This window comes from Tsuneonella suprasediminis, from assembly GCF_003605755.1.
Classification (GTDB): domain Bacteria; phylum Pseudomonadota; class Alphaproteobacteria; order Sphingomonadales; family Sphingomonadaceae; genus Tsuneonella; species Tsuneonella suprasediminis.
Genome location: NZ_RAHJ01000014.1, coordinates 167978 through 224975, shown reverse-complemented (window position 1 = coordinate 224975; position 56998 = coordinate 167978). Strand labels below are relative to the sequence as shown.

The window sequence follows — 56998 nt, the reverse complement described above, 5'->3', positions numbered from 1 at the left end:
CTGAACTGTTCACGCCGGTCATCTATACCGAAGGGCAGTATGTCAGTTCGATGGAGGCCCTGATCGAAGGGGCGCTGCTGGCTATCGTGGTGGTGTTCCTGTTCCTGCGTGACTGGCGCGCGACGCTGATCAGCGCCATCGCTATTCCGCTGTCGGCCATCCCGACGTTCTGGTTCATGGACTTGATGGGCTTTACGCTCAATTCGCTCTCGCTGCTGGCGCTCAGTCTGGTGGCGGGTGTGCTGGTCGATGACGCTATCGTGGAGATCGAGAACATCGTCCGCCACTTGCGGATGGGCAAGAGCGCGTATCAGGCGTCCATCGACGCTGCCGACGAAATCGGCCTGGCAGTGGTGGCTACGACATTCTCGATTGTCGCGGTGTTCCTGCCGGTGGGCATGATGCCGGGCATTTCGGGCCAGTTTTTCAAAGCATTCGGCCTGACCGTGGTGGTCGCGGTGCTGATGAGCCTTGCCGTGGCGCGTATGATAACGCCGATGGTGGCGGCCTATTTCCTCAAGGCGCACGGGGTCGCGGCGCACGGCGAAGGCCGCATGATGGACGCCTATATGAAAGTCCTGCGCTGGACTTTGAACAGCGACAAGGCCGAGGCGATGCGCGCCGGGCTGGAACGCCATCCGGCGCGCTGGTGGTATTACATCGTAGTCACGCTGGTGGCTGTGGCGATTATCGCGGCGACCGTGATCGTCGGCCAGCTCACCTTCCAGCTGCTGATGGGCGCTGGGCTCCCGTTGATCCCCACGGCGATCGTCGCGCCTTTCGTGATGCTGGCCGCAGGTATTCTCGTGGCCAAAGTGCTGACACTGCTGATCGGCACGATGGGTACGCTGGGCGAATATATGCGTAATCTGGGCGCGCGGACGCGGGCGCGGATGAGCGACCATCGCCTCTATGCCTTCGGGCTGGGCGTTTATGCTCTGATCATCACGATCGCACTGCTGGCCGGTTTGCCACAGCAGTTCCAGCCATCGATCAATCAGGACACCAGCCAGGTTTCCATCGAAATGGTGCCGGGCACCACGCTGGCGGAAACCGAACGGGTTACCGACCGGGTGACCAAACTGGTGGAAAGCCAGCCTGAAGTCGAACGCGTTACCGAAGTGGCGCGGCAGGGTTCCGGCAGCCTCTATATCGCGCTGAAACCGGCGGCAGACCGCAAGGCGACCAGTGTCGAATTCGAACGGCGGCTGGCGCCCGATTTGCAGGAAATTCCCGACGCGCGGGTCAGTTTCCAGTCGCAGAACAGTGGCGGTGGCGGCAGCGGGCGCGATATCACGGTGATGCTGTCGGGCAGCAATCCCGAAGTGCTGGACAAGACCGCGCAGAAACTGGTCGAACAGATGCGCGGCGTTAAAGGTGTGGTCGCACCGCGAATCGCGGCCGATTTACAGCGCCCCGAACTGTTGATCGTGCCTCGCCTCGATCTGGCGGCGCAACTGGGGGTGACGACCGCGGCGCTGAGCCAGACGATCCGCATCGCAACCATTGGTGAAATCGATCAGAACGCAGCGAAGTTCTCGCTCAGTGATCGCCAGGTTCCGATTCGTGTGCTGTTGCCCGAAAATTCGCGGCAGGATATGTCCACCATCCGCAATCTGCCTGTGCCGACAGCCAGTGGCGGTTCTGTGCCGTTGTCCCGCGTGGCGGAAATCCGTTTCGGCGCTGGCCCCACACAGATTCAGCGGTACAACCAGTCTCGCCGCGTGGTCGTGGGTGCCGATCTGGGGCCGGGTGCCGTCAAAGGCCCGGTGATGGATCAGATCAACGCTCTGCCTGCGATGAAGGATCTGCCGTCGGGCGTGTCGAACAAGCCGGTCGGGCAGGACAAGTGGCAGGCGGAGATGATCAATAACTTCCTTGTCGCGGTGGTCAGCGGTGTCTTGCTGGTCTTCGCTGTGCTGGTCCTGCTCTATCACCGTTTTGTGTCGCCGCTGGTGAACATGACTTCGCTGTTGCTTGCGCCGTTGGGCGGGTTGCTGGCGCTGGGCATTTCGGGTCAGCCGATTTCGATGCCGGTTTATATCGGCCTGCTGATGCTGCTAGGCATCGTCGCGAAGAACTCGATCCTGCTGATCGATTTCGCGATCGAGGAAATGGCCGCAGGCGTCCCGAAAAAGGAAGCGATCATCGATGCCGGGCACAAGCGTGCTCAGCCCATCGTGATGACCACTGTCGCGATGACAGCGGGCATGGTGCCCACGGCGCTGTCGCTGTCGGGCGACGGTGCGTGGCGTGCGCCGATGGGCGTGGTGGTGATCGGCGGGTTGTTGCTGTCGACGATGTTGACGCTGGTTCTGATCCCGGCCGGGTTCAGTCTGGCCGATGGCTTCGAAAAACGTCTCGGTCCGTGGTTGCGGACCCGTTTCCTCACTTACAAGCCGGGTGACGAGAACGTGGTCATGCCGCACCACGGCCATCCGGGCCATCCGGCGGAGTGAGCGGGGAAACCCCGTCTCCCCTCGTGCGTTTCAGGCGCATGGGGGGCACGGCACCTGTGATCGACCGGGCGCGGACTATGCGCCGCACGGCCACCGGCATGTTGCTGGTGATGGCGGCGATTTTCGTCGCCAGCAGCCACTATCTGCATGTGCACCCGGCGGTGGGCTTCGTGCGCGCCTTTGCCGAAGCGGCGATGGTTGGCGGGCTGGCAGACTGGTTTGCTGTCACCGCGCTGTTCCGCCACCCGTTGGGCCTGCCCATCCCGCACACCGCGATCATCCCTGAAAACAAGGATCGTATCGCGGATACGATGGCGCAGTTTCTGCGCGACAATTTCCTGACGCCGACGGTGGTGGCCCGCCGGATGCAGGAAATGAATCTGGCGCGCGCGGTGGGCGATTATCTGGCTACACCATCCGACAGCGCCAGCGGTGGTTCGCGTATTCGTGCCGGGGCGGCGGAGCTGCTGGCCGAATTCCTCGAATCGCTCGATCCCGAACGTCTCGGGACACAAGTGCGCGGCGGGCTGAAGGCTTTGGCCGAACGGGTCGAAGTCGCTCCGCTGCTGGGCCAGATGCTCGACGCGGCAATTGCCGATCGCCGGCATCTGCCGCTGATCGATGCCGCGATCCGCTGGACCGGCATCACGCTGGAAGCGAACGAGGATATGGTCCGCCAGATCATCCACGAACGCGCCAACGCCATCGTCCGCTGGACCGGGCTGGACGAACGGCTGGCCAATTCGGTGATCGACGGGCTGTATAAATTGCTGGCCGAAGTTCTGGTCGATCCGGCCCATCCGCTGCGGACCAAGCTCGACGAAGGGCTGGTATCGCTCGCCAGCGATCTGCGGCAGGATGAAAAGTTGCGCGCCAAAGTCGAGCAGGCGAAACGGGATCTGCTGGATAACCCCGCTGTGGCAGACTGGTGGCTGGGTGTGTGGGAACGGCTGCGCGCATCGCTGATTGCCGCTGCGCGCGACGGTAATGGCGCAATGTCGGGGCAGCTGGGGCAAAGCATTGCCGAACTGGGCGCGACATTGCAGCAGGACACCCGTCTGCAAGCGCAGATCAACCGTTTTGCCCGGCGCACGGCAGTGGGCATCGCCACCCGGTATGGCGGGCAAATCGTGCAGCTCGTGTCGGAAACCGTGCGCCGCTGGGATGCCCGCACAGTGACCGATCGGATCGAAGGTGCGGTGGGGCGTGACTTGCAGTTCATCCGCATGAACGGGACTCTCGTTGGCGGGCTGGTCGGGGTGACCATCCATGCCCTGGATATGTTGCTGTGACCGATACCGAACCGTTTCTCGTTACAGAGCGTCTGGAACTCTGGCGGCCGCGCGCGGAAGACGAGCCGCAGATGTTCGCCATCATCTCCGATCCGCGTACGCACCGCTACCTCGGTCCGATGTCGAGCCGGGCCGATCATTTCCTGCGTTTCCAGCGTGGTGCGGGAAGCTGGTTCCTCCACGGGTATGGCAGTTTCATGGTCCGTTTGCGGGGGGAAGCCGAGGTGATCGGCAATTGCGGAATATTCCATTCGTGGCGCGGGTTGGGCGAGGATTTCGACGATATGCCCGAATGCGGGTGGATTTTATCCGCCGAATATGTCGGCCAGGGGATCGCGGGCGAAGCGATGCGTGCTGCGCTGACATGGTTCGACGAAGTGTACGGGCCACGCGATGTGGTCTGCATGATCGAACCGGGCAACGATCCGTCGATGATGCTGGCGGGCAAACTGGGGTTTGCCAAAACGCGGCTGGCCGAACTGCCAGATGGGGTGCAAGTTCAGTTGTTCCGGCGGGCTACAGGGGGATAGCCACCAGCAGCGGGGACGAACAGCAAGAACAACAACAACGGTGAGTACGGGGGAGAGCGATGCAGCATCAGATGGAAGCCGGGGATCTGCTTGATGCCCACGGGCGCTTGATTGAACGCGGCTGGGCCCGATCCGAAGTGCGCCGCTACGACCGTTCCGCCATCGCGGCGAGCGGGTGGCGGATCAAGGAATGGGATTACTACTGCATTGCAGACGACGATCACGCTCTGGCGCTGACTGTCGCGGATAATGGCTATCTCGGTTTTCTCGGGCTGTCGTGGATGGATTTGCGCGCAGGAACAGCGGAAAGCCACGGTGCAGTACGGGCGTTTCCATTCGGGCGGATGCGTTTGCCGCCCAGCGCCGATGCGGGAGATATCGTTCAGCAGCAAGGCGATATCAGCATCGCTTTCCACCACGAACCGGGCGGTCGCCGGTTGACGTTTTCCGCGCCCGGATTTGCCGATGGCAAAGGGCTGTCGGGAGAGGTCTGGCTGGATCAGCCTGCGGATGATCGCATGGTGATTGCCACCCCTTTTGCCGATGCGCCCAAGGCATTTTATTACAATCAGAAAATCAACTGCATGCCCGCGACGGGCCAGGTGGTGCTGGGCGGAGAGCAGATTGCATTTTCGCCCGACAGCGCCTTTGCCGTGCTCGACTGGGGGCGGGGCGTGTGGACCTGGGATAATACCTGGTATTGGGGCTCAGCCTCCGGCCTGCACGAAGGGCGGCGGTTCGGGTTCAACATCGGGCATGGTTTCGGTGATACCTCCGCCGCGAGCGAGAATATGCTGTTCCTCGATGGCCGGGCGCATAAATTGGGCGAAGTGACCTTCCATCTGCCCGATGGCCCGCTGGATGCGGCCAACTGGCGCTTCACCAGTGCCGACGGGCGGTTCGAAATGGAATTCGCCCCTGTCGTCGATCGCAGCAGCCGGGCCGCGCTGGGCCCGATCCTGTCCGATCAGCATCAGGTGTTCGGACGATACGCGGGCCGCGCGGTGCTCGACGATGGCACCGCGCTCGATATCAGCGGGCTGACTGGTTTTGCAGAACGGGTGCACAACCGCTGGTGAGGCAGTTAGGGTTGTATTCCTAACGTCCCGCTACGAATTTAACTGTACTGCGCCAGTACGAGGCGATGGCTTTACCGTCCCGTGTGTGGGCTGGTTCGAATTGCGCGCGTTTCATCAGCGCCTTGCATACAGCCCTGTCGAACCCTGCGGGTCGGCTTGATTGCTGAATATGGCACTGGGTCGGCTTGCCATCGGCATCGACGCTGAGCCGGAACTGGATGATTCCTTGCGCGCCACGGGCCTGCAGGTCTGAAGGATAATCTGCCGAAGTTAGCCACTTGCCGGGCGATTTAGTCGGGATGGGAAGATTGGCAAGCTGGCGATGAGCGGCCACATCAATACCCCAGTGAGTCATCAATTCATCGGTGCATTTACGCATAGCGGCCATCGGCTGTCCCATTGAACCGAGTTCGATATGCACCGTTGCGCGTGCTTTCTGGCGGACTTCCAGCCACTGAATAGCGGCCTCTTCATCCGCTGCTGGCGGGGCCTGTAAGTCTCGCAGAGTATATGCCGCATGTTCCTCGTGATTGTAGTTGTCGTCTTCCGTCTCGTCGTTGTCGTCCCGTTTCAGCAGATGTGCGGCACTGCCGAACAGAGCGGGTTTAAAAGTACCGAGCGAACCAGCCATGAAACCGCGATTCAGCGATCCTCCGTCAGGCCCGAAAGCCATTGTTATATGGTCGGCCGAGAAGTGGGTTAGCGGTTTGCCCGCAACGGCAAGGTGAAATGAATTGCCCGATTCGAACCGCGATATTATCACAGCTACCCTATCATCGCCGGTCCCGAAAAAACGAGCGAGTTTGCAGCTATCGTCGGCATAATTAAGGTTCCACTTCGATGAAGGGGACAGGACCAGCGGTTCCTTTTCCTTCGCCAGTGACGCGTGAAATTGTGCCAGACACAATGCACACGCGATTACACCTTTGCCCAAAGACGCGAACACGATTTTCATAAGGCCCCCAACTGTTGCGCGTTGTGCCCCTTTCAAATGGAGCATCGTCCGGTGACATGGGAACGAAATTCACATTATCGTTCGTCACCCCGGATATGATCTGGATCCCTGCTGTTCATTCAACGAGGCATTTTGAATCGCACGGCGGAGCGGAAATACGATGCGATCGGCTGACCATTCGCATCAAGCGCGGGTTCGAAATGGGCATTTTTCATCATTGCACGACACACAGTGTCTGCGAATTCGTCAGGCTTGGTCGCTTTTTGAATATGGCAGGCAGTCGCCCGCCCTTGCGCGTCGACATTGAGCCGGAATTGTACCAATCCCTGCTTGCCGGCGAAGCGGGCCATTGCGGGATAGTCGGCGCTATCGATCCATTTGCCGGGTGAGGATGTCGGTGACACGCGGCGGGTCAGGTGATCGTGCTTTTCGACATCGATGCCCCAATGCGTCACCAATTCGCGCGTGCATTTCCGCAGTGACGCCATCGGAGCGGACATGTCGCCCAGTTTGAGCACCAGATCGCGCTTGCCGAGCATGTTCAATGTTAACGTATCGACATCGCTGAACTGCTTTTCGTCGATCGTGTCGTAATCGGTGAATGTACGAACCGCAGACTCTCCGTTGACATTCTGATCCGGGTGTACGGATGACATGATCGCCGGTTCCAGCTTCCCCAGATTGCCGAGCGTATAGGTAATTTCCTTCGTGGGTCCGGCGGGCGAAAATGCGATGTCCATTTTCTCAGAGCGCGACGCCCATTTCAGCGGTTGGCCCGCAACGACCATGAACAGCGATGTCGATGGCTCATACCGTTCGACAAAGAATGCCGTCTCGGTCTTGCCCTCTCCAAACATGCGGGCAAGGCGGCAGCTATCCTCATCGTATCGGATATTCCACGGCGATGACGGCTCCAGCACCACCGGTGCCGGGGCAGCGTGGGCCGGTGCGGTGGCCGTACAGGCAAACGCTGCAACTATGCCGATAATATAACGCATAAGAAAAACCCCCTGCCGGACAGTATCCGACAGAGGGTTTCACATATAGAGCAGCGATTGACTAGAGTTTTTCGGTCAGTTCCGGCACTGCCTTGAACAAGTCAGCCACCAGACCGATGTCGGCGACCTGGAAGATCGGCGCGTCTTCGTCTTTGTTGATCGCGATGATGGTCTTGGAATCCTTCATCCCGGCAAGGTGCTGGATCGCGCCGCTGATGCCGATGGCGATATAGACTTCCGGCGCCACGATTTTGCCGGTCTGGCCGACCTGGAAATCGTTGGGGACGTAGCCCGCATCGACCGCCGCGCGTGATGCGCCGACACCCGCGCCCAGCTTGTCTGCCAGCGGGAAGATATATTCCTTGAACGTATCGGCATCTTTCAATGCACGACCGCCCGAAACGATCACTTTCGCGCTGGTCAGTTCGGGGCGTTCGCTCTTGGCGATTTCGCTGCCGACGAAGCTGCTGGTGCCGGCATCGCCGGGGCCGCTGACTGCTTCGACCGTGCCGCTGCCGCCTTCGGCTGCGGCCTTGTCGAACGCGGTGCCGCGCACAGTGATAACCAGCTTGGCATCGCTCGATTCGACGGTGGCGATGGCGTTACCGGCGTAAATCGGGCGGGTGAAGGTCTTGTCGCCTTCGATCCCGATAATGTCGGAAATCTGCATCACGTCGAGCTGTGCGGCGACGCGCGGAGCGATATTCTTGCCAGTGGTGGTGGCAGGCGCGAGGAATGCGTCGTGCGACTCCATAAGCGAGGCGACCAGCGGCGCGACGTTTTCGGCCAGCTGATGTTCGTAAGCCGCGTCGTCGGCCAGGTGGACTTTACCCACGCCAGCAATTTTCGCGGCTTCATCGGCCACAGCGGCGCAGCCCGAACCTGCGACGAGCAGGTGAACTTCGCCCAGCTTGGCAGCGGCAGTAACGGTGGAGAGCGTGGCGTCCTTCACCGAAGCGTTGTCGTGTTCGACCAGAACCAGAGTTTTCATGGGGTTCTTCCTTGAATGGGGTTGCTTGCGGTGGCGGGATCAGGCGATCCCGAGCGCCTTGATCTTTGCGACCAGCTCGTCGACATCTGCGACCTTCACACCAGCCTGACGGACCGGCGGTTCGGCCACTTTCAGCGTCTTGAGCCGCGGCGCGGTATCGACGCCGTAATCGGCCGGGGTCTTGGTATCGAGCGGTTTGCTCTTCGCCTTCATGATGTTCGGCAGCGAGGCATAGCGCGGTTCGTTCAGGCGCAGGTCGGTGGTGACGATTGCGGGCATCGTCAGCTTCACGGTTTCCAGACCGCCATCGATTTCGCGCTTCACGATCACGCTGTCGCCATCGACCTCTACCGTGTTGGCGAAAGTGCCCTGCGGACGGCCGAGCAGCGCGGCCAGCATCTGACCGGTCTGGTTCGAATCGTCGTCGATCGCCTGCTTGCCCAGAATCACCAGACCGGGCGTTTCCGTCTCGACAATGGCTTTCAGGATCTTGGCAACGGCCAGTGGTTCGACTTCGTCGTCGGTCTGCACCAGAATTGCGCGGTCGGCACCCATCGCCAGCGCGGTACGCAGCGTTTCCTGCGCCTTGGCCGGGCCAACCGAAACAGCAACGACTTCGTCCGCCTTGCCCGCTTCCTTGATTCGCAGCGCTTCTTCCACGGCGATTTCATCGAACGGGTTCATGCTCATCTTCACGTTGGCCAGATCGACCCCCGTGCCATCCGCCTTCACCCGCGGCTTCACGTTGTAATCGATCACCCGTTTGACGGGGACGAGGATTTTCATCGCATCTCTTCCTTCTTCGGAGGGCTGGGGATTTGATCCCCGCTCTATCTCACCTTTACGTAAGCGTCAATTGTGGTTGGCGCGAGCGAAATTCTCCAGCAACTGCCCAAAATCAGGCAGATCGGGTTGCGTGGCATAGCTGTTGGGGGAGCCGGTGTTGGCCCAGGGCAGCTTTTCCTGAGTCCAGCATTCGATGAACGGCGGGGCGTCGGGCACCCGGTCCAGCGTTCCCGTGCGGACATTGACCAGATCGCCCAGCGATTGCAGCGGGGTATAGAGCCAGGTTTTGCAGAAATCGCAGAACCGGTGTTCGATATCGGCCCGCAGGCCGCCGATCACCGTATCCCCTTCCACCAGTCGAAACTGCGACAGCGGAGTCAGGGTCGAGAGCGAGAATGCCGAACTGGTCATCAGCTGGCACCCCCGGCAATGGCAGGCGGCAGTGAGCAGGACCGGGCCGTCGAAGGCGTATTTCACCTTCCCGCAACGGCATTGTCCGGTCGTGCTCATCTGCGTTCCTTTGCCGTGTCAGGCGGCCTTCTTCACTTCCGCCACGATCTTCTTGGCAGCATCGCCCAGATCGTCTGCCGAAACGATCGGCAGGCCAGAGTTGTTCAGGATATCCTTGCCCTGTTCGACATTGGTGCCTTCCAGACGGACGACCAGCGGAACCGACAGGTTCACGTCTTTCGCTGCCTGAACGATCCCGTTGGCGATCACGTCGCACTTCATGATCCCGCCGAAGATGTTGACGAGGATGCCTTCCACCGCCGGATCTTTCAGGATGATCTTGAATGCCGCGGTCACCTTCTCCGTGGTGGCGCCGCCGCCCACGTCGAGGAAGTTGGCCGGGAATGCGCCGTTCAGCTTGATGATGTCCATCGTCGCCATGGCCAGGCCTGCGCCGTTGACCATGCAGCCGATGTTACCGTCCAGCTTGATGTAAGCGAGATCGTATTCGCTCGCTTCGACTTCGGACGGGTCTTCCTCGGTTTCGTCGCGCATCGCTTCCACGTCTTTGTGGCGATAGAGCGCGTTCGAATCGAAGCTCATCTTGGTGTCGAGCACCAGCAGATTGCCATCTTCGGTTTCGACCAGCGGATTGATTTCCAGCATCGCGCAGTCGAGTTCCATGAACGCGGTGTAAAGCTGTTTGGCCAGCTTCTGCGCCTGCTTGTTGAGGTCGCCCGACAGTTTCAGCGCGAAGGCCACCGCGCGCCCGTGGTGCGGCATGAAGCCCTGCGCCGGGTCGATAGTGATCGTGGTGATCTTTTCAGGCGTATCGTGCGCCACGGCTTCGATATCCATGCCGCCTTCGGTCGATACGACCATTGCGACGCGGCCCGATGCACGATCGACCAGCAGCGAGAGATAGTATTCCTTGGCGATATCGACGCCGTCGGTCACATACAGGCGGTTGACCTGCTTGCCCGCGTCACCCGTCTGCACGGTGACGAGCGTGTTGCCGAGCATTTCGGTCGCGTCGGCCTTCACATCGTCGAGCGATTTGGCGAGGCGGACGCCGCCCTTGGCATCGGCGCCCAGTTCCTTGAACTTGCCCTTGCCGCGGCCACCGGCGTGGATCTGCGCCTTCACGACATAGAGCGGCCCGGGAAGCTTCTTCGCCCCCTCGACAGCTTCCTCTACGGTCAGTGCGGGATAGCCGGCGGGGATGCCGATTCCGTACTTCGCGAGCAGTTCCTTGGCCTGGTATTCGTGGATGTTCATGAGCGTTCTGTCCGTTCGTTTCGGGCGGGAGAGGATGTGCTCGCGCGCCTAAGCATGGATTCGTATGCTTGAAAAGGGCGCAGGGCCGTTCCACAGCAGTTGTGTGATCGATCGCGAACGCCTGTCCGAAATTGCCGCCGAAGCCGGGCGCATCGCATATGCGATGTGGCCGGGGGCGGGACACGCGGTGGATACGTGGGAAAAAAGCCCCGGCAATCCGGTCTGCGCGGCGGATATGGCGGTGGACCGGTTCCTGAAACGCGAACTTGGCGCACTGCTTCCCGCGGCTGGCTGGCTGAGCGAAGAGACCGCTGACGAGCCGAAACGCCTCGGTAAAGGGTTGATTTGGCTGGTTGATCCTATTGACGGGACACGCGATTTCATTCGTGGCCGTACCGGTTGGGCGGTGTCCATCGCGCTGATTAGCGAACATCGCCCGCTGATTGGCCTGCTCGATGCCCCGGCGCGCGGCGAGCGCTGGCTGGGCGTGGCCGGGCAGGGAAGCTGGCGCAATGGTGAAAAACTGGCGGTATCGCCACGTAAACAATTCGTCGGATCCCGCGTCCCGGCGGATTCGCTGGCGAAGGAAGACCGGATGCTGGCGATGGTGGACAAGCCTAACTCCATCGCATTGCGAGTCGCTATGGTCGCGGCAGGCGAGGCCGACATCGTGGCCACTCTGCGCTGGGGCTGGGAATGGGACATCGCCGCCGCTGCCCTGATCGCGCGCGAAGCGGGCGCGGCGGTGACTGACGCGTTCGGCAATCCGCTCGATTACAACAAGCACGATCCGCGCGCATTTGGGTTGCTGGCCACTGCACCGGGTATCCATGTCGAGGCCGTGGCCCATCTGGCCGATCGCGCGGCCGTGGTGTCGCGCGATAAGTGAGTAGGGGAGTGCGGTCCTGAATCGGATGTCTCCGGTTCCCTATCGCCACGCTCACTCACTCGTCATTGCGAGGAGCTAAAACGACGCGGCAATCCATCGGCGGGTCGTGCTGCCCCTAACAACGGGCGCGATTGTCTCCACTGTTGGTCTATGGATTGGTTCGCTAGGTTCGCAATGACGAAGGAGGGGATGGCTCAACGTTACTCTGGTGCGTCAGTTACGGCGACGGCCATTTTGCCCGCCCATTCCCGAACCCCGTCATGCCGGACTTGATCCGGCATCCCGCTCCTTTTTCCGGCGATGGTCTGGCGGAGGCGCTCTCCGGTCGATATCAGGCATTTTCCTACATCGATCGCGCAGGGCATGATCGGGCTATGCGTGAGCCTTCATCCTTACAGCGCGACCGCGATACAGATGGTGTGTCGTGTTCGCATTTTTGCAAGTCCACACAGGCCCGTCCTGCAAGCGCTATCAACTATATGATACTGCTGAATATTTCTCGAAAAGTCACAGATTTCAAAACTCAAAGGAGCGGTCCATGTCTGGTGCTCGCAGACATGACAAAGGGCCAGAGCAAGCTCGCCCTCGCCTCCCCCGGAAGCAGACACGAAAAAGGGCCGGTCCCGCTAAGGACCGGCCCTTCTGTGCTGATTGCGCCAGTGGCGCGGGAATCAATAGCCCTGTTGCGCGGCGTTGATGTCCTGCTGGCTTACGGGGATCACCTTGATCTCCACGCGGCGGTTCAGCGGTTCGTTCACGCCGTCGCCGGTCTGCACCTTCAGGTTGGTTTCGCCGAAGCCCATCCAGCGGATACGAGCCGAGTTCACGCCACGGCTGATGAGGTAGTTCGACACTGCCTGCGCGCGCTGTTCCGACAGGCGCTGATTGGTGGCGGACGAACCGACGGTGTCGGTATAACCATACACGTCGATCAGGCTGTTGGGGTACTGCACGAAGTTCGCCGCAACCCGATCAAGTACCGACTGGAACCCGGGGCTGATGGTATAGCTGCCGGTGGCGAAAGTGACGCCATCGGGCAGATTCACGAGGATGGCGTTGCCACCATCGGTTTCAGTGACATCGACGCCCGAACCGGCGGTCTGGTCCTTCAGTTCCTTGATCTGCTGATCCATCTTGTAGCCGACCACGCCGCCAATCGCGCCGCCGCCGACCGCGCCGATGATGCGCCCGGTCTTGCCTCCGATCAGGCCGCCAAGCAGCGCACCGGCTGCCGCGCCGCCGACACCGCCGATGGCAGTGCGGGAAATCTTCTGTTCGCCGGTGTTGGGGTCGGTCACGCAGGCCGAAACACCAACCAGCGAAAGCGCCGCGAGGGCGGCGGTAAACTTGCGGGAAGTCTTCATTATTGTCCCCTTTTGACTAGGATTTCTTCTTTACAATCAATCGTTGACCGGCAGTTTCATCCACCGGGCGGTGCGCGCCCAACCCGCGCACGATACGTATCATGTGACCCTAAACGTTGTGTGCGCCCACCTGTTCCCGCTGGCAAGGCCGTACAAATATGCTAGCGCTGAGGTCGTGACACCTTTTCCTTGGCCAGACCTGTTCATTATCGCCGGGCTCATAGTGCTCAACGGCTTGTTCGCTATGTCCGAACTGGCCATCGTTTCGGCCAAGACCACGCGCCTGCGCGCTTATGCGGATAAGGGCAGCTCTGCCGCCCGTGTCGCGATTTCGCTGGCGGCGGATCCGGGCAAGTTCCTCTCTACCGTGCAGATCGGCATTACCCTCGTTGGCATCATTGCCGGTGCTTATTCAGGCGCAAGCCTGGGTGGGCCGGTGGGCGAACGGCTGGCGGCGCTGGGTGTGCCCGAACGATATTCAGCGGAAGCCGGGTTCGCGCTGGTGATTGCGCTGACGACTTATTTCAGCCTGGTGGTGGGCGAACTGGTGCCCAAGCAGCTTGCCTTGCGGGCGGCGGTGCCGGTGGCAATGATCGCGTCGCGGCCGATGGCGCTGATGGCCCGCATCGCTGCGCCGCTGGTGTGGTTGCTCGACACGTCTTCCGGCCTGCTGATCCGCCTGCTGGGCATTCGCCCCGGCGGTCAGGCCAGCGTTACGGCGGAAGAGCTGCACATGATCTTCGCTGACGCCACCCGCTCCGGCGTGATTGAGGATCAGCAGCATCAGATTCTGGCCGGGGTCGTGCGGCTGGCCGAACGCCCGGTGCGCGAATTGATGACGCCGCGCACGGAAATCGACTGGCTCGATGTCGGTGCCAGCGAAGCCGAAATGCGCGAACGGATCGAGGCCAGCCCGCATTCGCTGCTGCTGCTGGCGGAAGGATCGGTCGACAAAGTCATCGGCGTGGTCAAGGTGCGCGAAGTGCTGGCCTGCCTGATCGCCGGGCAGCCGGTCGATCTGGCGGCGCTGGCGCGCAAGGCCGAAGTGATTCCCGATCAGCTTGATGCGATGGATGCCCTGCGGGTGCTGCAACACGGCGAAATCGCGATGGCGATGGTGCACGATGAATATGGCCACCTTGATGGCATCGTCACCCCGGTGGACTTGCTGACGGCCATCGTCGGCAACTTCGCCAGCGATCAGGATCTGGGCGAAACGCCGACGATTGTCGAACGCGAAGACGGGTCGCTGCTGGTATCGGGCGCGCTTCCGGCGGACCAACTGGCCGACCGGCTGCTGATCGAATTCGGGGATGACCGCGAATTCGCGACCACAGCGGGATATGCTCTGTCAGTGCTTAAGAAGCTGCCCGACGAAGGGGAAGTGTTCACCGATCAGGGCTGGCGCTTTGAAGTCGTCGATATGGATGGGCGCAAGATCGACAAGCTGCTCGTTTCCAAGGAAAGTTAATCGCCCCGGTACAAAAGGCGGACGGCCTCTGTCCCCATTGGCGTAATACGGGCGTATGAGGGGTAAGGCGGGCGGAGACGAGGCATCCTCGACTGCCCCGCCCATCGTCATTGCGAGGAGCGCAGCGACGCGGCAATCCACGGACTGCCTTTGCCGCGCATCACAACCGATGCAATGGGTGCCACCGAAGCGCCAGAGTTGCTCCCCGGCGTGCTTCATAACGAACCGGTAGGCGAGTACCGGAATGAGTGCCGGAAGCGCCGACAGCTACCAATTGCAGAGGCGATAGTACTGGAGCCGAGCGCGTTGCCCGTAAAGCAATGGCGATTGGCCCTACGGTTCGTCTCAGCCGGGAATGACAGCCTGTGCGTTGGCCCCGTCACCCTGCGGTGCGGCGACGATATCCTGCGTCAGGCGGCCCTTGTTCACGGTGTTGGTCTGCGGGTCGCCCACTGCGGTGCGGATGCCCGGATCGGCGCTGCCCGCCCGGTTGAGCAGGCTGGTTTCGACCGCGCTGCGCGGGGCCGGGCCGCCGAACAAAGCTTCCAGTGCCTGCTGCGAAGCAGTACCTTCGGCCGGGCGCGGGGCACCAGCGGACGGGGGCATGAGGTTGAATGCGGGCGGCACGACCAGCGGCGCCTGCCGCTGCACGGCGAATTCATCGGGCCGGTCGCGGCCCATGATGCCGGTGCTGCCACATCCGGCCAGCATGGCGCTGGCTGCGGCGATAAGGGTGATGGTGGCAATCTTGCGCATGATAGTCAGCTCTCCACGGCCTCGCTGGCCGGTTCATGGTCGCCCTTGTCGCGTGTCAGCAGCGATCGGGCAAGGATAATCACGACACCGATAGTAATCGCGGCGTCGGCAATGTTGAAGATCAGAAACGGGCGCCATTCCCCGAAATGCAGATCGAGGAAATCGACGACATAGCCATAGTCGTATCGATCCTTGATATTCCCCAGCGCCCCGCCGAGGATCATCGCCAGCCCGATAATGTCCGCCAGCTTGCGTTCGCGCAGCATCCATACGGTGACCCCGGCAGCGATCAGCCCGGTCACACCCACCAGAATCCAGCGCATTTCTTCCGACTGGGCGGTGAACATGCCGAGCGAGACGCCGTAATTGTGCGTCAGCGTGAAATTGAAGATCGGCAGATAAGTGATCGACTGGCCCAGCTCCATCGCCAGCCCATAGAGCACATAACCCTTCAGCGCCTGATCGACAGCGAAGATCGCCAGCGCAATGGCCAGCCCGATCAGGCGGTTACGCATCGCCGGGGTCATGCCATGCTATCCAATTTGGTCACCACATCTTCACACCGCCCGCATAGCGCGCCGTCTTCCGCCACTTCGGGCAGGAGGCGCCAGCAACGGCCGCATTTGTGATCGGATGTGCGGGAAACTGTCACGCTATCACTCTGTCCGCGGGCGACTGTCGCGGTGATGAACAGCTCTGCCAGATCGTAATCGGTAAAGCCTTCGGGAACGGCGGCGGCGGGCACGGTCACGTCCGCTTCCAGACTGGAACGGATCGTTTTGTCGCGGCGCAACGGTTCGATCGCCTCGGTCACGTCTTCGCGCAGTTCGCGCATCGCGGCGAAACGGGCAGCCAGCGCATCGTTGCGCCATTCGGCGGGCAGCGGGTGCCATTCGGTCAGATGCACACTGCCTCCGTCGGGGAAGCGGGTGGACCATACCTCTTCGGCGGTGAACACCAGCACCGGCGCGGCATAGCGGATCAGCGCCTGAAACAGCACGTCGAGCACAGTGCGATAAGCGCGCCGCTCGATTCCGCCCGGAGCATCGCAATAGAGCCGGTCCTTGCGGACATCGAAGAAGAATGCCGACAGGTCTTCGTTGGTGAAATCGACCAGCGCGCGGGTGTATTCGTTGAAGTCGAAATCGTCGACCGCCCGCCGCAGCACCCCGTCGAGCGCGACGAGCCGATCGAGCATATAGCGTTCGAGTTCGGGCATATCGGCCGGATCGACCGCTTCGCTGGCGTGATCGAACCCGTCGAGCGCGCCCAGCAGATAGCGGAACGTATTGCGCAGCTTGCGATACTGGTCCGCCACCCCTTTCAGGATTTCGTCACCGATCCGGTGGTCTTCGGTGAAATCGACGCTCAGCGCCCACAGACGGATGATATCCGCGCCGTACTGCTCCATCACTTTCAGCGGATCGATGGTGTTGCCGAGCGATTTGGACATCTTGCGCCCGTCGCTCGCCATCGTGAACCCGTGGGTCAGCACGGCATTGTACGGCGCGCGGCCGCGCGTCGCGCTCGATTCGAGCAGGCTCGACTGGAACCAGCCACGATGCTGGTCGCTGCCCTCCAGATAGAGATCGGCGGGCCACTGCATGTCGGGCCAGCGCCCGCTTTCCAGCACGAATGCATGGGTGCAGCCCGAATCGAACCAGACATCGAGGATGTCCGTGATCATCTCGTAATCGTCGGGGTTGTAATCCGCGCCGAGGAATTCGGCCTTGCGCGCTTCGTCCCATGCATCGACGCCTTCTTCGCGCACCGCGGCGATTACTCGGGCGTTGACTTCGGCATCCTGCAGATACTCGCCCGTGCCCGCCTTGACGAACAGCGTGATCGGCACACCCCATGCGCGCTGGCGGCTGAGCACCCAGTCGGGCCGCCCTTCCACCATGCTGCCGATGCGGTTGCGGCCTTTTTCGGGCACGAAGCGGGTTTTGGCGATCGATTCCAGGGCGATCTGGCGCAGAGTGCCCGAATGTTCGGGCGCGCCGCCTTCGTTATCCCACCGTTGTTCCGCCGGGGTTTCGGGCAGATCGACCATGCCCGGCTTGTCCATCGGCACGAACCATTGCGGGGTGCAGCGATAGATTACCTTGGCTTTCGAACGCCATGAGTGCGGGTAGGAGTGCTTGTAATCGGCAGAGGCCGCCAGCAACGCGCCCACTTCGCGCAGATCGCTGCAGATCGGGCCATCGGGGGCGTTGAAGTTGGCATTGATGACACTGCGCCGCCGGTCGTCATCGCCGCCCAGCCACGGCCAGTCGTCGCGATAGCGCCCGTCGGCCATCACCGCGAATTGCGGCTCGATCCCGTTGGCGCGGCAGAGATCGAAATCGTCCTCCCCATGATCGGGGGCCATGTGGACCAGGCCCGTGCCGCTGTCGGTGGTGACGAAATCGCCCGGCAGGAACGGGCGCGGTTTGGCATAGAAGCCACCGAGATGGTGCATGGGGTGGCGGGCGACGGTGCCCGCGAGGTCGGAGCCTTTGCCGGACCAAAGAGGTTTAAAGATATCGTCCGGAACAAACGCTGTTCGTCCGCGAAACTCCTCAAATAGCCTTGCCGCAATAACGACAATGCCTTCCCAAACTAGCTCTAGGTTGTCGGGACTTGGCGGCTTTCCGAAGTCAATCTGCCGGTGCTGCCGACCATGATGGGCCACATACTCAACATCCGGCCCATAGGCCAAAGCCTGATTGACCGGGATCGTCCACGGTGTCGTGGTCCAGATCACCGCATGGGCACCGACCAGTTCGGGGATCGGGCTTTCGACAATCTCGAACGCCACGTCGATCTGGGTCGAGGTGATGTCCTCGTATTCCACTTCGGCTTCGGCCAGCGCGGTTTCTTCGACCGGGGACCACATCACCGGCTTCGATCCGCGATAGAGATTGCCGCTTTCCGCGAACTTCATCAGTTCGGCCACGATGGTCGCTTCCGCCTGGAAATCCATCGTCAGGTAGGGATTGTCCCAGTCGCCCATGATGCCGAGCCGTTTCAGCTGTTCGCGCTGGGTATCGACCCAGTGCTGGGCATAGGCGCGGCATTCGGCGCGGAATTCGCGCGGGGGGACTTCGTTCTTGTTCCGCTTCTTCTTGCGGTACTGTTCTTCAACCTTCCATTCGATCGGCAGCCCGTGGCAATCCCAGCCCGGCACATACGGCGCATTCTTGCCGAGCAGGTTCTGCGTGCGGCACACCATGTCTTTCAGCACATGGTTGAGCGCGTGGCCGATATGCATATCGCCGTTGGCATAAGGCGGGCCATCGTGGAGGATGAATTTCTCGCGATCCGCGCGCGCGGCGCGAAGCTGTTCGTATAGCTTCGCATCCTGCCAGCGCGCCAGAATGCCCGGCTCCTTCTGAGGGAGGCCGGCCTTCATGGGAAAATCGGTCTTCGGCAGGAAGACGGTGTCCCGGTAATCGCGCTGGGTTTTATCGTCGCTCATAGGGGCGCGGCCTTAGCGGGGAGCGTCGGCGCGCGCAATCGTCCTCACTGCGATGCGCGCTTGCGGGCCAATGCCTTGTCCGCTTGCTCGCGTTCGGCATTCGATCGCGGGTCGGTATCGGGGAACAGCGCCGGGGCCACCGTCCAGATATCGTCCACCCGGATATAGCCGTTGAAGTCGCGCGGAATGCTGCCGAGCTGTTCGGGCAGGTCAAGTCCGCCGAACCCATGATCGGTTGTCCCTATCACCACATGGCTGCCCGCCGCCTTCATCCGGGCGAGCAGCTTGTTGGGCCATCCGGCATAGGCCCACTGGCCCGACAGCGGCATGATCAATGTGCGATCGGTGCACACGCTGGGCGTCGCGCCAAACCAGCCCAGCGTTTTGTATGCGCTGGCGCAAGCAGCGCCGCCTTGCGCGCTGAATGCCCAGCTTTGCGGATAGAGTTCGCGGATGCGCGCCACCGGGCCGCTTTCCTTTTCAGCATAGAAGGCATCGCCTTCCGCCACCGGATCGCGCCCCAGTGCCTTGAGCGCGGCGGCCAGCGCCTCGGCATCGCGTGGATCGCTGCTGCGGAAGACAAAAAGCAGCGGCTTGGGCTTCGCGGCGGCGATCACCTGTGCCAGCGACGGGATTGGTTCGGCCTGCTTGCCGCGCAACGGGAAGCTCTTCCCCTTGTCCGCCGTAAGGCGATAGCCGTGATCGAGCTGTTGCAATTCGGCAAGCGTATGATCGCGCACTTTGCCGCTGCCGTCTGTGCGGCAGTCGAGCATGGTGTCGGGAAAGGCGACGATCTGCCCGTCGCTGGTCGGCTGGACATCGACCGCGATCATCGCCGCCCCCAGTTGCCGCGCCATGCGGATCGAAGGCAGCGTATCGGCAATATAGCGGTGGACCGGCGGCGCGATTTCGGCGGGCGCGCAGCTATCGCTGCCGGTATGCTGCGCGGTGAACTCCTGATGCACCCCGCCGCCCCATGCGATCAGCCCGGCGCGGCCCTTGGGCGCATCGGCCATCCAGCTGGCGTTGACGAAAGTGAGCACCAGAAAAGTCGCGGCCAGCATGAAGCCGAGCCATTTGAGGAACCGCATCAGCCCAGCAACTCCCGCGCGCGGTCGCAATCCTGCTCCATCTGCGCGACCAGATCATCGAGCGAAGCGAACTTCGCCTCCGGCCGCAGGAAGTGATGGAACGCCACTTCGATTTCCTGCCCATACAGGTCGCCTGAGAAATCGAAGAAATAGGGTTCGAGCAGTTCTTTAGGGGGGTCGAAAGTGGGGCGCACCCCGATATTGGCCGCCCCCTTCAGTTCCTGTCCCGTGGCCAGCACAGTGCCTGTCACGGCATAGATGCCGAAGCGGGGGCGCAGATAATTCTCAATCGTCAGGTTGGCAGTGGGATAACCGATTTCGCGGCCCCGCTTGTCGCCATGAGTCACTACTCCGCGAATCGCGAAGGGACGCGTCAGCAGGCGAGTGGCGGTTTCCGGTTCCCCCGCCTGCAAAGCGGCGCGTATCCGGCTGGACGATACCGGTTCGCCGCTGTCCATCACCGGCGGCACGGCACGGGCCTCTATCCCGCATTGCGCCCCCAGCTGGGCCAGCATCTGCCGATTGCCTGCGCGCCCTTTGCCGAAGGTGAAATCCTCGCCTGTCACGACCCCGGCCACGCCGAGCTGTTCAGCGAGCAGTACCCGCACGAAATCGTCTGCGCTCGTGCCCGCCAGATCGGCATTGAAATGGAACACCAGCATCGCGGTGGCCCCGGCGGCGAGATAGAGTTCCTGCCGTTGTTCCAGCGTCGTCAGCCGGAATGGTGGCACGTCGGGTTTGAACAGCCGCACCGGATGCGGATCGAATGTCGCCACGATACTGGGGCGGCCGGTTTCCCGCGCCCAGCGGATCGCTTCGCCTGCCACCGCCTGATGGCCCTGATGAAATCCGTCGAAATTGCCGAGCGCGATCACCGCGCCGCGCAGCGATGCAGGGATCGGTTCGCGATGATCGAGCCATCTCATTGCGGGACCAGCCCCGCCTTGATTACGCGCAGTGCGTTCAGCCCCATGACTTTGCGGATTTCATCGGGGGTGAACCCTTCGTCGATCAGCGCCTGCGTCACCTGTTCCAGCTGGCTGGTGTCGAACCGCACCGTGGTCGCCCCGTCATAATCGCTGCCCAGCGCAACGTAATCGATCCCGACCAGATCGCGCACGTGCTTCATCGCTTTGGCTGCCGCGCGCGGGGAGGTATCGCAGATGGCAGCATCCCAGTATCCGATACCGACCACGCCGCCGGTTTTCGCGACGCCGCGAATTTCATCGTCGGTCAGGTTGCGGTTGACTTTGCAGGTCGCCTGCACCCCGCCGTGGCTGGAGACGACCGGGCGCTTGGCTATGTTCAGGATATCGGCCACGCAGGCATGGCTGCAATGGGCGATGTCGACGATCATGCCCATCTTTTCCATCCGCCGCACGGCATCGCGGCCCTTGGGTGTCAGGCCGTATTTCTTCATCCCGTGCATCGATCCGGCCAGATCGATGTCGAAGAAATGGGTCATCGATGCCATGCGGAATCCCGCCTTGTAGAGCACATCGAGATTGTTGAGATCGCCCTCCAGATCCTGCAAACCCTCGACGCTCAGCATGGCACCGACCGGCCTGGGCGATTGCGCGCGGTTGGCCAGCAGGCGGGCCAGACTGGCATCGTCGGTCACTTTCTCCAGACGCCCGTCGGACCCGGCGACCGCACGATCCAGCTTCTCGCCATGATAGAGCGAGCGTTGCAGGAGCGAAGTCCATGTACGCACCGGCTGAAGCTGCGCGACGGTCAGCGCGGTGATATTGTCGGTGTCGCCGCTGTTCGCGTCGTAATTCTGGCCCTTGGGGCTTTTGGTGACGCTGGAAAATACCTGCAGCGCGACGTTGCCCTGTTCCAGACGCGGCAGATCCTCGTGCCCGCGGCTGGCGCGTTTCAGCAGGTTGCGATCCCACATCAGCGTGTCCGAATGCAGATCGACAATCGTCAGCGTCTTGTGCAACGCTTTCGCCTGTGGGGAGACAGTGATCAGCGGTTTGCCGTCGATCCGGTTCATGCCGCCTTCGATATAGCCCGGACCGAATCCGAAAAAGCCAACCGCGGCAATCGCGATCAGCGCCAGCAGGCTCCATCCGATCTTACGTTTCATATGCCCCTCTCCAGTGTCACGAACGAATAGGCGGGGCGTTCGCCCTCTGCCGGGAAATCCTTACGCGCCGTTTCGCGCCATTCGTTGCCGAATGCAGGCATATGCGTGTCACCCACGGCATCGCAATGCACTTCTGTCAGTTCGATCCGGGTCAGGCGCGGGGCCATCAGGCGATAGATCTGCGCGCCACCGATCACATAGATGTCGCCCGCCTGTGCTTCGGCCCCGGAATCCCCCGGCGCTTGTCCGATGGCCAGCGCATCATCCACCGAATGCGCGACTTCCGCACCATCGGCCTGCCACGCAGTGTTGCGGGTCAGCACGATATGGCGGCGGCCCGGCAGCGGTTTGAGGAAACTGTCGAATGTCTTGCGGCCCATTATCATCGGGTGGCCCATCGTCAGCGCCTTGAACCGCCTGAGATCGGCGGGCAGGTGCCAGGGCAGCGCACCGTCGCGCCCGATCACGCCGTTGTCCGCACGGGCAAGGATAGCGATAATCTGCCGGGGGCGATCCGCAGTCACGGGCGGTGCCACACCCGCGTGATATGCCCCATCTTGCGCCCGTCGCGGGCATCGCGCTTGCCATACAGGTGCAGGTGAGCGGCGGGGTCGGCCAGCGATTGATGCGCGGTCAGCGCGTCTTTGCCGATCAGGTTGTCCATCGCGATTTTCGGTGCAATCGTCGCTGTGTCGCCCAGTGGCAGGCCGCAGACCGCGCGGACATGGTTTTCGAACTGGCTGGTCGCGGCCCCTTCGATGGTCCAGTGCCCCGAGTTGTGGACCCGTGGGGCCATTTCGTTGAACACCGGCCCATTGGCGGTGGCGAAGAATTCCAGCGTCAGCACCCCGACATAGCCGAGCGCGGCGGCCACTTCGCGGGCCAGTTTGCGTGCGTCTTCCACTTGTGCCGAAATCGCATCGCACGGCGGCCAGACCGATTGCGACAGGATACCATCGACATGGCGGTTCTCGGTCGAATCCCAGAACCGCACTTCGCCATCGCGGCCCCGGACGAGGATAACGGAAAACTCCGCCTGAAATTCGACGAACCCCTCATACACGCACGGCGCGCCCGGCAGGCGGATCGCGGCGATATCGTGCGCGCTGTCGATCCGCCACTGGCCCTTGCCATCGTAACCGTCACGACAGGTTTTCAGGATGCCCGGCGTGCCGATCCGTTCGACCGCGCAGGCCAGATCGTCTTCGGTATCGACTTGCGCGAACGGGGCGGGGCGGCCCCCCAGCGTTTCGACGAAGTTCTTTTCCCGCATCCGGTCCTGCGCGATTTCCAGCGCGCGGACACCGGGGAACAGCGCCCCATCCAGCGCAACGAGCGGGGCGGTGGGGATATTTTCGAATTCGAACGTCAGCACGTCGCACGCCGCGGCAAATCGGGCGAGGGCGGCGCTGTCGGTAAAGGGGGAGACAGTGCATTCGGCGCTGACTTCGGCGGCGACACTCTCGCGCTCGGGCGTGAAAATGTGGCAGCGATAGCCGAGCTGCGCGGCAGACATGGCGATCATCCGGCCCAGTTGCCCGCCGCCGAGAATGCCGATTGTCGCGCCCGGTTCGATCAGCCCGTTTCCGTTCACCCCTTGTCGTCCCCCTCTTGCCCGGTCAGTCCTGCGGCGTTTCGTTCACCGCCGCGGTGCGCGCCGCGCGCCATGCCACCAGTCGCTGCGCCAGTGCATCGTCGCCGATGGCCAGAATCGCTGCGGCCAGCAGCCCGGCATTGGTCGCTCCGGCTTCGCCAATGGCCAGTGTGCCGGTGGGCACGCCTGCCGGCATTTGCACGATGGAAAGCAGCGAATCGATCCCGTTCAGCGCCTTCGATTTCACCGGCACGCCCAGCACCGGCAGGTGGGTGAGCGCAGCGATCATGCCCGGCAGGTGTGCCGCGCCGCCAGCCCCGGCGACCACGACTTTGAAACCCTGCTCGTGCGCGGTCTTGCCGAATTCGTGCAGCCGGTCGGGCGTGCGGTGGGCGGAAACGATGCGTGCTTCGTAGCTTACCTGCAATTCACCGAGCACGTCGGCGGCGCATTTCATTGTCGGCCAGTCGGACTGGCTGCCCATCACGATTGCAACGTCGGCCATGCCTTAGCTGTCCTTGAGATAGTAACGTTCGCCGGGCACCATCGCGTCGTCGAACTGATAGACGATCGGCTGCCCGGTGGGGATTTCCAGCCCGGTAATTTCGTCGTCCGAAATGTTCGACAGGTGTTTGACCAGCGCGCGCAGCGAATTGCCGTGGGCGGAAATAATCACGGTTTCGCCGCTTGCCAGCACGGGCAGAATCTCGCTTTCCCAATAGGGCAGCACGCGTTCGATGGTCAGCTTGAGGCTTTCGGTCGCGGGCACTGGGATCCCGGCATAGCGCGGATCGCTGGCGAGATCGAATTCGCTGCCCGCGTCGAGCGGCGGCGGCGGCACGTCGAAGCTGCGGCGCCAGATGTGCACCTGTTCATCCCCATGCTTGTCGCGGGTTTCCTGTTTGTCCAGCCCGGTCAGCCCGCCATAGTGGCGTTCGTTCAGGCGCCAGTCCTTGACCTCTGGAATCCACAGACGGTGGCATGCTTCCAGTGCCAGATGCAGCGTCTTGATCGCGCGGGTTTGCAGCGAAGTGAACGCGCGCGTCGGCAACAGCCCCTTTTCCGCCAGCAATTCGCCGGCGGCGGTCGCTTCTGCCACGCCTTTTTCGGTCAGGTCGACATCCCACCAACCGGTGAAGCGGTTTTCCAGGTTCCACTGGCTCTGGCCGTGGCGGACGAGGATCAGGGTAGGCAAGGGAACGCTCCTCTCAGGCAAATCGCAGGCAATCGGGAGCGCTCGCCCCTAGCGGTCTGCGCCCTCGTTGGGAAGTGGCGCGTTTTGCGCCGGTTGCGGCACATCGTCGCTGGCCTGTGGGCCGATCGCGCGCGACTGGGCCTTGCGGCGGCGCAGATTCTCCCGCAATTTGGCGGCGAGGCGTTCTTCCCGCGTGGGTTTTTCGCTGGTTCCACTCATCGCAATGTCCTTGCCGTGGCTGGGAACGCTTGACAAGGGAGCCGGGCACTGTAAGGCGCGCCGCTCTCGATGGATGTGCTGCTGTAGCTCAGTGGTAGAGCGCACCCTTGGTAAGGGTGAGGCCGGGAGTTCAATCCTCCCCAGCAGCACCATCGATTTCCCGCAGATATTTTGTCGGCCCCGGTTTTTCGCCGGGCCTGTTGGCGCGCGCTATGCCCCTCTGCGGTATTCGACGACCTTGAAGGCGATATTGCTCCATTCATCGCGATGGAGCGCGATCGACTTGATCTTGGTGTCGAATTCCCGGCGTTTCCCGGTGTAGAGGTTGAGCGTAAACATCGAAGCGTTGGAGAGTTGGATCTTCTCAGGAAAGCGGTCTTCTCCGGGGATGAAAGACGTGACGGTGCCCTGATACCCGATGATCGACCCGTTCTTTTCCAGCTTGGTCAGGATATAGCCGTAGATGAATTTGCTACTGCCTTTCCCCGCCACGAACAGTTCGGAAAAAGCGCCATAGAACATGGCGCCTTTGCCCAGGCTCAACACTATTTCGCCTGCTAGCAGGCCGAGCAGCAACGCAATCAGCGATAATATCATCAGGCCGAACAGCGCCCCCGCGATCGTTCGCAACAGTTCGTCGGGATCGTCGGGTACGGTTTTGATATATGGATTGAAGCTTGCAACCCATGCCCCGCATTCCGAATTCACTAATGCGAGAAGAAGGCCGGCGAAGACCAAATGCGATGCCAATGCAAATGCACCGATCTGGCCGAGCCCCGCGGCCGATTTCAGGCCCGGTAGCGGAAGGTCGATTTCATCGGTTCGGGCTGTCCGATAAAATGCCCACACTGCGAATATGCCGGGCAGCACCAACGCCCCTGCGACAATGGCAAGGAGCGTGGGCTGGAACGACATGACCGAAGCGGACGGCAGGCAGCGCTAGTCGCGCATGGCCTTGCGCTGTTCATCACTCAGATCGCTGTCATGGATAACGAGAATACCATCCTTATCCGGTTTGGCAGCGGCGAGCAGACGTTCCCAACTACCATCGAATGCGGCCAGCAGCTTATCTGCTGTCATGATCGATTCAGTGGAGTTGATACGTCCGGTGCTCATAGAACAAATATAAATCGAATACAGGGGCAGATCAAGTTCACCCCGGCGTTTCCGCCCGCAGCTCTGCCCATTCGGGATGGCGGCGGAATTGCGCCTCGACATAGGAACATTGCGGCACGATGGTGAAGCCCTGTTCTTTGGCATCGGACACAAGTTTTTGCACCAGTGCCGCGGCCACGCCTTGCCCGCCGATTTCCGGGGGTACGATGGTGTGTTCGGCAATGCGGGCACTGCCGCGCGATGTCCATGTCAGGCGGCCGATCTTGTCGCTGCCGGGGACATGCGCGTGATATTCGCCGCGAGCGTCGTTGCCGTGCGTGGTGATTTCCAGTCCGTCTAGTGCCATTACGTATTGTCTCCTTCTTGCGTTCAACGTCGGCGGCGCTAGTGGCGTTCCTTATGCAATTTCTGTCCGACAACGCCGCTTCGGTCCACCCACGTGTGTGGGAGGCGATGCGAGCGGCGGACGCGGCCGACGCCCCTTATGATGGCGACCGCTGGTCACAGGCGCTCGATGCGGCGTTTTCCGCTCTGTTCGGGCGAGAGGTGGCGGTGTTGTGGGCAGCCACTGGCACAGCGGCCAATTGCCTTTCGCTGGCGAGCCTGTGTCAGCCGCATGGCGCAGTGGTGTGCCACGAAGAAGCGCATATCGAAGTGGACGAAGGCGGCGCGCCGGGGTTCTTCCTCCACGGGGCCAAGTTAATACTGGTGCCGGGAGAAAGTGCGAAACTGACCCCCGATGCAGTGCGAATGGTAATCGATCCTGTTCGCGACGATGTCCATCAGGTGCAGCCTCACGCGATTTCGGTCACCCAGGCGAGCGAGTACGGATGTTGTTATCGACCCGAAGAAATCGCCGCTATCGGATCGCTGGCGAAACAGCGCGGGCTGGGTTTCCATGTCGATGGGGCGCGGTTCGCCAATGCGGTGGCTTGGCTTGGCTGCGATCCGCGGGACGCGGTGGGCGGGGCCGATACGCTCAGCTTCGGATTCATCAAAAACGGCGGGATGAGTGCGGAAGCGATTGTGTTCTTCGATCCCGCAATGGCCGATGTTGCGCGATATCGCCGCAAACGGGCGGGGCATCTGCAATCGAAGGGGCGCTATCTCGCGGCGCAATTGCTGGTGATGCTGGAAGGCAATCTGTGGCTGGACAATGCGCGCGCGGCCAATGCGGCCGCGGCGGAAATTGCCGGGGCGTGCGGTGATCGGCTGATGCACCCGGTGGAAGCCAACGAACTGTTCGTCACACTCTCCCCCGAAGAGCGCAAAGCTCTGCGGACACAGGGTTTCTCTTTCTATGATTGGGGTGACGATGCCGCCCGGCTGGTCACCGCATGGAATACCCGCGCGGACCACGTTTCCGCTTTGTCACAGGCGATCGCCCAACTGTGAACGGCACCTCCGGCCACGGGCATTCGATACTCAGCCCCCGGATCGCGCTGCCATTCTTGCTGGTGGCGTTTATCTGGGGATCGACCTGGTATGTGATTCGCGGCCAGATCGCGGATGTGCCCGCGCAGTGGTCCATCGCCTATCGTTTCGGTATGGCCACACCGGCGATGTTCCTGCTGGCGATAATCCTGCGGAAATCGCTGGCGATGCCGCCGCGCGCGCATCTGCTGGCGCTGGCGATGGGGCTGTTCCAGTTCTGCGGCAATTACATGTTCGTCTATCAGTCCGAACTGCATCTGACATCGGGCATCGTCGCTTTGCTGATCGGGATGATGATGGTGCCCAATGCGGTGCTGGGCCACTATCTGCTCGGTCAGCCGGTTACGCGCGGGTTCGTGGTGGGCAGTGCGATTGCGCTGGCGGGAATTGCGCTGTTGCTGTTCAACGAAGCGCGGGTGGCGCCGCTGGGCGGCAATGTCATGCTGGGCACGGTTATGGCGCTGGTGGCGATGCTGTCGGCTTCGCTCGCGAATGTGCTTCAGGCCGGGCCTGCGGGCAGGGATGTGGCTCTGCCCAGCTTGCTTGGCTGGTCGATGCTCTATGGCACATTGATCGATATCCTGCTGGCGCTGGTGCTGGTGGGGGCGCCGGTCCTGCCGCGCGATCCGAATTTCTGGCTGGGCACGGCATGGCTCGCCTTCGCCGGGTCGGTGGTGACCTTCCCGCTCTATTATGCGCTGGTGCGCCAGCTTGGGGCCGGACGGGCGGCGTATAATGGGGTGCTGGTGGTGGTGATCGCGATGGTTATCTCCACTTTGCTGGAGGACTATCGCTGGACCGGGCTGGCCATCGGCGGCGCGGTGTTGGCGATGATCGGGCTGGTGATCGCTCTCCGCGCGCGACAGGCGGGGCCGCCGGGCGGCGATCAGTTGCCGTCTGTCCCCTCTGCCGCAAGGATGGCGGCCAGCCCGGACGTATAATCGCGGTAGCGCGGGCGCCAGCCCAGCACGCGCCGGGCCTTGCCATTGGCGACCCGGCGGTTTTCCGAATAGAAACCCCGCGCGGCTGGCGACAGGCCTGCTTCGCTGATCGATTGCAGCGGTGGCGGGACCACACGCAGCAGGCGGCAGGCTTCCTCCGTCACCGCTGCGCCGCTGGCGGGCAGGTCGTCTGCCAGATTGTACGCTCCGGGCGGGGCGCTGAGCGCGGCCAACGCACCGCTGGCGATGTCGTCCACATGCACCCGGCTGAACACCTGCCCCGGCATATCGATTCGCCGGGCGGTGCCGTCGCGCACTTTATCGAACGCGCTGCGGCCCGGCCCGTAAATCCCTGGCAGGCGCAGCACCCGCGCCCCCTTCGCCAGCCATGCGGCATCGGCATCGCTGCGCGCGGCCCGCCGACCGCTGCCGCCCCGGCCCACGACCGCCGCGGTTTCGTCCACCCACGCGCCGCCGGTGTCGCCATAGACTCCGGTAGAGGAAAAGTAGCCGATCCATTCGTGGTGCAGCGAATCGCCATATCGCGCCAGCACCGGATCCACCCCATCGGCGGGCGGGACGGACGACAGCACATGGCTCGCCCCCGCCAGCGCAGCGGTGACTGCCGCGTCGTCTTCGAAATCGATGTCGCCCGCGCTGCCGGTTGCGCTCACCTGCCAGCCTGCTGCCTGCAACTGCGCCGCGATTCGCGTCGCGGTGTAGCCCAGCCCGAAAATCACCATCTGTCTCATGACTGACGCTATTCGCGCATCGGGGCGGTGGACGGCAACCGCAAAGCGCCTACATAAAGTCACATGGACATTGCACGCACCCCATCGACCGCTGACGGAAACCCCCAGATGGCCGATGCGCCCCCCGTTCCGGCGCAGCCGCCGCTGATTCGCCGCGTCGATTACAAACCGTTTCCGTGGCTGGTGCCCGAAACCCGGCTGCACTTCGATCTGGGGATCGAAACCACGCGGGTCACCGCCTCGCTCAAGGTCGTGCCGAACCCCGATGCCGCGCCGGATGACGTGATTCGGCTCAATGGCGACGGTTTGCAGGTGTCATCTGTCAAACTGGATGGCTTACCAGTCAAAAACTGGGAAATGGACGGCCCGGACCTCGTTTTGCCCCTGTCCGCAGGGGCGCATGAGATCGAGATCGTGAACGAGATTGCGCCGGAAAAAAATAGCCAGCTTATGGGGCTTTACGCGTCAAACGGGATGCTCTGCACCCAGTGCGAGGCGGAGGGTTTTCGGCGGATTACCTTCTTCCCGGACCGGCCCGATATCCTGTCAACATACCTGGTGAAGATGGAAGGACCGGTGGCGCAGTTCCCGGTACTTTTGTCCAATGGAAACAAGGTGTCAGCCGGGGAAAGCGCAGGTGGGCGGCATTGGGCCGAATGGCACGACCCCTGGCCCAAGCCGAGCTACCTTTTCGCGCTGGTCGCCGGCAATCTCGTCGCCCGCACCGACAGTTTCACCACCATGAGCGGGCGCGAAGTCGATCTGGCGGTATGGGTCCGCGCGGAAGACTTGCCGCGCACCGAACATGCGATGAATTCGCTCAAGAAATCAATGAAGTGGGACGAGGAGGCCTTTGGCCGGGAATACGATCTCGACGTATTCAACATCGTAGCCGTCAGCGATTTCAACATGGGCGCGATGGAGAACAAAGGTCTCAATGTTTTCAATACGAAATACGTGCTGGCCGACCCCGATACCGCAACCGATGGCGACTATGACGCAATCGAAGGGGTGATCGGTCACGAGTATTTCCACAACTGGTCGGGCAATCGCGTAACCTGTCGCGACTGGTTCCAGCTCAGCCTGAAAGAAGGCTTCACCGTCCTGCGTGACCAATTGTTTTCACAGGATATGCAAGGCGAAGCGGTCAAGCGAATCGAAGATGTTCGTGTGTTGCGTTCGGTCCAGTTTCCGGAGGATTCGGGGCCGCTGGCGCACCCGATCCGGCCTGATAGCTTTCGTGAAATCAGCAACTTCTACACTGCTACAGTCTATAACAAAGGTGCCGAAGTCCTGCGTATGATGCGGACGATGGCGGGATCGGTGGCGTTCCGGCAAGGCACTGATTTATATTTCGAACGTCATGATGGCGAGGCCGCGACCTGCGAGGATTTCGTCAAGGCGATGGAAGATGGCGCCGGGCTGGACCTGCGGCAATTCCGCCTGTGGTATTCGCAGGCCGGAACTCCGAAAGTCGAGGTTTCTCTGACACATAAGGGCGATACGGCGATGCTGACTCTGAAACAGACCGTACCGCCCACGCCCGACCGAATCGCGAAGAAGCCGATGCCAATCCCGCTCCGCATCGCGCTGTTCGATCGCGACAGCGGCAGCCATGATGGGGAGCGACTGGTTATTCTCTCGGAAGCTGAAAAGGTTCTTTCTTTCGAGGGGTTTGCGAAGCTTCCTGTGCTGTCGATCAACCGCGGCTTTTCGGCTCCGGTATCGATCGAACGTGAAGTTTCGACCGAAGATCTCGTATTCCTTGCCGCGCATGACGACGATCCATTCGCCCGTTACGAAGCGATGCAGGATCTGGTGGTCGCCCACCTCGTCGCGGCATGCAGCGATTCGCTGCCCGGCACCGCGCTGGAGGCAGGGCGTGCGGCCATCGCCGGTGCCCTGCGGAAAGTGCTGACCGACGACCGGCTCGACGATTCGATGCGGGGCGAGCTGATGATGCTGCCCAGCCAGACTTATCTTGCAGAACAGTTCCTTATCGCAGATCCGGGTCGCATTCATACCGAGCGCGAAGCCCTGAAGGTGGCGCTGGGTGAGGCGTTGGAAAGCGAGCTGGTGACGCTCCACGAACGGGCCAGTAAATTGCCCGCGACACTCGATCATGCTGCGCGCGGTGCACGCAAGGTGAAGTCACAGGCGCTGGTCTATCTGGCGGCAGGCAATCCTGAGGAGGCCGCAAAAATTGCCGCTGCACAATATGATACGGCGCAGACGATGACCGATCGCCAGGGCGCGCTGATGGTGTTGACCGGGTTGCCGGGAGTGGCGCGTACCGACCGGCTGATCGATTTCTACAACCGTTATCGCGGGAACGAGTTGGTGATCGACAAGTGGTTCGCGTTGCAGGCCAGTTCGCTTCATCCCGATGCGATCGAGCATGTGAAAGCATTGGCGAATCACCCGGATTTCAATTTGCGAAATCCCAATCGGGTACGAAGCCTCTTTATGGCTTTTGCGGGCAACCCGCATGCATTCCATGCCGCCAGCGGGGAAGGGTATCGCCTGATTGCCGATCTGATTCTCACGCTTGATCCAATCAATCCGCAGACAGCAGCCCGATTTGTTCCGCCGCTGGGGAGGTGGCGCCGGATCGAACCGCAGCGGGCCGCATTGATGCGTGCAGAGCTGGAGCGGATAGCAGCCGTCGATGGACTTTCGCGCGATACATATGAACAAGTGAGCCGCTCGCTTGGCTGAGGCACTTATCAGCAAGCGGCTCATCGGCATTCCGCATGGTTTCATGACCCGGCGGGGCGGTGTGTCGCGCGGCACGGTGTCGGGCCTGAACTGCGGATACGGCGCAGAGGACGATCCTGCGGCGGTGGCGGAGAATCGGCGCCGTGCGGCGGATGCTGTGATGCCCGGTGCACGGTTGGTCGGGCTCTATCAGGTGCATTCGCCCGATGTTGTGACCGTGGATAACCCGTGGAGTGACGACGACCGGCCAGAGGCGGATGGATTCGTTACGGCGCAACCCGGCATCCTGCTCGGCATCGTGACCGCCGATTGTGCGCCGGTATTGTTTGCCGACCGGGAAGCCGGGGTGATCGGTGCAGTGCACGCAGGGTGGCGCGGTGCACATGACGGGGTGCTTGAACGCACAGTCAATGCGATGGAATCGCTTGGGGCCGGCCGCAATCGTATCGTTGCCGTTGTGGGGCCGTGCATTGCCCGGCAAAGCTACGAAGTAGACGATGGATTTCGGAAGCAGTTTGCCGAGGCTGACGCGGAATGGTTCGCTGCTGGCCGGGCGGGGCACTGGCAGTTCGATTTGCCGGGCTATGTCCTCTCGCGGTTATCGGCTTGCGGTGTGTCTCAGGCCGAATGGATCGGTCGCGATACTTACACGGATGAGGCGTCATTTTACTCGTTCCGACGGGCCACGCATCGCGGCGAGGCCGACTATGGAAGGCAGCTTTCGTTGATCGGCCTCAATGGCATCGATCCCACAACCGTCTAAAATTCGCCACAATGCCGGGTTGGCAACCCGTTAAAGGGAAGCTACACGGCACCGCTAACCGGGGCTTGCGGGGGGCATTGCGTCTGCTCGTGGCAATTCGCGCAACAGGGGTATGCCGTTTTTCGGGCTGCTCTTGTCGCATCGTATCCGGTTAAACGTAATTCTTCTCCCGTGCATCCGCGCGGGGCACCGTGTGAGGGCAGGCACAGCTGATGGCTGACACGACTGGGACCGTTCAACCCGAAACCGCCGATATCGGCGAAGATGGGGTGCGGCGGCGCGATTTCATCAATATTGCGGCAATTGCCGCTGCGGGCACTGGTGGGGTTGTTACCCTGCTGCCATTGATCAGCCAGATGGCGCCGAGCGCCGACGTTCTGGCCGCGAGTACGACTGAGGTCGATATCTCCAAGATCGAACCGGGACAGGCGATCAAGGCGCTGTTCCGCCGTCAGCCGCTGTTCGTGCGTAACCTGACGCCGAAGGAAATTGCGGAAGCCGATGCGGTTCCGATGTCCGAGCTGCGCGATCCGCAGACATTGGAAGAGCGGACCAAGCCTGGCAAAACCAACTGGCTGATTACAATGGGTGTTTGTACTCACCTTGGCTGTACCCCGCTGGGGGCCGGGCCGGGTGAGGATCGCGGGCCGTATGGCGGGTATTTCTGCCCGTGCCACGGCTCGGCCTACGATACCGCCGCGCGGATCCGCAAGGGTCCCGCCCCGACGAACCTTGAGGTTCCCGAATACGAGTTCACGTCCGATACGGTCGTGAAGGTCGGCTGAGGATAAGAGAGCGACGACGATGAGCTTCCCCTGGGCCAAGCAATACGAACCCAAGCATCCACTGATGCGCTTTCTTGACGAGAAGCTGCCGATGCCGCGTCTCGTCTATAACGCGATCGGCAGCGGGTATCCCGTTCCGCGCAATCTCAACTACATGTGGAATTTCGGCGTTCTCGCCGGATTCTGCCTTATGTTGCAGATTGTTACCGGTGTCGTTCTAGCGATGCATTATGCCGCCAACACGCAAGTGGCGTTCGGCACCACCGAACATATCATGCGCGACGTCAACTGGGGCTGGATGATGCGTTATATGCACGCCAACGGCGCCAGCGCGTTCTTCGTAGTGGTTTATCTCCATATTTTCCGTGGCTTCTACTACTCTTCGTACAAAGCGCCGCGTGAAATGGTGTGGCTGCTTGGCGTGGTCATCTTCCTCTTGATGATGGCGACGGCCTTCATGGGGTACGTGCTGCCGTGGGGCCAGATGAGCTTCTGGGGCGCAAAGGTTATTACCGGCCTGTTCGGTGCGCTCCCTGTGGTTGGTGAGCCGATTCAGATTTGGTTGCTGGGTGGTTATGCGCCCGATAACGCCGCGCTCAACCGGTTCTTCAGCCTGCACTTCCTGCTGCCGTTCGTGATTGCGGCGGTGGTTATCCTGCATATCTGGGCGCTGCACATTCCGGGCTCGTCGAACCCGACCGGCGTTGAAGTGAAAAGCGAAAGCGATACGATCCCGTTCCACCCGTATTACACGGCGAAGGATGGTTTCGGACTGGGCGTGTTCCTGATCCTCTATTTCGCGATGGTGTTCTTCCTGCCGAATTACCTCGGCCACCCGGATAACTACATCGAAGCGAATCCGATCTCGACCCCGGCGCACATCGTTCCCGAATGGTATTTCTGGCCGTTCTACGCGATCCTGCGCGCTTTCACCGCTGACATCTTCTTCGGCCTTATCCCGGCCAAGCTGATGGGTGTGCTGGCGATGTTCAGCGCGATCCTGTGCTGGTTCTTCCTGCCCTGGCTGGACAAGGGACCGGTGCGGTCGGGCCATTATCGCCCGCTGTTCCGCAAGTTCTTCTGGTTCGGTCTGATCCCGACGATGCTGGTGCTGTTCTATTGTGGCGGCGCCCCGGCGGAAGAGCCTTATGTGATGCTCAGCCAGTTGGCGACGGCATATTACTTCCTCCACTTCCTCGTGATCCTTCCGATCATCTCTTCGATCGAGAAGCCCGAGCCGCTGCCCTATTCGATCACCGAAGCGGTGCTCGGCAAGGATGAAGCGGCGCAGCTCGGCGATAGTGCCGACACGGCGAAGTAAGCGACAGGTTCAAGGGAAAGCGCACGTCATGATCCGCATCTTCGGTATCCTCGCCGGCCTGTTCTTCAGCCTCTCGGTGTTGTGGGCCTTCATCAGCGGCGCGATCGCCGTTGCGCCGGTGCTGGGCGAATATGGCCAGTTCACCGAACCGATGGCCGACAAGGTGTTCCACGAAAAACACCCGCCTGCTCTGCATCTGCAAAGCGATGGCCCGTTCGGCACCTGGGATCTCGCCCAACTCCAGCGCGGCTTCCAGGTTTACAAGGAAGTCTGTGCTGCCTGCCATAGCCTGAAGTTCGTCGCATTCCGCGATCTGGAAGAACTTGGTTATGACAAGGGGCAGGTGAAGACGATTGCTGCCGGTTTCCAGGTGCCCGGAGTTGATCCGAACACTGGCGAAGCAACCACGCGACCGGGGATGCCGACGGATTATTTCCCGTCCCCTTATCCCAACGAAACAGCGGCGAAGGCTGCAAACAACAATGCTGTTCCGCCAGATCTTTCGCTGATGGCGAAGGCCCGGCATGGTGGCCCGGCATATATTCATGCGATCCTGACCGGGTATGGCCCGGAACCGGAAGCGCTGAAACAGCAGTTCCCGGACTTCAAGGTTCCTTCCACGGGGCATTACAACAAGTACTTCCCGAGTCTGGCAATCGCGATGCCGCCGCCGCTGACTGCGGAAGGCCAGGTTAGCTACGCCGAAGGACAGCCGAAGCCGACGATAGAGCAGATGTCGACCGACGTCTCTGCCTTCCTCGAATGGACTGCTGAGCCCAAGAAGGTGAAGCGCACCCAGACAGGCTGGCCGGTGCTTGGCTTCCTGCTGTTTGCTACGATCCTCGCCTACCTCGCGAAGAAGCAGGTATGGGCGGCGCTCAAGCCGAAGAAAAAGCACACCGCCTGATCGGTTTGCGATGAACTTGTGAACGCGCCCCTCCATCCGGTGATGAGAGGGGCGCTTCCTTTTTGGGAGCCGCGAATGACCCCGACAGAGCTACGCGGGCTGATCCGCACAGTGCCGGACTTTCCCGAGCCGGGCATCCAGTTTCGCGATATCACCACGCTGATCGCTCATGGCGAAGGCTTTCGGGCTGCTGTTGGGCATCTCGCCAAGGCGGCGCAGCAAAGTGGTGCAGAGGCAATCGCCGGGATGGAGGCGCGGGGATTCATTTTCGGCGCTGCAGTGGCGGTGGAGCTGGGAATCGGCTTCATTCCGGTGCGTAAACCCGGAAAGCTGCCGGTGCCGACGATTGGTATCGATTATGCGCTCGAATACGGAACCGATCGGCTTGAAATCGATCCCGATGCAATCCGTCCCGGTCAGCGTATCTCTATTGTCGACGATCTGATTGCCACTGGCGGCACGGCCGTGGCCGCGACCAGACTACTGCGAAAGGTAGGGGCAGTAGTCAGCTCCGCCCATTTCGTGATCGATCTGCCTGATCTCGGTGGAGCGACCCAATTGCGAGAGCAGGGCGTGCGCGTTGATGCTCTGATCGACTTCGAGGGTGACTAACTCACCTCGATCTTTACTTTAACAGAAACCGAATCGATTGCCGGTGCATTGATAGCGGGCAAAACGCATTTTCGCGCCACATCCGGGGGACAATGGAACAACAGGCACTCGTAATCGCGCTTGTCGGCGTGCTGGGCATTGGCGCGCAATGGATTGCGTGGCGGACTGGCTGGCCCGCAATCGTACTGATGTTGGTGGCCGGATTTCTCGCCGGTCCGGTCCTCAACCTGTTCGATCCGGAGGCTGCGTTTGGCCCGATGCTGGGGCCGATGATCTCGATCGGGGTCGCATTGATCCTGTTCGAAGGCGGTCTGAGCCTCGATTTGCGCGAATTGCGCCATGCGGGCGACGGGGTCTGGCGACTGTTTCTGTTCGGCATCCCACTGGGCTGGTTTTTCGGCGCCTGGGGGCTGCACTTTGCGGGGCTGGTATGGCCTGTCGCTGTGCTGTTCGCAGGCATTCTGGTCGTCACAGGGCCGACGGTGGTTATGCCGCTGCTCCGGCAGGCAAGCGTGCAGCCGCGCCCCGCCGCGATCCTGAAATGGGAAGCAATCGTCAACGATCCCGCCGGTGCGCTGTGCGCTGTGGCGGCTTACGAATACTTCCGCCTGTCCGCCAATGGAGCGACTCTTTTCGAAGTCGTCCCGCCGATGATCGTGGCGGCTGTGCTGGCTGCGGCGCTCGGATATGCGGCGGCATGGGTAATTGCTTACCTGTTCCCCAGAGGGATGGTGCCTGAATACCTGAAAGTCCCGGTGCTGCTGACAATGGTGATCGCGGTATTCGTGGCAGCCAATCTTATAGAGCATGAAGCCGGGCTGGTATCTGTCACGGTCATGGGCGTGGCACTGGCCAACATGAATGTGCAGTCTTTGCGCTCAATCCATCCGTTCAAACAAAATATCGCCGTTCTGCTGGTGTCCGGCATATTCATTCTGCTGTCGGCTTCGCTCAATTTCGAAGAGCTGCGCTATCTCGAATGGCGGATCGGTCTGTTCCTGCTGGGGCTGTTGTTCATCATCCGCCCGGCGACTGTTCTGATCGCCCTGCTCGGTAGTTCTGTGCCGTGGCGCGAGCGGCTATTTTTGGCGTGGATTGCACCGCGTGGGATCGTTCTGGTCGCGATCAGCGGGTTGTTCGCCCTGCGCCTTGCGGACCTTGGTTATGCCGATGGGAATATCCTGATTGGCCTGAGCTTCGCTGTGGTGGTGGCAACAATTGTCTCTAGCGGATTCACGGTGAACCTTGTGGCGCGCTTGCTGGGCGTGAAGGGCACTACCCGGCCGGGGCTGCTGATCGTGGGGGCAACGCCGTGGACCATTGCTCTGGCAAGACAGATGAACGAGCTGAAAACGCCGGTCATGATCGTCGATTCCAGCTGGCAGCGACTTGCGCCGGTGCGGCAACAGGGTTTGCCCTTTTATCATGGCGAAATCCTCAACGAAGCGACCGAGCATAATCTCGACCTCACACCGTTTCAGGTGCTCGTCGCAGCTACGGAAAATGAAGCGTACAATGCGCTCGTCTGTAATGAATTTGCCTACGAGATCGGTCGCGATGCGGTCTATCAACTGGGTGAAGCGAGCGAGAATGACGATTATCGTGCCTTGCCTGAATCCCTGCGTGGGCGCGCGCTGTTCCAGTCCGGTTTCGGAGTGGAAGATGTAGGCCAGCTCAAGCGGGAAGGTTGGGTGTTCCGTCGCACTCGCCTGTCCGATCAGTTCGATTTCAACGATGCACAGCAGAAGCTGCCCGAAGCAAATCAGATGTTATTGTTGTTAAGGCCCGATGGGACAATGCGGTTCTTCAGCCACGCTGTGCAACCGCAACCGCGTGCAGGCGACACGATAATCTCATTCTCGCCCCCACAGCCGAAGACACCCGAAGAGGTGGCGGCAAAAAAAGCAGCAAAACGTGGCAGCAAGGCACAGACGGCATAAGATACAGGAGAGGACAATGATCGATCTGATCAAAGCGGCGAAAGCAATGGCGATATGCAGTGGAACGGCATTGATCCTGTCGGCGTGCCATCGCGGCGGCTCTTCCGATGAAGCGACCGATACGGCAAGCTCAGCAACCGATGTCGCACCCACTCCATCCGATGCAGCGAGCGAAGGGGGCGAAAAAATTTCTATCTTTCGGCCTGATGTCGAAATTGCACGCGAGCCCAAGCCGATGGCACCGCTGTCCATGCGGATCGGATTCGACGACGGCGGCAGCGAGCTTTCCGACGCGGCTCGAAAGGTTCTTCAGGAAGTGCTCAATTCGCCGCAAATGAAGGCGGGCGGCGCGATCGTTCTGGGCGGGCACACCGATTCGGCAGGCAACGACGCAGCCAACCTTCGCGCCAGTCGGAAGCGAGCCGAAACGGTTCGCGACTGGCTGATCGAACATGGGGTCGCGGAAAAGCGCATTACCGTGATCGCATTCGGAGAACAGAATCCAGTCGCACCCAATGCCAAAGACGACGGTACGCCCGATGAAGACGCGCGCGCCCGTAACCGCCGGGTCGATATCACCATTGCAGTCCCGCCTGGAACTCCGGAAGCAGCCAAGTCAGGTGCGGCGGAAACGCTGGTGGACGAACTGACGACCACGCGCTGAGGTATTTCCGGGCTGAAATCGACAACGAGTGAAAGCTGGGCGTTGACGAAACCGCTATCCTCGTGGCAAGCGCCTGAGGCCTGAGCGGGTATAGCATAGTGGTAATGCTCCAGCCTTCCAAGCTGGCTAGAGGGGTTCGATTCCCCTTACCCGCTCCAGCCTCACCTCATTTCACTTTCATCGGCAGGCCTGCGACTACAAGTTGCACTTCGCTGGCGGCTGCGGCGATTAGTTGGTTGGTCCGTCCGGCGTCATCGCGGAATTGGCGCGCCAGTGGATTGTCCGGCACGATGCCCATGCCGACTTCGTTAGACACCAGAATCGAGGTGCCGCGAAAACGCTGAATGGTATGTCGCAGATCTTCGACGGCGCGCGTGACATCCGCATCCGCCATTAGGAGGTTGGAAACCCACAAGGTCAGGCAATCGATCAGTATTACGCTGTCGGGCTGATCGTATGCGGTGATCGCGGCGGCAAGGTCCACCGATGCTTCAACGGTGTGCCAGCGTGCATCGCGCTCTGCCCGATGGCGAGCGATGCGGTCATGCATTTCCGCATCGAATGCCTGAGCTGTGGCGATGAAAACATGCCGGCCGTCAACAGCTTCAGCGCGTGCCTGAGCATAACGGCTTTTGCCGGAACGCGCACCGCCGACCACGAACAGACTGTGCCCGCTCATGTCGCAGCTGCTGTGTTCGAGAGAGCCAGATCGAGCAGCGTATCGGCATCGACATAGTTATCCAGTTGTGCCGCAATTTCGTCGAGCGCGGCATCGACCCCGGCGTGATAGTCTTGCCCGCCTCCTGAAATGCCAATGCGGCTCAGCAGTGCGTTCCGCAAGTCGGCGGAGGCGAACAGTCCGTGGAGATAGGTGCCCATCACTGTGCCATTCGCATTGATCGCGCCATCGGTTCGCCCATCTTCCAGCACGGCAAACGGTCGATCCGTTCCTGCACCGCACGTCTGCCCCATATGCATTTCGTAGCCGGTCGTCTGAACACCGAGAGCGGTTGCATCGATCTGGCGCAGCGCCTTGCCCGGTGACAGCACCGTTTGCACATTCAGAAGGCCCAGCCCGGTGATTTCCCCCGGCGGCCCTTCGATCCCGTGTGGATCGGTGATCGTTTGCCCTAACATCTGGTATCCGCCGCATATTCCCACGATCAACCCGCCGCGCCGGTGGTGAGAGAGCAGGTCGATTTCCCACCCCTGTTCACGCATGAATGCGAGATCGGCCATCGTCGCTTTCGAGCCCGGCAAAACGATGACTGAGGCATCGCCCGGTATAGGGTGGCCCGGCACCACCATCGCCAGTTCGACGCCCGGCTCCAGCTTCAGTGGATCGAGTTCATCGAAATTGGAAATGCGCGGCAGGACGGGGCAGGCGATGATCTTACGGCTGATGCTGCTGTCCCGTGGGCGTTCCAGAACAACCGCGTCTTCGCTCGGCAGGCGCGATGCGCCGGGTAGCCAGGGAATAACGCCCAGTCCCTGCCAGCCTGTGTGTCGTTCGATGGCGTGATATCCATCGGCAAACAGAGCGGCATCGCCGCGAAATTTGTTGATCAGAAATCCGTGGATCATGGCATTGTCGCCTGCATCGATCACAGCTTGTGTGCCGACCAGAGATGCGATCACACCACCACGGTCGATGTCACCGACCAGCACCACCGGAACCCCTGCGGCGCGGGCAAATCCCATATTGGCGATATCGCCTGCACGCAGGTTGATTTCGGCTGGCGATCCCGCTCCCTCTACGATCACGAGATCGCAGCTATCCTTCAGCCGGGCATAGCTTTCCATGACTTTGCCCAGCAGCGCGCCGCGTGCCGCGCGGAAATTGCCGCTGCCCAGCGTTCCGCGCACCTTTCCATGCACAATCAATTGCGACGTGCGATCGGCCTGGGGCTTGAGCAGAACGGGATTCATGTCGCTGTGTGGATCGGTGCGGCAGGCCAGTGCCTGTAGCGCTTGTGCCCGACCGATCTCCCCACCGTCGACAGTGACGGCGGCATTGTTCGACATATTCTGCGGTTTGAACGGTCGCACCTTCAATCCGCGATTGGTGAACAGCCGACACAGCCCGGCAACCAGCACCGATTTGCCGACGTCCGAACCGGTGCCCTGCAACATCAACGTGCCCATTCGATCATCCCTGCCGCAAACCAAAGCAATAGACAGCCCCGCACATATATCCGCAATGCGCGGTCGATATCGCTGGCCGTTGGCTGGCTGCTGCCATCGCCAATCCACGGTTTGTCGTACAAGACGCCATCATAGCGGATCGGGCCGCCCAGACGTAGGTGAAGGGCGCCGGCCATTGCTGCTTCGGGCCATCCGGCATTGGGCGACGTGTGCTTTGCGGCGTCGCGCCAGGCGATGCGCCATCCCCCGCCGCCGACAATGCAGAACGCAATGGCGGCCAGCCTTGCGGGTATCAGGTTCATCCCATCGTCGGTTCTGGCGGCGGCCCACCCGAATGCGCGCCAGCGCTGTTCGCGGTGGCCAATCAGGCTGTCGGCAGTGTTGACGGCCTTATAAACCCAGATGCCGGGCAGTCCGAGGATGAGGAGCCCGAATAGTGGCGCCACGATCCCGTCGCAGAAGCTTTCCGCCAGACTTTCAATTGCGGCCCGCGCAATCGGGGCTTCTTGCATTTCGTGGGTGTCGCGCCCGACAATGGCGCTGACCGCCTCACGTGCTGCGCGCATATCTCCGCAGTGCAGTGTGCGAGCGACCGCCTTGACGTGAACGAACAGGCTCCGCTGGGCCAGTGCCGGCCAGGCCATTGCAGCCACGGCCAGCCAGCCCCAGGTGCCGAACACGACAAACGACAGCCACTGTGCCGCCCATCCAGCCAACGCGACGCCAGCGACAATCAAAGCCATCGTGGCCACGCCCGCCAGCCTGCGGGTAGCGGCAGGCAGATCGGGGCGATTCCAGCGGGCCTCTGCCCGGTTGATCGCAAACGCGAACACGCCAACGGGGTGGCCGATACGGCGATAGAGAGCATTCGGCCAGCCAACCGCTGCGTCGATTGCCAGCGCCAGCATTGCGACCGGCTCAGCCACAAGCAAGCGCCTTGTCCAGTCGATCCAGCGCTGTGCCATCGCCCGGCAAGCCAACGCGAAGCCAGTCGGTTCGGTCCGCGAACGGGCGCGTCAGAATGGCTGAGCGGGCGAGGCGTTCGAATACCTTCGGTGCATTGGGCGTGTGGACAAGCCGGAACAAGGGGCAGAGCCCTTGTGGCGCATAGCCGTGGCTTCGCAACACCCTATCGAGCGCGTCGGCACCGACTCTCAACCGATTTCTGGCCTGCACAGTCCAATCCCGGTCGCGATAGGCGGCAGTACCGATGGCAATCGCTCCTGCAGAGATCGGCCATGATCCCAGCAAGGATCGCAGCGTGGCAAGGAGCGATTGGGGGCCGAGTACGAAGCCGAGCCGAACACCGGGAAGCCCAAAGAATTTGCCGAACGAGCGGAATACGATCAGGCGAGTATCCTCGCCAACACGTCTCGTTATGCTGACGGCGGGATCGCAGTCGGCATAAGCTTCATCAACCAGCAGCCATTCGCTTTCACCGCGACTGTCCAGTAGCGCCGCCAGTCCATCGCGGCTGACAATGCGCCCATCGGGGTTGTTGGGGTTCGCGATCAGCAAAGTCGCTGTGGTTGCCATTGCGGCCTTCAGATCGACCGGTGTGCCGGGCATGAACATCTCGCTGTGGGTGCGATATCCCGGCGCGACATATTGTCCGGCTCGGTTCAGCAGTTGCCCGACCAATCGCAAACCTGTCTCCGTGCCGGGTACGGCACAGACGTGGCGCGGATCGACCCCGAAGAACTGCGCGGCAGAATCCTCCAGATCGGCAAGTGCGTTCTGTTCGGGCAAGCGGTGCCAGTCTATGGCAAGGTCGGCAACACCGGGCCACGCCTCCGGGTTGATGCCGGTCGACAGGTCGATCCAGTCATCGTCGTGGTTTCCGAAATGGCGCTTCGCTGCATCGATCGCGCCGCCGTGCCATGTCCAACTGCCCAACGTCACCTGATGTGTTCCCAGATCAGCGCGGCGAACAGTAACATGCTCTCGGTAATCTCGATTCCGGCGCCATGTCCATCGCCGGAGATGCCGCCTATCGTGCGGTTGAGCCACCAGCCCCACAGGAACAGCGCCACCGGAACACAGAACAGCGAAGGCGATAAGAAGCCGCCCAATGCCAGAGCCAGCGACCACAGGACTATGTCGCCAGATCGCACTGCGCCACGGAAGCGTGACCCCAGCCCCGTATGCAGATCGGGTAGCCAGCGTGACCACACCAGTGGCCCTGTCCGCGCAGCGAAGGGGATCATCACGATGGGCAGGATTGCACCGGCATCGATCAGTCCGTGCAGCAGGATCAGTTTGGCCAGCAACTGCATGGCAATCGCGACGACTGCGAAACTGCCGACATGCGGATCGGCCAATACGTCCAGCAGCCTGGCGCGATCCTTGTGGGCGGCGCCGCTGGTATCAGCGATGTCTCCCAACCCGTCGAGATGGAGCGCGCCGGTAATGCCAACCCAGATCAGCAGTGCGGTCAGCGCGCCGGTCCAGTTGTCGATTTGTGCGCCCGCCGCAGCTCCCGCCGCAATGCATGTGCCCACGATCAGCCCGACAGCGGGAAACCAGCGGATCGATGCTGCGAACTCCTCGCCTCTCACCGCGATATGCGGGGTGGGCAAACGGGTCAGGAACTGTATCGCAACGATCAGACCTTTCATGCGTGGATCGCCGTGATCTGCGCGCTTGGCCTATCTCCGCTCCACACCTGTAGCGAAACCAGTGCGCCATATGGCAAGGCGAAGCTCCACGTCTGGCGCTGGGTAAATCCGCACAAGTTATGCAGCGCTGCACGGATCGACCCACCATGAGTCACGATCAGCGTAGGGCGCGAAGCAAGCGCGGCGAGCGCATCGGAAACACGCGAAGCCAGCGAAGACCAGCGCTCGCCCCCCGGCGGCGGAGAGGCGTCGGGATCGTCCCAGAACCGGCCCAGCGCCTCTGGGTCGAGCGTGTCGGCAGCGGCACCGTCCCAGTCGCCAAAGTCCAGTTCTCGCCAACGCGGATCGACCACTGGCACAACGCCTTTTGTCGCCCCGATCGCATCTGCTGCCGCGCGGCATCGCAGCAGGTCGGACGTGACGATGTGTTCTATGTCGAGCGAACCGGCCTGCGCCACACGCGCGGCGATCCCGGCATCGGTGGGCAGGCCGTCTGTCCGGCCCATCAGCAAACCCGGCTGTACAGGTGCGCCGTGGCGCAGAAGGTGAAGCGAAAAGTCGGTCACAATGCGTCTGCGATGCCAGCTTCGTTAAACGTGGCCATCTCGTTGTGAGTCGCCAGTGCAGCGCGCACTACACCCGCCACGACCGCCGCGCCGCTGCCTTCGCCCAGTCGCATGTCGAGCCGGAGCAACGGGTCGAGACCGAACTGCCCAAGCAACCGCTCGTGCCCCGGTTCGGCTGAGCAGTGACCAGCGAGACAGTGATCGACAATCGCGGGATTGTCGGCAAACAGCGGCGCGATGGCAGAGCAGCAAATGAACCCGTCGAGCAGGACGGGAATGCCAAGCTGTCTTGCCCGCAAAATCGCGCCTGCCAAAGCAGCGGTTTCTCTCCCGCCTACCCGGCGCAGTGTTTCGAAGGCGGAACGGGGCGCGCCGTCGTGATGGGCCAGTGCGCGGTCCACCACCGCGACCTTGCGGTCAATTCCGGCAGAATCGATTCCCGTGCCGGGGCCGACCCACGACGCCGCATCCCCGCCCAGACTGCGCGCGCAAAGCGCTGCCGCGGCGGTCGAATTGCCAATCCCCATTTCGCCCAGCACAATCGTGTCGAGATCGCTGCCGACCGCAGCCGCGCCAGCGTTTAAAGCGGCGAGGCATTCATCCTCGGTCATCGCGGGGGATTGCGTAAAATCGGCTGTGGGACGTTCGATTTCCAGTGGCACGACCGCCAGATCGAGGCCCGCCGCACCCGAAAGAGCGTTGATCGCAGCACCGCCCGCGCGAAAATTGGCGACCATCCCGGCGGTGACGCTAGCGGGGAATGCGCTGACCCCGTGCACGGTTATCCCGTGGTTTCCTGCAAATACGATTGTTCGCCCTTGCTGGATGCGAGGCTGTTCGCGCCCTTGCCAACCGGCAAAGAACACTGCGATGTCTTCCAGTCGCCCCAGCGATCCGGCTGGTTTGGTCAGCCGCCGCTGGCGGGACAGCGCGGCGGAACGTGCGGCACAGTCGGGTGCTTTGAGATCGGCCAGCGCCGAGGCAAAAGCGACCGGTGATGCGAAGGTGATCATTGCGCGACAAACCCTGCGGGCGGAACCCGCACGATGAAGTGTCCTTTGACGCCCTCTGGCCAGTCGGCATAAGCGACCCGACCTTCTTCGCTGGCGGCATAGTGGAGCGCATAATCCAGAATTGCGCGGGCGGCGTCGGCATCGGGGGTGAAACGGCCCAATACGTAGCCGACTTTGTCATGGGCGCGGATGTGGACGGTACAGAAATCCGTGCACGCGAACAGGCACGGCATCTCCTCCACAGACAATCCGGCATAGGCGGGATCGTTCTGCGCCAGATCGCGCAGCAGAGCGAACAGCCGCGCCCCACCGCGCACGCCATAGGCGTCTTCGCGCGCATCGCCGCTGTGGCGGCAGGTATTGCACACGATCACCGATGGGCCGCTGGCGGCGGGGCGCAGCATTGTCATGCGGCGGAAGCCGCGCGCGCGTAGCGATCGGACGCTACCCGAACGCCGAGCCGGGTGAGTGCATATTGCACTGCTGCCATTCCGGCGAAGATCGCGCCATAACGGACAAACTGGCGCAGCATGATGTCCGCGGAGAATGCAGCCCAACCGTGATCGAGCAGCGACACCCACAGCAGGATGCCCAATTTGAAACCGGCAAATGCACCGATATAGGCTCCGCCAGCACGTAGCAGCGCATGGGTGCTGGCCATCGACTGTCGGGCAAATTCCGCCGCCAACAGCGAACCGACTGCTGCCGTGCCCAGTGCGAAAGGCCAGACCATGCTGGCTGGCTCAAACGGGAAGCCATGGACGATAAAGCCCACCGCCTGGGCAGCAAACCATGCGACGAACATCAGCACCATGCCATCGCGGCGCGATACGTTCGTTGCGGCGAGTGCGGCAAGCGAGGGGAATGGAGTGGCGCAAGCCAGCAACAGCGATGTGACCGTGCTGACCGTAGCCATTGTCCCGATCCAGATATTGCGCGCAAACGCGTCCGAAAGCGTGGTCATACTTTTCTCCTCTGGCTGATAGTTACTGTGCATCAGAACCGCCCCCGCAGACCGGCGTAGAAGCTGCGACCCAGTGTGCCGTAACGGTAGGCCGTCATGTATTCTTCGTCGAAGAGGTTCTCTGCCCGGCCAAACAGGCTGACGCTGTCGGAAATTCGATATTCCGCGCGCAGATCGACCAGTGTGTAGGCATCGAGGCGGTTGGTATTGGCTGCATCGTCGAAACTGCTGCCCGACCACCGTACCGCTGCGCCGAGATCGAGCCCGAACGGCAGAGCATAGCTGACCGATGCATTCGCTGCATTGCGCGGACGGCGCGGCAGCCAGTTGCCGAAATTGGCAGTGCCGGGAGAGCGGTCTTCCGCCACGATCCAGCTATAGTTTCCGTCGAGTGTCAGCTTGCCAAAGTGTAACGCCGCTGTCGCTTCGATGCCGTGCGCCTCGCCGCGGGATACGTTGGAATAGAATCCCCATCGCTGTTCGGTGGTGCTGCCCGGCACCAGGCATAATGGATCGGTCGATGTGGCCGGGCAACTGTTATAGATGATCTGGTTGGTCGTCGTCCGGTCGAACCAGGTTGCTGCCAGGGTCAGCTTGCGGGTGAACAGGTGCTGTTCCACCCCCGCTTCCCATCCGTGGGCATCTTCCGGGTCGAGCGCGAGGTTCCCGTAATCGCTGTAGAGCTGGTACAGCGTCGGCGCCTTGAACCCTTCGCCATAACTCGCCCGCAGGATCGTGCCGGTTGGCAAACGCCACACTCCGCCCACCGCCAGTAATGTCTGCCCGCCATAGCGGCTGTGATCGTCGTAGCGAATGCCGCCATCGATGGTCAGGCCGTCAATTGGTTCCACGCTGACCTGGCCGTAAGCGCTGGTCGCTTCGGTTTCGCCGGTTGCAAAGGCGGGGACAGGGGTGGCCAGCGATGCCGAAGGCGAACGGCTGAGAAAACGTGCGCGTTCGTTCTCCACCCCGAAAATTGCGGCGATTCCACGGGTCAGATCGAAGCTGCCCTGATATTCCCACCGCGTATTGATCCCTTCGGATTCGAAGCTTTGCGGCCGTTCGCGGGTCGGGTTGAAATTATCGCGTTCGGTTTCCGTGCGAGAATAGGCCAGGCGGTTGCGGAATCGACCCTCCAGCAGTGCGAAATTTACGCCGACATAGCCGAGCGTTTCGCTGTTCAGGCCATAGTCTTCGCTGTCCCCACGGGTTGAATCGAATCCGACCCGCGCGGACGAGTGATAGCCGCGCAGATCCACTTCCAGATTGTCGGTCAGCGCGATTTGCGCGCGGCCCGTTATGCTGTCGTTGCGGTATCCGTCTTTTTCCTCTCCGCCGAATGCAGGTGCGACTGCTGAAATGCCGTCGGTGGTGAATGTCTGTCCGCCGATCCGCCAGCGCAGCGGGCCGTTCTTTCCGCCCAGTGCGGCGCGCGCGCTGACAGTAGCGCGCGATCCGGCCTCGACATCGAAGCTGCCTTCCAGCTCGTTATGCGGTTCGGCGGTGACGATATTGACCACGCCGCCGATCGCCTGGCTGCCCCACAGGATCGATTGCGGCCCGCGCAGGACTTCGATTCGGTCGATGTCTCCCACAAGAAGGTTGGCGAAATTGTATCCGCCACCGGCCGAAGCCGGATCGTTGAGCTTTACCCCGTCGATCACGACGACGGTATGATCGGATTCTGCCCCGCGAATACGCAGAGATGTCGATGTGCCGTACCCGCCATTGCGCGAAATGGTCACGCCCGGCGTCCGCAGCAGCAGTTCGGTTGCGCCGATGTCCTGCGACCGGTCGATCGCTGCCTTGTCGAGCACAGTGATGCTGGCCGGTGTGTGGTCAAGCGCGACCTCGGCGCGGGTGGCGGTGACGATGATCTCGCGATCATCGTCAGTCACGGTCGGATAGGCGGGAATTTCCTCAGCAAATACGGGAGCCGCTGCCGCAATTGCAGCGAGAGAAATGGAACTTCGAATAACAAACCGGAACATCGTGTACCCCATCGACAAGGCCGCACAGCCGCGGAATCGATGGCGATATGCCTATAAGGCGCACGACATCGGCCCGTGCGGATGCACAGCCACCTATGTCGTCTGTCGGGTTCACCCCCGTTCGCCCGGCACACCCTGTCCGCACGAAAGACGACGGCGACGGGCAGGTCTCCTGGCTCGCGGGTCAATGCCGTTCGGGCCGCCTTCTCAGGACCGTGATGGTCCCAATGGCATGTGGCTCGATAGCTATCCGCTTACAGTTGCAGGGGCAGCCGGGGTTTTACACTCCGTTCCCTTTGAATCCCCTTCCGGGGAACCTGTCGCGGCGCGCTGGTTAGGGGCAACGTCTCATGCGATCAAGTGAAAGAAGCTGCCGCTGACGTTCCCGGCATGGTGCCCGGCCATGCCTAAATCTGTGCCGTGGGCGTCCGAGAGACGAGCAAATGGTTTGCCTTCATTTGGCGAAACAATTGTCGCATAATGATATTCGTGGCCCCAGAGCGGGCTGGCCGCGGCCGCAAACGGGGCAGGGGCCAACAAGCGCGCCTTGCGATAGCCAAGCGAAAGCTTGCGTCTGGCGAAGCTTGTATCGACCGGCAGCAGGCCGGCCATTGGATAGCGGGTGCCGTCGCTGTCTTCGATCGAGCGCCCTAACACCATGTAGCCGCCGCATTCGCCATGCACTGGTGCCCGTTTGGCGAATTCCCGCAACCCGGCCATGAAACGCCCATTGGCCGCGATTGTCGCGGCGTGCAGTTCGGGATAGCCGCCCGGTAGCCAGCACGTGTCGCAATCGACCGGTGGAGCGTGATCGGCCAGTGGTGAGAACGGCACGATTTCCGCCCCTGCAGCCCTCCACCACTGAGCGAGATGGGGATAGAAGAATGCGAAGGCGTCGTCGGAGGCGAGGGCGATGCGCTGGCCCGGCGGGCGAATGGTGGGGATCGCTGGCGCAGCGGCACGTGTCGCGTGTGCAGAAGCGCAAATGGCGGGCAGATTGCAGTCGCGGGCGATAATGGCGGCGATGCTATCGATCCGCGCGTCGATATCAGTGTCCTCCCGTGCCTGAACCAGCCCCAGATGGCGCGAAGGCATTGTCAGTGCCGCATCGCGCCGAACCATGCCCAGCAGCGGTACATCGATAGCAGCAAACCCTTCTGCGATCATCGCGGCGTGACGGTCGCTCGCCACGCGATTGACGATAGCTCCGGCAACAGGTGGCGCGCCGGGATAGGAAGCCATCCCATGTGCCACTGCGGCGGCGGTTTGCCCCGCTCCTTCGGCATCGATCACCAGCAGGATCGGCCACCCTGTTAGGCGGGCGATCTCTGCCGCCGTGCTGGTGCTGGATGCACCATCGTACAGCCCCATGGCGCCTTCGCAGATTACCAGATCGGCATCGCGCGCGATGCCGGATGCCAGCCCGCGCACCATCGCCGGGGCCACCGCAAACCCGTCGAGATTGATCGATGGTCGTCCGGTTGCCAGCGCATGTAATCCGGGGTCGATATAGTCCGGCCCTGCTTTCGCTGCGCGGACTGTCAGACCGGCGTGGATGAAAGCGCGCTGCAATCCAATGGCGATCAGTGTTTTGCCCACTCCCGAACGTGGGGCGGCGACCAGTAGCCCTGGCGCCAGCGGGGCGGTCAAAACTCGATCCCCGGCTGGGCCTTCACGCCCGATCGGAACGGATGCTTTATCTGCACCATCTCAGTCACAAGATCGGCGGCGTCGATCAGGGCGGTGGGGGCATTGCGTCCGGTGACGATGACATGTTTCATCGGCGCCCGGTCGACCAACCCGGCCACGACTTCCTCGACAGGCAGATATTCGTAACGCAGCACGATGTTCAATTCGTCTGCCACCACCATTGCGATTTCGGGATCGGCGATCATCCGCCTGACTTCATCCCACCCGGCGCGGGCCCATGCGATATCGCGGGCGCGATCCTGTGTGTCCCAGGTGAAGCCTTCGCCCATCACGCGATGTTCAACCTGATCGGGGAATGCCGAATAGACCATCTTTTCCCCCGTGGCCCAACCGCCTTTGATGAACTGCACGATGCCCACTTTCATCCCGTGGCCCAGCGCGCGGCAGACCAAGCCGAATGCGGCGGTCGATTTGCCTTTGCCCTTGCCGGTGTGGACGATCAGCAGGCCTTTCTCTTCGGTCTTGTCGGCCATGATCTTGGCCCGTGCGGCTTGCCTTTTGCGGGCCTTGTCGTTGTGTCGCTGGTTGATTTCATCTTCGGTCATCACATCCTCCGGGCGCAATACGGTTCGGGAGCGCTGCCACAGGTGGCAGCACTCGTCGGGTATTCGTCGCTCGAACGGATGGTCCGTGCCCTGGCCAGTCCCTGAACCGAGGCATCGAGCGACACGCGCAGGCAGGTCTCCTGGCTCGCGGGTCGTCGCCTGACGCACGCCTTCCCGGTTTGTCGACCAGTGGCTGGCCCGGAGATAGCCTCCGCGCCTGTGCATCACGCTCGCCGCTCACAGTTGCAGGGACAGCCCTGGATCGGGCTCGCATCAGGTGCCAGCCTTACCATGTTCCCTATTATGCCCGGTGGGCACCTGCGCGGGGTGCAATGGCGCACGCCATCGCACGCGCATGGCATACCGTGTGCGATGGTTTCTGCAATATCTCCTCGAAATCTGGCAGTTTGCAGATGAGGGAGGGGATCATTACACGCCTGTGCGATTGCCATCATCCATGAAGAGAACGCCTATGCGCCGCGTGATAGTTGTGACCGGAACCGATACCGATGTCGGCAAAACGGTATTCGCGGTGGGCCTCGCTGCTGCCATTGGCGCATATTACTGGAAACCGGTGCAAGCCGGGTTGGAAGACGGAACCGACACGGCCTCTGCCAGCAAGCTGGGCGTTCCGGCAGAGCGGATTGTGCCAGAGGCATATCGGCTGGCCACACCATGTTCACCCCATCGCGCGGCAGAAATCGATGGGGTGGAAATCGATCCCACACGGCTGGCCCTACCAGACGTGGAAGGGACGCTGGTGGTGGAGGGGGCGGGCGGTGCGCTGGTCCCGGTGACGCGGGAGATCCTCTACGCAGATGTGTTCGCCCGCTGGGGCCAACCGACAATCGTCGTCGCCCGCACCGGGCTGGGCACGATCAACCACAGCCTGCTGACGATAGAGGCCCTGCGCGCGCGGAGTGTGCCGATTCTTGGCATCGCCTTTGTCGGTCCGGCGGAAGACGACAGTGAGCGGACGATCTGCGAGATAGCCAGGGTGCCGCGGCTTGGCCGCTTGCCACATCTGACATCGCTCGATCCCGACAGCTTGCAGGCGGCAATCCTCAGTGGTTTCGACATGGAGTTTTTCCGATGAGCGAATCTGCTGTCTGGCATCCGTTCACACAACATGGCCTGCAACATGCGATTCCCGAAGTCATCGGGGCCGAAGGTGCGGTGTTGCACACGCGATCCGGGGCGAAAGTGATCGATGCGATCTCGTCATGGTGGGTCACGACCCATGGCCATGCACACCCGAAAATCGCCGCTGCCATTGCCGAACAGGCGCACAAACTCGACCAGATCATTTTCGCAGGCTGGACGCACGAACCGGCGGAACGGCTGGCGGCGGGCTTGCGCGCGCGGATGCCTGCCAGTCTGACACGGGTGTTCTTTTCGGATTCTGGATCGACCAGCGTCGAAGTGGCGCTGAAAATGGCGCTCGGTTACTGGTTGCATCGCGGCGAAGATCGCCATCGGATCGCGGTGATGGATCATGGCTATCACGGCGATACGATTGGCACGATGTCGGTCGGCGCGCGCGGAGCGTTCAATCGGGCGTATGAACCGCTGTTGTTCGATGTCACGTCGATCCCCTTTCCTGCTGCGGGGCACGAACAGGCGACGTTCGATGCGCTGGAACGAGTTTGCCGCGAAGGGGCGGCGGCATTTATTGTCGAACCGCTGGTGCTGGGCGCGGGGGGGATGTTGTTCTACAGGGCCGATACGCTCGCTGAAATGCACCGCATCTGCCAACGGTATGACACGCTGTTCATCGCGGATGAAGTGATGACAGGGTGGGGCCGGACCGGCGCATTGCTGGCTTGCGAACAGGCCGACATCGCTCCCGATATCCTGTGCCTGTCGAAAGGGATTACCGGTGGCGCAATCCCGCTGGCGGTAACGATGGCGAGCGAACCGATCTTTGCCGCGCATTACAGCACCGACCGCGCACAGATGTTTTTCCATTCCTCAAGCTACACCGCCAACCCCATCGCCTGCGCCGCAGCCAACGCCAATCTGGCGATCTGGGACGAGGAACCGGTGATTGAGCGGATCGCTGCACTGGGCGAAAGGCAGGAGAGGTATTTGCGCCGGACTGCCGCGCATCCTCTGGTCCGCAATCCCCGCAGGCTGGGCACGATTGCAGCGTTCGAAGTGGGGGATGCGGAAGGGTATCTATCCGACCTTGCGCCGCAAATGCTGGCGATGTTCCGCGAACGCAATGTTCTGCTGCGCCCATTGGGCAATACGGTTTACGTTATGCCGCCGTATTGCATCACCGACGATGAGCTGGGGGCAGTTTACGATGCGGTCAGCGAAGTGCTGGATTGCATCGCAGGCTGATTGCCCGTTCAGGCCTCCAACGGTTCGGTCGACGTGCCCAGTTCGGGGATGAACACAGAGCGGCGGCCGCTGAAATCGGTCCGCATCACGATGATGCCCACACGCTCGTAATGATCGAGCAGTCGTTTCAATCGGCCCGGTGAACTGGTGCCATAGAGCCGCGCCAGTTCATCGTCGTCGGGGCAGGGCGCCCCTTCGCTGGCCGCTTTGGCAATCGCCAGAAACGGAGCCAGCAAGTCATCGGGCAGCACCGCCGCGATGCGGAGAATATCGGGCCAGGGTTCGCTGGCCGGATCGGTGACACCCGCCACTGCCATCGCAAACCGGCGCTGAAACACTGTCATATCCACGCGGCCAGCGGTAAGGCGCTGCATCCGGCAGCGCACGGTGAAGTCCTGAAACAGCTTGGCCGGTGGCTGGAAGGTGCAGCCTTCTTCGGCAGCCAGATCGCGCAGAATCTGCGCCAGCGCCGCGTCCACCTCTTCCTGAGAGCGCGATTCTGCGGATGGCGCATCGGCGGCGGGTTCGGGCAGTTTGAGCGATGTGGCGGCAATCTCGCCAATCAGCGCGTCGGTATGCGGCTTGGGCGGGGCGGGGGCCGGTTCTGGCGCGGTCGCGGGTTCCTCGTGCAGATCTTCGTGCAGCAAGGCGTGGAGTTCGTCGGGCGAAGCGGTCGGCGGGGGCGCCAGATCCTGCACCACAGAGCGTCCGCCAGTCTTCACTGAGCCGATCCTCACCGACACTGGCCTGCGGCTGATCGCCGGACCCAGCCCCAGAAACTGGCCCCGCGCCAGATCGCGGATCTGTTCGGCCTGTCGCCGTTCCATGCCCAGCAGATCGGCAGCACGCGCCATATCGATATCGAGGAAAGTGCGCCCCATCAGGAAGTTCGATGCTTCCGCTGCGACATTCTTTGCCAGCTTGGCCAGTCGCTGGGTTGCGACGATCCCGGCCAGTCCGCGTTTGCGCCCCCGACACATCAGGTTGGTCATTGCGGCCAGACTCAGTCGACGGGCTTCGTCGCTCACTTCGCCGCCAGCGGCAGGGGCGAACATCTGCGCTTCGTCGACCACCACCAGAGCGGGGAACCACTGTTCGCGCGGGGCATCGAACAGGCTGGACAGGAACAGCGCGGCACAGCGCATCTGCGCCTCGATCTCCAGTTCGTCGAGCGCGAGAACCACCGATGCACGATGTTCGCGGATGCGCGCGGCGAGCCGGGTCAGTTCCGCCGCCGAATAGGCGGAGCCATCGATCACGATATGTCCGAACGGTTCGGCCAGCGATACGAAGTCCCCTTCGGGGTCGATCACGATCTGCTGTACGATCGATGCGCTTTCTTCGAGAATGCGGCGCAGCAGGTGTGATTTGCCCGAGCCACTGTTCCCCTGCACCAGCAGGCGAGTGGCCAGCAGTTCTTCTATATCGATCATCACCGGCCGTTCCGCCTGATCGACGCCAATTCGAATGGGTGCACTCACGTGGCGGGACTTGGGGCCGAAGGCGATTCGATCCAAGGGCGCACGCGGTGTTTTCCAGAGCTTTGGCCCAAAGGGCGCGTATTCGGGCGCATCGCCTGCGCTTTGCAAGCGGCGGGAGGCAGGCCTATGACAATATGTAATCGCCAAAGTCGAACAGGGACGCAGATCATGACACTTCGCCATTATACCGCCGCAGCCATTGTCTCGCTTGCGCTTGCCGGATGCGCGACTGCGAACCCGCCCGCCGTTGCCGCTACGTCGGCGCCGGCCGTGCACGATAGTGCGCCTCAGGCCGATCCGGCGCGTATGGATGCGATCATCAGGACATTGGCGTCAGACGAATTCGAAGGGCGCGCACCCGGTACGCCGGGCGAAACCAAAACCATCGCCTATCTGGTGGAACAGTTCAGGAAACTGGGCCTCGAACCCGGCGGGCCGAACGGTGCATGGACCACCCAGGTCCCATTGCTCCACACAAAACTGGATACCGGTGCGCCGCTGCAACTGGCGACGAAACGAGGCGCGATCACACTGCGTCAGGGGGAAGATGTCTATATCTCTACCCAGCGCAACGTGGATCGTGCCGTGGTGGACAAAGCGCCGCTGGTCTTCGTCGGCTATGGCGTGACCGCTCCTGAGAAGGGGTGGGACGATTTCAAGGGAGCGGACCTCAAAGGCAAGATCGCAGTCTTCCTCGTCAACGATCCCGATTTCGGGCTGGCAGAGGGCGCGCCCAATGCCGGGTTGTTCGGCGGTCAGGCGATGACCTATTACGGTCGCTGGACGTACAAGTTCGAGGAAGCCGTGCGTCAGGGGGCGATTGGCGCGCTGATCGTGCACGATGCCCCCGCGGCGGGATATGGCTGGAACACGATAGTCAGTCCGGGCGGGGAGAACTACGATCTGGTTCAGGGGCCGGATGGCGAAGGCCGGTTGATGATTCAGGGCTGGCTGTCGGGCGATGCGGCGCAGCGGGTGTTTGCCGCTGCCGGACTCGATCTGGCGAAGCAGGTGGCTGCTGCCCGCAGCCGTAATTTCAAGCCCGTTCCACTCGTCGGCGCACGGCTGTCTGCCAATGTCCCGGTGAGCAGCGAAACCGTGCAGAGCCACAATGTGATCGCGAAAATTACCGGCGCGACCCGCCCTGCCGAAACCATTTCATACGGCGCGCACTGGGATGCCTATGGCATTGGCGCGACCGCAGATGGGCGGGGCAAGACAATCCGTGCGGGTGCGCTGGACGATGCATCGGGCATCGCGGCGATGATGGAAGTGGCACGGATGTTCAAATCCGGCACTCCGCCGCAGCGCACGATCCTGTTCGGCATCTGGACCGCCGAAGAGCGCGGCTTGCTGGGCTCCGAACACTTCGTTGCATCCAACCTGTACTCTGCCGATAAAATGGTCGCGGATATTACGTTCGATACCCTGCAACCCAATGGCAAGGCGCGCGATTTCGTGCTGATCGGTAAGGGGCAATCGACGCTGGAAGATTATCTGGCGAAGGCGGCTGCGGCGCAAGGGCGGACGATCACGCCCGATGCCAGGCCAGAACGCGGCTTGTTCTATCGCGCCGATCATTTCAGCTTCGCCAAGCGCGGTGTGCCTTCGCTGATCGTTATGGCGCTGGGCGGCGGGGTCGATCTGGTCAACGGCGGTCGAGCGGCGGGGGACAAATGGGTGAGCGATTTCACTGCCAATTGCTATCATCAGCCGTGCGACGACTGGAAAGCGGACTGGGATCTGTCGGGCGCGGCGCAGGATGCTGATCTTGGCTATGCCATCGGGCGCGAACTGGCCGATAGCGATGCCTGGCCGAAGTGGAAGCCCGGTTCCGAATTCGCGGGCAAGCGCAAGTAACCGGGCTGCCGGTTCCGCTTCACACCGCCATATTGTCGATCAGACGGGTGCCGCCGATCCGCGCGGCGACCAGCAGGCGCGCCGGTGCCCCGCTGAGACTGTCGAGCGGGACGAGCGAAGCGGCATCGGCCAGTGTGGCATAATCGACCGACGCGAACCCGGCCTGCAACAGATGCGCTTCCATGGCGGCGAGGGTAGGCGCGACCGCGCTGCCGCTGTGGAGCGCAGCGATGGCATCGCGCATCGCCTGCGGCAATTCCGCCGCCTGCTGCCGCTGTTCGGGCGACAGGTACTGATTGCGGCTGGACAGGGCCAGTCCGTCCGCCTCTCGCACGGTCGGCACCCCGTGGATCGCGGAAACATGCGGGCGCACCAGATCGAGATCGGCTGCCATCCGGCGGATCACTGCGAGCTGCTGCCAGTCCTTTTCCCCGAACAGCGCGAGATCGGGGCGCACCTGATTGAACAACTTGCAAACGACCGTGGCCACGCCGTCGAAATGACCCGGTCGCGCTGCGCCGCATAGCCCTTCGCTCACGCCCGATACCGACACGTTCGTGGCATATCCATCGGGATACATCTCGGCCACACCCGGCGCCCAAAGCAGCGCGACCCCTTCTTTTTCCAGCAATGCGGAATCTTCCGCCATGCGCCGGGGATAGGCATCGAGATCTTCGTTCGGACCGAACTGCGTGGGATTGACGAAAATCGATACAGCCACTGAATCCGCTCGCGATTTCGCCTCGCGCACCAATGTCAGATGGCCTTCGTGCAGGGCGCCCATTGTCGGCACCAGCGCCAGTGTGCGCCCCTCTGCGCGCAAGCCATCGACGGCTGTTCTCAACATCTCGCGCGTG

At 61.9% G+C, this 56998-nt stretch carries 55 protein-coding genes, 2 tRNA genes and 2 riboswitches (2 of these 59 cut by a window edge); of the genes, 21 read left to right on the top strand and 36 right to left on the bottom strand.

What is annotated here, in order from left to right; translation table 11 throughout:
• The 4 genes from D6858_RS04725 to D6858_RS04710 form a co-directional block, all read left to right on the top strand.
• Window positions 1–2459: the 3' portion of an efflux RND transporter permease subunit gene (locus tag D6858_RS04725; protein WP_120107622.1), read on the top strand. It extends 958 nt beyond the left edge of the window; only the last 2459 of its 3417 coding nucleotides appear in the window; its start codon lies beyond the left edge, outside the window; the stop codon is at window positions 2457–2459.
• Between the two features lie 77 nt (window positions 2460–2536).
• A complete protein-coding gene (locus tag D6858_RS04720; RefSeq protein ID WP_120107958.1) occupies window positions 2537–3751 on the top strand; it encodes a DUF445 domain-containing protein in 1215 nt (404 codons plus the stop codon).
• Window positions 3748–4281 carry a GNAT family N-acetyltransferase gene (locus tag D6858_RS04715; protein WP_240623691.1) on the top strand — a complete coding sequence of 178 codons (534 nt, stop codon included), beginning with the start codon at window positions 3748–3750 and terminating at the stop codon, window positions 4279–4281. Before D6858_RS04720 ends, D6858_RS04715 begins: the two co-directional genes overlap by 4 nt.
• Window positions 4282–4340: 59 nt before the next feature.
• On the top strand, window positions 4341–5360 hold the full coding sequence (locus tag D6858_RS04710; RefSeq protein ID WP_120107620.1) for a DUF2804 domain-containing protein: 1020 nt from the start codon (window positions 4341–4343) through the stop codon (window positions 5358–5360).
• 19 nt (window positions 5361–5379) lie between these two features.
• On the opposite strand, the gene D6858_RS04705 is transcribed toward D6858_RS04710, so the two are convergent.
• From D6858_RS04705 to sucC, 6 genes are all read right to left on the bottom strand, one after another.
• Window positions 5380–6315, bottom strand: coding sequence for an energy transducer TonB (locus D6858_RS04705; RefSeq protein ID WP_165859633.1), 936 nt, complete (start codon window positions 6313–6315; stop codon window positions 5380–5382).
• A gap of 119 nt (window positions 6316–6434) precedes the next feature.
• Window positions 6435–7313 carry an energy transducer TonB gene (locus tag D6858_RS04700; RefSeq protein ID WP_120107615.1) on the bottom strand — a complete coding sequence of 293 codons (879 nt, stop codon included), beginning with the start codon at window positions 7311–7313 and terminating at the stop codon, window positions 6435–6437.
• 61 nt (window positions 7314–7374) lie between these two features.
• Entirely contained in the window at window positions 7375–8304 is a 930-nt protein-coding gene (locus tag D6858_RS04695) for an electron transfer flavoprotein subunit alpha/FixB family protein (RefSeq protein WP_120107613.1), read from the bottom strand.
• Between the two features lie 39 nt (window positions 8305–8343).
• The gene (locus D6858_RS04690) at window positions 8344–9090 is read right to left on the bottom strand and encodes an electron transfer flavoprotein subunit beta/FixA family protein (protein WP_120107611.1); all 747 of its coding nucleotides are present in this window, start codon (window positions 9088–9090) and stop codon (window positions 8344–8346) included.
• 66 nt (window positions 9091–9156) lie between these two features.
• Window positions 9157–9600: a GFA family protein gene (locus tag D6858_RS04685; RefSeq protein WP_120107608.1), complete on the bottom strand. Its 444-nt coding sequence runs from the start codon at window positions 9598–9600 to the stop codon at window positions 9157–9159.
• 18 nt (window positions 9601–9618) lie between these two features.
• A complete protein-coding gene (gene sucC, locus D6858_RS04680) occupies window positions 9619–10818 on the bottom strand; it encodes an ADP-forming succinate--CoA ligase subunit beta (RefSeq protein WP_120107606.1) in 1200 nt (399 codons plus the stop codon).
• A gap of 103 nt (window positions 10819–10921) precedes the next feature.
• Here sucC and D6858_RS04675 point away from each other — a divergent pair, with 103 nt between their 5' ends.
• Entirely contained in the window at window positions 10922–11707 is a 786-nt protein-coding gene (locus D6858_RS04675; protein ID WP_120107953.1) for a 3'(2'),5'-bisphosphate nucleotidase CysQ, read from the top strand.
• Window positions 11708–12378: 671 nt separating this feature from the next.
• Here D6858_RS04675 and D6858_RS04670 read toward each other — a convergent pair.
• Complete coding sequence (locus tag D6858_RS04670; RefSeq protein WP_120107604.1) at window positions 12379–13071, bottom strand: YiaD family glycine zipper/OmpA-like lipoprotein; 693 nt, start codon at window positions 13069–13071, stop codon at window positions 12379–12381.
• A gap of 175 nt (window positions 13072–13246) precedes the next feature.
• On the opposite strand from D6858_RS04670, the gene D6858_RS04665 reads away from it, so the two are divergent.
• The gene (locus D6858_RS04665) at window positions 13247–14542 is read left to right on the top strand and encodes a hemolysin family protein (protein ID WP_120107950.1); all 1296 of its coding nucleotides are present in this window, start codon (window positions 13247–13249) and stop codon (window positions 14540–14542) included.
• A gap of 345 nt (window positions 14543–14887) precedes the next feature.
• Here D6858_RS04665 and D6858_RS04660 read toward each other — a convergent pair whose 3' ends face one another.
• Genes D6858_RS04660 through D6858_RS15745 form a run of 11 tightly spaced genes read right to left on the bottom strand, consistent with a single transcriptional unit; the run spans window position 14888 to window position 24949 of the window.
• Window positions 14888–15298: a DUF3035 domain-containing protein gene (locus tag D6858_RS04660; RefSeq protein ID WP_120107602.1), complete on the bottom strand. Its 411-nt coding sequence runs from the start codon at window positions 15296–15298 to the stop codon at window positions 14888–14890.
• Window positions 15299–15303: 5 nt separating this feature from the next.
• The gene (lspA, locus tag D6858_RS04655; protein ID WP_190276461.1) at window positions 15304–15825 is read right to left on the bottom strand and encodes a signal peptidase II; all 522 of its coding nucleotides are present in this window, start codon (window positions 15823–15825) and stop codon (window positions 15304–15306) included.
• Window positions 15822–18758 (bottom strand): isoleucine--tRNA ligase, encoded by a 2937-nt coding sequence (gene ileS / locus D6858_RS04650; RefSeq protein WP_120107600.1) that lies wholly within the window; start codon window positions 18756–18758, stop codon window positions 15822–15824. The genes lspA and ileS overlap by 4 nt, the downstream gene beginning before the upstream one ends.
• Window positions 18759–18802: 44 nt before the next feature.
• Window positions 18803–19849 carry a glycerophosphodiester phosphodiesterase family protein gene (locus D6858_RS04645; protein ID WP_120107598.1) on the bottom strand — a complete coding sequence of 349 codons (1047 nt, stop codon included), beginning with the start codon at window positions 19847–19849 and terminating at the stop codon, window positions 18803–18805.
• Window positions 19849–20775, bottom strand: coding sequence for a bifunctional riboflavin kinase/FAD synthetase (locus D6858_RS04640; RefSeq protein WP_120107595.1), 927 nt, complete (start codon window positions 20773–20775; stop codon window positions 19849–19851). Before D6858_RS04640 ends, D6858_RS04645 begins: the two co-directional genes overlap by 1 nt.
• Complete coding sequence (locus D6858_RS04635; protein ID WP_120107593.1) at window positions 20772–21941, bottom strand: dipeptidase; 1170 nt, start codon at window positions 21939–21941, stop codon at window positions 20772–20774. Before D6858_RS04635 ends, D6858_RS04640 begins: the two co-directional genes overlap by 4 nt.
• A complete protein-coding gene (locus tag D6858_RS04630; RefSeq protein ID WP_205664874.1) occupies window positions 21938–22465 on the bottom strand; it encodes a dihydrofolate reductase in 528 nt (175 codons plus the stop codon). Before D6858_RS04630 ends, D6858_RS04635 begins: the two co-directional genes overlap by 4 nt.
• Window positions 22462–23520, bottom strand: coding sequence for a 5-(carboxyamino)imidazole ribonucleotide synthase (locus D6858_RS04625; protein ID WP_120107946.1), 1059 nt, complete (start codon window positions 23518–23520; stop codon window positions 22462–22464). The genes D6858_RS04630 and D6858_RS04625 overlap by 4 nt, the downstream gene beginning before the upstream one ends.
• A 40-nt stretch (window positions 23521–23560) precedes the next feature.
• Window positions 23561–24040 carry a 5-(carboxyamino)imidazole ribonucleotide mutase gene (purE, locus tag D6858_RS04620; protein ID WP_120107590.1) on the bottom strand — a complete coding sequence of 160 codons (480 nt, stop codon included), beginning with the start codon at window positions 24038–24040 and terminating at the stop codon, window positions 23561–23563.
• A gap of 3 nt (window positions 24041–24043) precedes the next feature.
• Window positions 24044–24730: a 2,3-diphosphoglycerate-dependent phosphoglycerate mutase gene (gene gpmA, locus D6858_RS04615; protein ID WP_120107587.1), complete on the bottom strand. Its 687-nt coding sequence runs from the start codon at window positions 24728–24730 to the stop codon at window positions 24044–24046.
• 48 nt (window positions 24731–24778) lie between these two features.
• Window positions 24779–24949, bottom strand: coding sequence for a hypothetical protein (locus D6858_RS15745; RefSeq protein ID WP_165859632.1), 171 nt, complete (start codon window positions 24947–24949; stop codon window positions 24779–24781).
• 77 nt (window positions 24950–25026) lie between these two features.
• Between D6858_RS15745 and D6858_RS04610 the strand changes: the two genes are divergently transcribed.
• Window positions 25027–25101 (top strand) — tRNA-Thr (locus D6858_RS04610).
• Between the two features lie 58 nt (window positions 25102–25159).
• Here D6858_RS04610 and D6858_RS04605 read toward each other — a convergent pair.
• Genes D6858_RS04605 through D6858_RS04600 form a run of 3 tightly spaced genes read right to left on the bottom strand, consistent with a single transcriptional unit; the run spans window position 25160 to window position 26411 of the window.
• Window positions 25160–25864, bottom strand: a complete 705-nt coding sequence (locus D6858_RS04605; protein ID WP_120107585.1) for a hypothetical protein — start codon at window positions 25862–25864, stop codon at window positions 25160–25162.
• Window positions 25865–25888: 24 nt separating this feature from the next.
• On the bottom strand, window positions 25889–26065 hold the full coding sequence (locus D6858_RS15740) for a hypothetical protein (protein ID WP_165859631.1): 177 nt from the start codon (window positions 26063–26065) through the stop codon (window positions 25889–25891).
• A 37-nt stretch (window positions 26066–26102) separates the two neighbouring features.
• The gene (locus tag D6858_RS04600; protein WP_120107583.1) at window positions 26103–26411 is read right to left on the bottom strand and encodes a GNAT family N-acetyltransferase; all 309 of its coding nucleotides are present in this window, start codon (window positions 26409–26411) and stop codon (window positions 26103–26105) included.
• A 53-nt stretch (window positions 26412–26464) separates the two neighbouring features.
• On the opposite strand from D6858_RS04600, the gene D6858_RS04595 reads away from it, so the two are divergent.
• Window positions 26465–27460: a threonine aldolase family protein gene (locus tag D6858_RS04595; RefSeq protein WP_120107581.1), complete on the top strand. Its 996-nt coding sequence runs from the start codon at window positions 26465–26467 to the stop codon at window positions 27458–27460.
• Window positions 27457–28440, top strand: a complete 984-nt coding sequence (locus tag D6858_RS04590) for a DMT family transporter (protein ID WP_240623690.1) — start codon at window positions 27457–27459, stop codon at window positions 28438–28440. The genes D6858_RS04595 and D6858_RS04590 overlap by 4 nt, the downstream gene beginning before the upstream one ends.
• Here D6858_RS04590 and D6858_RS04585 read toward each other — a convergent pair.
• Window positions 28386–29192 (bottom strand): Rossmann-fold NAD(P)-binding domain-containing protein, encoded by an 807-nt coding sequence (locus tag D6858_RS04585; protein ID WP_120107577.1) that lies wholly within the window; start codon window positions 29190–29192, stop codon window positions 28386–28388. The two genes, D6858_RS04590 and D6858_RS04585, sit on opposite strands and share 55 nt — an antisense overlap.
• A 63-nt stretch (window positions 29193–29255) precedes the next feature.
• Here D6858_RS04585 and pepN point away from each other — a divergent pair, with 63 nt between their 5' ends.
• From pepN to D6858_RS04540, 9 genes are all read left to right on the top strand, one after another.
• Window positions 29256–31910 carry an aminopeptidase N gene (gene pepN / locus D6858_RS04580; protein WP_120107575.1) on the top strand — a complete coding sequence of 885 codons (2655 nt, stop codon included), beginning with the start codon at window positions 29256–29258 and terminating at the stop codon, window positions 31908–31910.
• A 43-nt stretch (window positions 31911–31953) separates the two neighbouring features.
• The gene (gene pgeF / locus D6858_RS04575; RefSeq protein WP_120107944.1) at window positions 31954–32673 is read left to right on the top strand and encodes a peptidoglycan editing factor PgeF; all 720 of its coding nucleotides are present in this window, start codon (window positions 31954–31956) and stop codon (window positions 32671–32673) included.
• 212 nt (window positions 32674–32885) lie between these two features.
• On the top strand, window positions 32886–33458 hold the full coding sequence (petA, locus tag D6858_RS04570; RefSeq protein WP_120107573.1) for a ubiquinol-cytochrome c reductase iron-sulfur subunit: 573 nt from the start codon (window positions 32886–32888) through the stop codon (window positions 33456–33458).
• 19 nt (window positions 33459–33477) lie between these two features.
• Entirely contained in the window at window positions 33478–34779 is a 1302-nt protein-coding gene (locus D6858_RS04565) for a cytochrome b (RefSeq protein WP_120107571.1), read from the top strand.
• A 28-nt stretch (window positions 34780–34807) separates the two neighbouring features.
• Window positions 34808–35686: a cytochrome c1 gene (locus D6858_RS04560; protein WP_120107569.1), complete on the top strand. Its 879-nt coding sequence runs from the start codon at window positions 34808–34810 to the stop codon at window positions 35684–35686.
• 75 nt (window positions 35687–35761) lie between these two features.
• The gene (locus D6858_RS04555; RefSeq protein ID WP_120107567.1) at window positions 35762–36298 is read left to right on the top strand and encodes an adenine phosphoribosyltransferase; all 537 of its coding nucleotides are present in this window, start codon (window positions 35762–35764) and stop codon (window positions 36296–36298) included.
• 92 nt (window positions 36299–36390) lie between these two features.
• Window positions 36391–38238, top strand: a complete 1848-nt coding sequence (locus D6858_RS04550; RefSeq protein WP_120107565.1) for a cation:proton antiporter — start codon at window positions 36391–36393, stop codon at window positions 38236–38238.
• Between the two features lie 16 nt (window positions 38239–38254).
• Window positions 38255–38902 carry an OmpA family protein gene (locus tag D6858_RS04545; RefSeq protein WP_120107563.1) on the top strand — a complete coding sequence of 216 codons (648 nt, stop codon included), beginning with the start codon at window positions 38255–38257 and terminating at the stop codon, window positions 38900–38902.
• 84 nt (window positions 38903–38986) lie between these two features.
• Window positions 38987–39060 (top strand) — tRNA-Gly (locus D6858_RS04540).
• A gap of 8 nt (window positions 39061–39068) precedes the next feature.
• Here the strand turns inward: D6858_RS04540 and cobU are convergent.
• The 12 genes from cobU to cobO all read right to left on the bottom strand — a co-directional run bounded on the left by cobU (window position 39069) and on the right by cobO (window position 50454).
• The gene (gene cobU / locus D6858_RS04535; protein ID WP_120107561.1) at window positions 39069–39581 is read right to left on the bottom strand and encodes a bifunctional adenosylcobinamide kinase/adenosylcobinamide-phosphate guanylyltransferase; all 513 of its coding nucleotides are present in this window, start codon (window positions 39579–39581) and stop codon (window positions 39069–39071) included.
• Window positions 39578–41047 (bottom strand): cobyric acid synthase, encoded by a 1470-nt coding sequence (locus D6858_RS04530; RefSeq protein WP_120107559.1) that lies wholly within the window; start codon window positions 41045–41047, stop codon window positions 39578–39580. Before D6858_RS04530 ends, cobU begins: the two co-directional genes overlap by 4 nt.
• The gene (gene cbiB / locus D6858_RS04525; protein ID WP_120107941.1) at window positions 41035–41973 is read right to left on the bottom strand and encodes an adenosylcobinamide-phosphate synthase CbiB; all 939 of its coding nucleotides are present in this window, start codon (window positions 41971–41973) and stop codon (window positions 41035–41037) included. The genes D6858_RS04530 and cbiB overlap by 13 nt, the downstream gene beginning before the upstream one ends.
• A complete protein-coding gene (locus D6858_RS04520) occupies window positions 41966–42943 on the bottom strand; it encodes a threonine-phosphate decarboxylase (RefSeq protein ID WP_120107557.1) in 978 nt (325 codons plus the stop codon). Before D6858_RS04520 ends, cbiB begins: the two co-directional genes overlap by 8 nt.
• A gap of 2 nt (window positions 42944–42945) precedes the next feature.
• A complete protein-coding gene (locus D6858_RS04515) occupies window positions 42946–43665 on the bottom strand; it encodes an adenosylcobinamide-GDP ribazoletransferase (protein ID WP_120107555.1) in 720 nt (239 codons plus the stop codon).
• Window positions 43662–44231, bottom strand: a complete 570-nt coding sequence (locus D6858_RS04510; RefSeq protein WP_120107553.1) for a histidine phosphatase family protein — start codon at window positions 44229–44231, stop codon at window positions 43662–43664. The genes D6858_RS04515 and D6858_RS04510 overlap by 4 nt, the downstream gene beginning before the upstream one ends.
• The gene (gene cobT / locus D6858_RS04505; RefSeq protein WP_165859630.1) at window positions 44228–45244 is read right to left on the bottom strand and encodes a nicotinate-nucleotide--dimethylbenzimidazole phosphoribosyltransferase; all 1017 of its coding nucleotides are present in this window, start codon (window positions 45242–45244) and stop codon (window positions 44228–44230) included. The genes D6858_RS04510 and cobT overlap by 4 nt, the downstream gene beginning before the upstream one ends.
• Window positions 45241–45648: a DUF1636 domain-containing protein gene (locus tag D6858_RS04500; protein WP_120107551.1), complete on the bottom strand. Its 408-nt coding sequence runs from the start codon at window positions 45646–45648 to the stop codon at window positions 45241–45243. Before D6858_RS04500 ends, cobT begins: the two co-directional genes overlap by 4 nt.
• A gap of 2 nt (window positions 45649–45650) precedes the next feature.
• Window positions 45651–46208, bottom strand: coding sequence for a hypothetical protein (locus D6858_RS04495; protein WP_120107549.1), 558 nt, complete (start codon window positions 46206–46208; stop codon window positions 45651–45653).
• A 32-nt stretch (window positions 46209–46240) separates the two neighbouring features.
• Window positions 46241–48199: a TonB-dependent receptor plug domain-containing protein gene (locus D6858_RS04490; protein ID WP_120107547.1), complete on the bottom strand. Its 1959-nt coding sequence runs from the start codon at window positions 48197–48199 to the stop codon at window positions 46241–46243.
• 145 nt (window positions 48200–48344) lie between these two features.
• A riboswitch (cobalamin riboswitch) is annotated at window positions 48345–48535 on the bottom strand.
• A gap of 12 nt (window positions 48536–48547) precedes the next feature.
• Complete coding sequence (locus D6858_RS04485) at window positions 48548–49849, bottom strand: cobyrinic acid a,c-diamide synthase CobB (RefSeq protein ID WP_120107545.1); 1302 nt, start codon at window positions 49847–49849, stop codon at window positions 48548–48550.
• The gene (gene cobO, locus D6858_RS04480) at window positions 49846–50454 is read right to left on the bottom strand and encodes a cob(I)yrinic acid a,c-diamide adenosyltransferase (protein WP_120107543.1); all 609 of its coding nucleotides are present in this window, start codon (window positions 50452–50454) and stop codon (window positions 49846–49848) included. The genes D6858_RS04485 and cobO overlap by 4 nt, the downstream gene beginning before the upstream one ends.
• 113 nt (window positions 50455–50567) lie before the next feature.
• A riboswitch (cobalamin riboswitch) is annotated at window positions 50568–50791 on the bottom strand.
• 135 nt (window positions 50792–50926) lie between these two features.
• Here cobO and bioD point away from each other — a divergent pair.
• Together bioD and D6858_RS04470 are read left to right on the top strand one after the other, a co-directional pair.
• Window positions 50927–51550, top strand: a complete 624-nt coding sequence (bioD, locus tag D6858_RS04475; RefSeq protein ID WP_120107935.1) for a dethiobiotin synthase — start codon at window positions 50927–50929, stop codon at window positions 51548–51550.
• Window positions 51547–52800 carry an adenosylmethionine--8-amino-7-oxononanoate transaminase gene (locus tag D6858_RS04470; RefSeq protein ID WP_120107541.1) on the top strand — a complete coding sequence of 418 codons (1254 nt, stop codon included), beginning with the start codon at window positions 51547–51549 and terminating at the stop codon, window positions 52798–52800. Before bioD ends, D6858_RS04470 begins: the two co-directional genes overlap by 4 nt.
• 8 nt (window positions 52801–52808) lie before the next feature.
• Here D6858_RS04470 and D6858_RS04465 read toward each other — a convergent pair whose 3' ends face one another.
• Window positions 52809–54281 carry a helicase HerA domain-containing protein gene (locus D6858_RS04465; protein ID WP_225082575.1) on the bottom strand — a complete coding sequence of 491 codons (1473 nt, stop codon included), beginning with the start codon at window positions 54279–54281 and terminating at the stop codon, window positions 52809–52811.
• A 168-nt stretch (window positions 54282–54449) separates the two neighbouring features.
• On the opposite strand from D6858_RS04465, the gene D6858_RS04460 reads away from it, so the two are divergent.
• A complete protein-coding gene (locus tag D6858_RS04460; protein WP_120107537.1) occupies window positions 54450–56141 on the top strand; it encodes a M28 family metallopeptidase in 1692 nt (563 codons plus the stop codon).
• A gap of 19 nt (window positions 56142–56160) precedes the next feature.
• On the opposite strand, the gene panC is transcribed toward D6858_RS04460, so the two are convergent.
• Window positions 56161–56998, bottom strand: the 3' portion of a protein-coding gene (panC, locus tag D6858_RS04455) for a pantoate--beta-alanine ligase (RefSeq protein ID WP_120107535.1). 14 nt of this gene lie beyond the right edge of the window; the window shows 838 of its 852 coding nt (coding positions 15–852); its start codon lies beyond the right edge, outside the window — the gene reads right to left on this strand; it ends in the stop codon at window positions 56161–56163.

Excerpts from the sequence above, each read along its gene's own strand:
- D6858_RS04720 (WP_120107958.1), top strand. The coding sequence starts at position 2,537 with ATGCGCCGCACGGCCACCGGCATGTTGCTGGTGATGGCGGCGATTTTC.
- D6858_RS04710 (WP_120107620.1), top strand. The coding sequence starts at position 4,341 with ATGCAGCATCAGATGGAAGCCGGGGATCTGCTTGATGCCCACGGGCGC.
- D6858_RS04705 (WP_165859633.1), bottom strand. The coding sequence starts at position 6,315 with ATGAAAATCGTGTTCGCGTCTTTGGGCAAAGGTGTAATCGCGTGTGCA.
- D6858_RS04700 (WP_120107615.1), bottom strand. The coding sequence starts at position 7,313 with ATGCGTTATATTATCGGCATAGTTGCAGCGTTTGCCTGTACGGCCACC.
- D6858_RS04695 (WP_120107613.1), bottom strand. The coding sequence starts at position 8,304 with ATGAAAACTCTGGTTCTGGTCGAACACGACAACGCTTCGGTGAAGGAC.
- D6858_RS04690 (WP_120107611.1), bottom strand. The coding sequence starts at position 9,090 with ATGAAAATCCTCGTCCCCGTCAAACGGGTGATCGATTACAACGTGAAG.
- D6858_RS04685 (WP_120107608.1), bottom strand. The coding sequence starts at position 9,600 with ATGAGCACGACCGGACAATGCCGTTGCGGGAAGGTGAAATACGCCTTC.
- sucC (WP_120107606.1), bottom strand. The coding sequence starts at position 10,818 with ATGAACATCCACGAATACCAGGCCAAGGAACTGCTCGCGAAGTACGGA.
- D6858_RS04670 (WP_120107604.1), bottom strand. The coding sequence starts at position 13,071 with ATGAAGACTTCCCGCAAGTTTACCGCCGCCCTCGCGGCGCTTTCGCTG.
- D6858_RS04660 (WP_120107602.1), bottom strand. The coding sequence starts at position 15,298 with ATGCGCAAGATTGCCACCATCACCCTTATCGCCGCAGCCAGCGCCATG.
- lspA (WP_190276461.1), bottom strand. The coding sequence starts at position 15,825 with ATGACCCCGGCGATGCGTAACCGCCTGATCGGGCTGGCCATTGCGCTG.
- ileS (WP_120107600.1), bottom strand. The coding sequence starts at position 18,758 with ATGAGCGACGATAAAACCCAGCGCGATTACCGGGACACCGTCTTCCTG.
- D6858_RS04645 (WP_120107598.1), bottom strand. The coding sequence starts at position 19,849 with ATGCGGTTCCTCAAATGGCTCGGCTTCATGCTGGCCGCGACTTTTCTG.
- D6858_RS04640 (WP_120107595.1), bottom strand. The coding sequence starts at position 20,775 with ATGAGATGGCTCGATCATCGCGAACCGATCCCTGCATCGCTGCGCGGC.
- D6858_RS04635 (WP_120107593.1), bottom strand. The coding sequence starts at position 21,941 with ATGAAACGTAAGATCGGATGGAGCCTGCTGGCGCTGATCGCGATTGCC.
- purE (WP_120107590.1), bottom strand. The coding sequence starts at position 24,040 with ATGGCCGACGTTGCAATCGTGATGGGCAGCCAGTCCGACTGGCCGACA.
- D6858_RS15745 (WP_165859632.1), bottom strand. The coding sequence starts at position 24,949 with ATGAGTGGAACCAGCGAAAAACCCACGCGGGAAGAACGCCTCGCCGCC.
- D6858_RS04605 (WP_120107585.1), bottom strand. The coding sequence starts at position 25,864 with ATGTCGTTCCAGCCCACGCTCCTTGCCATTGTCGCAGGGGCGTTGGTG.
- D6858_RS15740 (WP_165859631.1), bottom strand. The coding sequence starts at position 26,065 with ATGAGCACCGGACGTATCAACTCCACTGAATCGATCATGACAGCAGAT.
- D6858_RS04600 (WP_120107583.1), bottom strand. The coding sequence starts at position 26,411 with ATGGCACTAGACGGACTGGAAATCACCACGCACGGCAACGACGCTCGC.
- D6858_RS04595 (WP_120107581.1), top strand. The coding sequence starts at position 26,465 with ATGCAATTTCTGTCCGACAACGCCGCTTCGGTCCACCCACGTGTGTGG.
- D6858_RS04585 (WP_120107577.1), bottom strand. The coding sequence starts at position 29,192 with ATGAGACAGATGGTGATTTTCGGGCTGGGCTACACCGCGACGCGAATC.
- pepN (WP_120107575.1), top strand. The coding sequence starts at position 29,256 with ATGGACATTGCACGCACCCCATCGACCGCTGACGGAAACCCCCAGATG.
- pgeF (WP_120107944.1), top strand. The coding sequence starts at position 31,954 with ATGACCCGGCGGGGCGGTGTGTCGCGCGGCACGGTGTCGGGCCTGAAC.
- petA (WP_120107573.1), top strand. The coding sequence starts at position 32,886 with ATGGCTGACACGACTGGGACCGTTCAACCCGAAACCGCCGATATCGGC.
- D6858_RS04565 (WP_120107571.1), top strand. The coding sequence starts at position 33,478 with ATGAGCTTCCCCTGGGCCAAGCAATACGAACCCAAGCATCCACTGATG.
- D6858_RS04560 (WP_120107569.1), top strand. The coding sequence starts at position 34,808 with ATGATCCGCATCTTCGGTATCCTCGCCGGCCTGTTCTTCAGCCTCTCG.
- D6858_RS04555 (WP_120107567.1), top strand. The coding sequence starts at position 35,762 with ATGACCCCGACAGAGCTACGCGGGCTGATCCGCACAGTGCCGGACTTT.
- D6858_RS04550 (WP_120107565.1), top strand. The coding sequence starts at position 36,391 with ATGGAACAACAGGCACTCGTAATCGCGCTTGTCGGCGTGCTGGGCATT.
- D6858_RS04545 (WP_120107563.1), top strand. The coding sequence starts at position 38,255 with ATGATCGATCTGATCAAAGCGGCGAAAGCAATGGCGATATGCAGTGGA.
- cobU (WP_120107561.1), bottom strand. The coding sequence starts at position 39,581 with ATGAGCGGGCACAGTCTGTTCGTGGTCGGCGGTGCGCGTTCCGGCAAA.
- D6858_RS04530 (WP_120107559.1), bottom strand. The coding sequence starts at position 41,047 with ATGGGCACGTTGATGTTGCAGGGCACCGGTTCGGACGTCGGCAAATCG.
- D6858_RS04515 (WP_120107555.1), bottom strand. The coding sequence starts at position 43,665 with ATGAAAGGTCTGATCGTTGCGATACAGTTCCTGACCCGTTTGCCCACC.
- cobT (WP_165859630.1), bottom strand. The coding sequence starts at position 45,244 with ATGATCACCTTCGCATCACCGGTCGCTTTTGCCTCGGCGCTGGCCGAT.
- D6858_RS04500 (WP_120107551.1), bottom strand. The coding sequence starts at position 45,648 with ATGCTGCGCCCCGCCGCCAGCGGCCCATCGGTGATCGTGTGCAATACC.
- D6858_RS04495 (WP_120107549.1), bottom strand. The coding sequence starts at position 46,208 with ATGACCACGCTTTCGGACGCGTTTGCGCGCAATATCTGGATCGGGACA.
- D6858_RS04490 (WP_120107547.1), bottom strand. The coding sequence starts at position 48,199 with ATGTTCCGGTTTGTTATTCGAAGTTCCATTTCTCTCGCTGCAATTGCG.
- cobO (WP_120107543.1), bottom strand. The coding sequence starts at position 50,454 with ATGACCGAAGATGAAATCAACCAGCGACACAACGACAAGGCCCGCAAA.
- bioD (WP_120107935.1), top strand. The coding sequence starts at position 50,927 with ATGCGCCGCGTGATAGTTGTGACCGGAACCGATACCGATGTCGGCAAA.
- D6858_RS04470 (WP_120107541.1), top strand. The coding sequence starts at position 51,547 with ATGAGCGAATCTGCTGTCTGGCATCCGTTCACACAACATGGCCTGCAA.
- D6858_RS04460 (WP_120107537.1), top strand. The coding sequence starts at position 54,450 with ATGACACTTCGCCATTATACCGCCGCAGCCATTGTCTCGCTTGCGCTT.